Origin of the sequence: Anaeromyxobacter sp. SG66 (assembly GCF_022690805.1) — a bacterium.
In the GTDB taxonomy this organism is placed as follows: domain Bacteria; phylum Myxococcota; class Myxococcia; order Myxococcales; family Anaeromyxobacteraceae; genus Anaeromyxobacter; species Anaeromyxobacter soli.
In genome coordinates this window covers 1-48017 of the sequence record NZ_JALCZC010000029.1, presented here as the reverse complement: position 1 = coordinate 48017, position 48017 = coordinate 1, and the positions used below count along the sequence as shown (strand labels likewise).

Annotated in this window: 46 protein-coding genes and 2 tRNA genes; 28 read left to right on the top strand and 20 right to left on the bottom strand. The window is 73.1% G+C overall.

The window, feature by feature from the left end:
• The 6 genes from MNZ39_RS10690 to MNZ39_RS10665 form a co-directional block, all read left to right on the top strand.
• The coding region (locus tag MNZ39_RS10690) for a transglycosylase SLT domain-containing protein (RefSeq protein ID WP_242338211.1) at positions 1–1694 on the top strand (1694 nt) is incomplete at its 5' end.
• Positions 1695–1804: 110 nt separating this feature from the next.
• Positions 1805–2398, top strand: coding sequence for an HNH endonuclease (locus tag MNZ39_RS10685; protein ID WP_242338209.1), 594 nt, complete (start codon positions 1805–1807; stop codon positions 2396–2398).
• Between the two features lie 29 nt (positions 2399–2427).
• The gene (locus MNZ39_RS10680; protein ID WP_242338207.1) at positions 2428–3414 is read left to right on the top strand and encodes a P-loop NTPase; all 987 of its coding nucleotides are present in this window, start codon (positions 2428–2430) and stop codon (positions 3412–3414) included.
• The gene (locus MNZ39_RS10675) at positions 3411–4238 is read left to right on the top strand and encodes a helix-turn-helix domain-containing protein (RefSeq protein ID WP_242338205.1); all 828 of its coding nucleotides are present in this window, start codon (positions 3411–3413) and stop codon (positions 4236–4238) included. Before MNZ39_RS10680 ends, MNZ39_RS10675 begins: the two co-directional genes overlap by 4 nt.
• A gap of 61 nt (positions 4239–4299) precedes the next feature.
• Positions 4300–4566: a hypothetical protein gene (locus MNZ39_RS10670; RefSeq protein WP_242338203.1), complete on the top strand. Its 267-nt coding sequence runs from the start codon at positions 4300–4302 to the stop codon at positions 4564–4566.
• Between the two features lie 15 nt (positions 4567–4581).
• Positions 4582–5589 (top strand): RluA family pseudouridine synthase, encoded by a 1008-nt coding sequence (locus MNZ39_RS10665; RefSeq protein ID WP_308197191.1) that lies wholly within the window; start codon positions 4582–4584, stop codon positions 5587–5589.
• Position 5590: 1 nt separating this feature from the next.
• On the opposite strand, the gene MNZ39_RS10660 is transcribed toward MNZ39_RS10665, so the two are convergent.
• The 5 genes from MNZ39_RS10660 to MNZ39_RS10640 form a co-directional block, all read right to left on the bottom strand.
• On the bottom strand, positions 5591–7075 hold the full coding sequence (locus MNZ39_RS10660; protein ID WP_242338201.1) for a hypothetical protein: 1485 nt from the start codon (positions 7073–7075) through the stop codon (positions 5591–5593).
• Between the two features lie 99 nt (positions 7076–7174).
• Positions 7175–8440 (bottom strand): hypothetical protein, encoded by a 1266-nt coding sequence (locus MNZ39_RS10655; RefSeq protein ID WP_242338199.1) that lies wholly within the window; start codon positions 8438–8440, stop codon positions 7175–7177.
• A gap of 96 nt (positions 8441–8536) precedes the next feature.
• On the bottom strand, positions 8537–9436 hold the full coding sequence (locus MNZ39_RS10650; RefSeq protein ID WP_242338197.1) for a hypothetical protein: 900 nt from the start codon (positions 9434–9436) through the stop codon (positions 8537–8539).
• Positions 9437–9546: 110 nt separating this feature from the next.
• Complete coding sequence (locus MNZ39_RS10645; RefSeq protein WP_242338195.1) at positions 9547–10167, bottom strand: class I SAM-dependent methyltransferase; 621 nt, start codon at positions 10165–10167, stop codon at positions 9547–9549.
• Between the two features lie 28 nt (positions 10168–10195).
• Positions 10196–11995, bottom strand: a complete 1800-nt coding sequence (locus MNZ39_RS10640; RefSeq protein ID WP_242338214.1) for an ABC transporter ATP-binding protein — start codon at positions 11993–11995, stop codon at positions 10196–10198.
• Between the two features lie 166 nt (positions 11996–12161).
• Between MNZ39_RS10640 and speA the strand changes: the two genes are divergently transcribed.
• The 3 genes from speA to MNZ39_RS10625 all read left to right on the top strand — a co-directional run bounded on the left by speA (position 12162) and on the right by MNZ39_RS10625 (position 14950).
• The gene (gene speA, locus MNZ39_RS10635) at positions 12162–14141 is read left to right on the top strand and encodes a biosynthetic arginine decarboxylase (RefSeq protein ID WP_242338193.1); all 1980 of its coding nucleotides are present in this window, start codon (positions 12162–12164) and stop codon (positions 14139–14141) included.
• Between the two features lie 65 nt (positions 14142–14206).
• Positions 14207–14632: a DUF1992 domain-containing protein gene (locus tag MNZ39_RS10630; protein ID WP_242338191.1), complete on the top strand. Its 426-nt coding sequence runs from the start codon at positions 14207–14209 to the stop codon at positions 14630–14632.
• A 114-nt stretch (positions 14633–14746) separates the two neighbouring features.
• Entirely contained in the window at positions 14747–14950 is a 204-nt protein-coding gene (locus tag MNZ39_RS10625) for a dodecin (RefSeq protein ID WP_242338189.1), read from the top strand.
• 29 nt (positions 14951–14979) lie between these two features.
• Here MNZ39_RS10625 and MNZ39_RS10620 read toward each other — a convergent pair whose 3' ends face one another.
• From MNZ39_RS10620 to MNZ39_RS10610, 3 genes are all read right to left on the bottom strand, one after another.
• Positions 14980–15726, bottom strand: coding sequence for a hypothetical protein (locus MNZ39_RS10620; protein WP_242338187.1), 747 nt, complete (start codon positions 15724–15726; stop codon positions 14980–14982).
• A 78-nt stretch (positions 15727–15804) separates the two neighbouring features.
• Positions 15805–16242 (bottom strand): hypothetical protein, encoded by a 438-nt coding sequence (locus MNZ39_RS10615; RefSeq protein ID WP_242338185.1) that lies wholly within the window; start codon positions 16240–16242, stop codon positions 15805–15807.
• A gap of 143 nt (positions 16243–16385) precedes the next feature.
• On the bottom strand, positions 16386–16619 hold the full coding sequence (locus tag MNZ39_RS10610; protein ID WP_242338183.1) for a hypothetical protein: 234 nt from the start codon (positions 16617–16619) through the stop codon (positions 16386–16388).
• A 322-nt stretch (positions 16620–16941) separates the two neighbouring features.
• Here MNZ39_RS10610 and MNZ39_RS10605 point away from each other — a divergent pair, with 322 nt between their 5' ends.
• Together MNZ39_RS10605 and MNZ39_RS10600 are read left to right on the top strand one after the other, a co-directional pair.
• Positions 16942–19488: a hypothetical protein gene (locus tag MNZ39_RS10605; RefSeq protein ID WP_242338180.1), complete on the top strand. Its 2547-nt coding sequence runs from the start codon at positions 16942–16944 to the stop codon at positions 19486–19488.
• A gap of 104 nt (positions 19489–19592) precedes the next feature.
• Entirely contained in the window at positions 19593–21134 is a 1542-nt protein-coding gene (locus tag MNZ39_RS10600; RefSeq protein ID WP_242338178.1) for an FAD-binding oxidoreductase, read from the top strand.
• A 4-nt stretch (positions 21135–21138) separates the two neighbouring features.
• Here the strand turns inward: MNZ39_RS10600 and MNZ39_RS10595 are convergent, their stop codons facing one another.
• Entirely contained in the window at positions 21139–21681 is a 543-nt protein-coding gene (locus tag MNZ39_RS10595; protein ID WP_242338176.1) for a peroxiredoxin-like family protein, read from the bottom strand.
• A gap of 351 nt (positions 21682–22032) precedes the next feature.
• Here MNZ39_RS10595 and MNZ39_RS10590 point away from each other — a divergent pair, with 351 nt between their 5' ends.
• Complete coding sequence (locus MNZ39_RS10590; protein ID WP_242338175.1) at positions 22033–22710, top strand: hypothetical protein; 678 nt, start codon at positions 22033–22035, stop codon at positions 22708–22710.
• A 159-nt stretch (positions 22711–22869) separates the two neighbouring features.
• A complete protein-coding gene (locus tag MNZ39_RS10585) occupies positions 22870–24525 on the top strand; it encodes a serine/threonine-protein kinase (RefSeq protein WP_242338173.1) in 1656 nt (551 codons plus the stop codon).
• A 127-nt stretch (positions 24526–24652) separates the two neighbouring features.
• On the opposite strand, the gene MNZ39_RS10580 is transcribed toward MNZ39_RS10585, so the two are convergent.
• Both MNZ39_RS10580 and MNZ39_RS10575 read right to left on the bottom strand, forming a co-directional pair.
• Positions 24653–24748, bottom strand: a tRNA-Sec gene (locus MNZ39_RS10580).
• 101 nt (positions 24749–24849) lie between these two features.
• Positions 24850–26502, bottom strand: a complete 1653-nt coding sequence (locus MNZ39_RS10575; RefSeq protein WP_242338171.1) for an HAD-IG family 5'-nucleotidase — start codon at positions 26500–26502, stop codon at positions 24850–24852.
• A 113-nt stretch (positions 26503–26615) separates the two neighbouring features.
• Here MNZ39_RS10575 and MNZ39_RS10570 point away from each other — a divergent pair, with 113 nt between their 5' ends.
• Positions 26616–26858 carry a hypothetical protein gene (locus tag MNZ39_RS10570; protein ID WP_242338169.1) on the top strand — a complete coding sequence of 81 codons (243 nt, stop codon included), beginning with the start codon at positions 26616–26618 and terminating at the stop codon, positions 26856–26858.
• A gap of 10 nt (positions 26859–26868) precedes the next feature.
• On the opposite strand, the gene MNZ39_RS10565 is transcribed toward MNZ39_RS10570, so the two are convergent.
• Entirely contained in the window at positions 26869–27114 is a 246-nt protein-coding gene (locus MNZ39_RS10565; protein ID WP_242338167.1) for a helix-turn-helix domain-containing protein, read from the bottom strand.
• A gap of 239 nt (positions 27115–27353) precedes the next feature.
• Here MNZ39_RS10565 and MNZ39_RS10560 point away from each other — a divergent pair, with 239 nt between their 5' ends.
• Genes MNZ39_RS10560 through MNZ39_RS10550 form a run of 3 tightly spaced genes read left to right on the top strand, consistent with a single transcriptional unit; the run spans position 27354 to position 30663 of the window.
• Complete coding sequence (locus MNZ39_RS10560) at positions 27354–28640, top strand: pitrilysin family protein (protein ID WP_242338165.1); 1287 nt, start codon at positions 27354–27356, stop codon at positions 28638–28640.
• The gene (locus MNZ39_RS10555) at positions 28637–29956 is read left to right on the top strand and encodes a pitrilysin family protein (RefSeq protein ID WP_242338163.1); all 1320 of its coding nucleotides are present in this window, start codon (positions 28637–28639) and stop codon (positions 29954–29956) included. Before MNZ39_RS10560 ends, MNZ39_RS10555 begins: the two co-directional genes overlap by 4 nt.
• Entirely contained in the window at positions 29953–30663 is a 711-nt protein-coding gene (locus tag MNZ39_RS10550) for an RluA family pseudouridine synthase (protein ID WP_242338160.1), read from the top strand. Before MNZ39_RS10555 ends, MNZ39_RS10550 begins: the two co-directional genes overlap by 4 nt.
• A 9-nt stretch (positions 30664–30672) precedes the next feature.
• Here MNZ39_RS10550 and MNZ39_RS10545 read toward each other — a convergent pair whose 3' ends face one another.
• A complete protein-coding gene (locus MNZ39_RS10545) occupies positions 30673–31083 on the bottom strand; it encodes a hypothetical protein (protein WP_242338158.1) in 411 nt (136 codons plus the stop codon).
• 91 nt (positions 31084–31174) lie between these two features.
• Between MNZ39_RS10545 and MNZ39_RS10540 the strand changes: the two genes are divergently transcribed.
• Genes MNZ39_RS10540 through MNZ39_RS24690 form a run of 3 tightly spaced genes read left to right on the top strand, consistent with a single transcriptional unit; the run spans position 31175 to position 34425 of the window.
• Positions 31175–31927 carry an ABC transporter permease gene (locus MNZ39_RS10540; RefSeq protein ID WP_242338156.1) on the top strand — a complete coding sequence of 251 codons (753 nt, stop codon included), beginning with the start codon at positions 31175–31177 and terminating at the stop codon, positions 31925–31927.
• A 3-nt stretch (positions 31928–31930) separates the two neighbouring features.
• Positions 31931–32698, top strand: coding sequence for an ABC transporter ATP-binding protein (locus MNZ39_RS10535; protein WP_242338154.1), 768 nt, complete (start codon positions 31931–31933; stop codon positions 32696–32698).
• The gene (locus MNZ39_RS24690) at positions 32695–34425 is read left to right on the top strand and encodes an MlaD family protein (protein WP_277956983.1); all 1731 of its coding nucleotides are present in this window, start codon (positions 32695–32697) and stop codon (positions 34423–34425) included. The genes MNZ39_RS10535 and MNZ39_RS24690 overlap by 4 nt, the downstream gene beginning before the upstream one ends.
• 104 nt (positions 34426–34529) lie before the next feature.
• Here MNZ39_RS24690 and MNZ39_RS10525 read toward each other — a convergent pair whose 3' ends face one another.
• Both MNZ39_RS10525 and MNZ39_RS10520 read right to left on the bottom strand, forming a co-directional pair.
• Positions 34530–35510 (bottom strand): hypothetical protein, encoded by a 981-nt coding sequence (locus tag MNZ39_RS10525; RefSeq protein WP_242338153.1) that lies wholly within the window; start codon positions 35508–35510, stop codon positions 34530–34532.
• Between the two features lie 5 nt (positions 35511–35515).
• Positions 35516–38098: a TonB-dependent receptor domain-containing protein gene (locus MNZ39_RS10520; protein WP_242338150.1), complete on the bottom strand. Its 2583-nt coding sequence runs from the start codon at positions 38096–38098 to the stop codon at positions 35516–35518.
• Between the two features lie 56 nt (positions 38099–38154).
• Between MNZ39_RS10520 and MNZ39_RS10515 the strand changes: the two genes are divergently transcribed.
• From MNZ39_RS10515 to MNZ39_RS10500, 4 genes are all read left to right on the top strand, one after another.
• Positions 38155–38670: a TlpA disulfide reductase family protein gene (locus tag MNZ39_RS10515; protein WP_242338148.1), complete on the top strand. Its 516-nt coding sequence runs from the start codon at positions 38155–38157 to the stop codon at positions 38668–38670.
• Positions 38671–38766: 96 nt separating this feature from the next.
• Entirely contained in the window at positions 38767–38967 is a 201-nt protein-coding gene (locus MNZ39_RS10510) for a DNA gyrase inhibitor YacG (RefSeq protein ID WP_374109403.1), read from the top strand.
• Positions 38964–39905: a D-glycerate dehydrogenase gene (locus MNZ39_RS10505; RefSeq protein ID WP_242338146.1), complete on the top strand. Its 942-nt coding sequence runs from the start codon at positions 38964–38966 to the stop codon at positions 39903–39905. Before MNZ39_RS10510 ends, MNZ39_RS10505 begins: the two co-directional genes overlap by 4 nt.
• A gap of 145 nt (positions 39906–40050) precedes the next feature.
• Positions 40051–41118 carry a lysylphosphatidylglycerol synthase transmembrane domain-containing protein gene (locus tag MNZ39_RS10500; RefSeq protein WP_242338145.1) on the top strand — a complete coding sequence of 356 codons (1068 nt, stop codon included), beginning with the start codon at positions 40051–40053 and terminating at the stop codon, positions 41116–41118.
• On the opposite strand, the gene MNZ39_RS10495 is transcribed toward MNZ39_RS10500, so the two are convergent.
• The 3 genes from MNZ39_RS10495 to MNZ39_RS10485 form a co-directional block, all read right to left on the bottom strand.
• Positions 41115–41276, bottom strand: a complete 162-nt coding sequence (locus MNZ39_RS10495) for a hypothetical protein (RefSeq protein WP_242338143.1) — start codon at positions 41274–41276, stop codon at positions 41115–41117. The two genes, MNZ39_RS10500 and MNZ39_RS10495, sit on opposite strands and share 4 nt — an antisense overlap.
• Positions 41276–41452, bottom strand: coding sequence for a hypothetical protein (locus MNZ39_RS10490; RefSeq protein ID WP_242338141.1), 177 nt, complete (start codon positions 41450–41452; stop codon positions 41276–41278). Before MNZ39_RS10490 ends, MNZ39_RS10495 begins: the two co-directional genes overlap by 1 nt.
• 191 nt (positions 41453–41643) lie before the next feature.
• Positions 41644–41859, bottom strand: coding sequence for a hypothetical protein (locus MNZ39_RS10485; protein ID WP_242338139.1), 216 nt, complete (start codon positions 41857–41859; stop codon positions 41644–41646).
• Positions 41860–42019: 160 nt separating this feature from the next.
• Here MNZ39_RS10485 and MNZ39_RS10480 point away from each other — a divergent pair, with 160 nt between their 5' ends.
• On the top strand, positions 42020–42979 hold the full coding sequence (locus MNZ39_RS10480) for a hypothetical protein (protein ID WP_242338137.1): 960 nt from the start codon (positions 42020–42022) through the stop codon (positions 42977–42979).
• 151 nt (positions 42980–43130) lie between these two features.
• On the opposite strand, the gene MNZ39_RS10475 is transcribed toward MNZ39_RS10480, so the two are convergent.
• Positions 43131–43204, bottom strand: a tRNA-Met gene (locus tag MNZ39_RS10475).
• A 120-nt stretch (positions 43205–43324) separates the two neighbouring features.
• Between MNZ39_RS10475 and MNZ39_RS10470 the strand changes: the two genes are divergently transcribed.
• From MNZ39_RS10470 to MNZ39_RS10460, 3 genes are all read left to right on the top strand, one after another.
• Positions 43325–44191: a hypothetical protein gene (locus tag MNZ39_RS10470; protein ID WP_242338135.1), complete on the top strand. Its 867-nt coding sequence runs from the start codon at positions 43325–43327 to the stop codon at positions 44189–44191.
• 152 nt (positions 44192–44343) lie between these two features.
• On the top strand, positions 44344–46110 hold the full coding sequence (locus MNZ39_RS10465) for a methylmalonyl-CoA mutase (RefSeq protein WP_242338133.1): 1767 nt from the start codon (positions 44344–44346) through the stop codon (positions 46108–46110).
• 140 nt (positions 46111–46250) lie between these two features.
• A complete protein-coding gene (locus tag MNZ39_RS10460) occupies positions 46251–46673 on the top strand; it encodes a cobalamin B12-binding domain-containing protein (protein WP_242338131.1) in 423 nt (140 codons plus the stop codon).
• A gap of 134 nt (positions 46674–46807) precedes the next feature.
• Here MNZ39_RS10460 and moaA read toward each other — a convergent pair whose 3' ends face one another.
• Positions 46808–47851 (bottom strand): GTP 3',8-cyclase MoaA, encoded by a 1044-nt coding sequence (gene moaA, locus MNZ39_RS10455; protein WP_255821247.1) that lies wholly within the window; start codon positions 47849–47851, stop codon positions 46808–46810.
• Between the last annotated feature and the right edge of the window lie 166 nt (positions 47852–48017).

The following is a 48017-nucleotide window of genomic DNA, read 5'->3' as shown; positions in this document are numbered from 1 at the left end:
CCGCCGCGCGGCGGGCGTTCGCGGCGTGCTGGGCGGACCACCCGATCGCGCCGGAGGCCGGCGAGTGCCTCGCCGCGCTGCGCGCGCTGCCCGCGCCCCTGGGCGGCGAGCCGGGCGTCGAGGAGCAGGTGCGGCGCGCCGAGGCGCTCCTCGAGGCGGGCCTCGCCGACGCGGCGGTGGACCTCCTGCGCAAGGCGGTGCCGGATCTCGCCGCCGCAGCGCCGGGCGAGGAGCTCGCCTGCCGCGCCCGCGCCGCGCTCGGGCGCGCGCACCGCAAGGCGCGCAGCTACGCGGACGCGATGGAGGCGCTCCGCCCGGTGGTCGAGGGCTGCGACGACCCCGCGGTGCGCGTCAAGGCGCTGTTCCTGCTCGCCGGCGCGACCTCGAACACGGGGGACAAGGACGGCGCGATCGCGCTCTACCGGCGGCTCGCGCGCGACTACCCCCGCAACGCGCTCGCGGACGACGCCCTCTTCTCCGCCGCGGATCTGCTCCTGCGCGCCGGGCGGGACGCAGAGGCGCGCGAGGCGCTCGCGGGCATCGTCCGGGACCACGCGGGCGGCGACTACTGGGACGAGGCGCGGTTCCGCCTGGCCTGGCTCGCGCGCCGCGCGGGGGACCTCGACGGCGCCATCGCGCAGCTCCTCGCCATCGAGGAGGGCGAGCGCGACCTCGATCCCTACGAGCACGCGCGGGCGGCGTACTGGCGGGCGCGGATCCTCGCCGGGCGCGGCGACGGCGGCGCCCGGGCGGCGGAGGCGATCTGGACGGACCTCGCCACCCGCTTCCCGGCCGACTACTACGGCCTGCTCGCCCGGGCGCGGCTGGCGGGCGGCGCCGGGGGCGAGGAGGGCGCTGCCCGGGCGCTGCCGGCCGCGGCGCACGCCTCGACGGCCGCCGCGCTCGCGCCGCCCAGGTGGCGGCCCGGTCCGCTCGCCGCCGATCCGCACTTCAGCGCCGGCGTCCTCCTCCTGCGCATGGGGCTCACGCGCGACGCCGCCGCCGAGCTCACGGCCGTCGATCCCGAGCGCCTCACGGATCCCGACGCGCCGGACGCGGCGCTCATCGTGGCGGATCTCCTCGACCGCGCCGGCGACCACCGCAACGCCCACCAGCTCCTCCGCACCCGGGCGCGCGTCGCGCTCCGCCGGGCGCCCGCCGCCGAGAACCTCCGCGTCTGGCACATCGCCTACCCGCCGGCGTTCCGCGGCGACGTGCAGCGCTGGGCGCCGCCGGCGGGCGTCCCGGTCGATCTCCTCCAGGCGCTCATGCGGGAGGAGAGCGCGCTCGACCCCCACGCCGTCTCCCCGGTGGGCGCGATCGGGCTCACGCAGCTCATGCTCCCCACGGCGCGCGAGGTCGCGCGCCAGCTCAAGATCCGGCGGCCGTCCCGGGCCGACCTCATGAACGGCGCGCTGAACATCCGCATCGGCGCCCGCTACCTCGGCCAGCTGCTGCGCCGCTTCGACGGCCGCGTCGCGCTGGCGGTGGCCGCGTACAACGCGGGCGGCGGCGCGGTGAGCCGCTGGCTGGAGGCGCGCGGGGATCTCGAGCTCGACGAGTTCGTCGAGGAGATCCCGTTCGAGGAGACCCGCGGCTACGTGAAGCGCGTGCTGCGCTCGTACGCGGCCTACCGGCTGCTCTACGGCGGCGGCGGCCCCGCCGGCGGCCTGTTCCGTCTCGCCGGGCGCTGACGGGCACCCGGAGCGCCTTGCCGAGCCGGGGCGGCAGCCCCGTCAGGCTGGCGGCCAGGCGAGCGCCGGCGGACGTGCGGAGGTGGAGGCCGGGCGCTACTTTAAGCAGGATGCTCGACACCGGCGTGCTCGTCCTCAACCGGGTCTATCAGCCGGTCCACGTGACCTCGGTGCGGCGCGCCTTCACGCTCCTCTACCAGGGTGTGGCGAAGGCGATCGACGAGGAGTTCCAGCTCTTCGACTTCCCGAGCTGGAGCGCGCTCGCGGCGGCGCAGCACGACTCCATCGGCACGGTGAGCCGGCGCATCCGCGTGCCGCGGGTGATCGTGCTCCTCGCCTACGACCACCTGCCGAAGACCCGCGTCCGCTTCTCGCGCTTCAACATCTACGCGCGGGACGACAACACGTGCCAGTACTGCGGGCGGCGGTACCGTCGCGCGGAGCTGAACCTCGACCACGTCGTCCCCCGCTCCCGGGGCGGCTCGACGACGTGGGAGAACGTCGTCTGCTCGTGCGTCGCGTGCAACCTGCGCAAGGGCGGCCGCACGCCGGAGGAGGCCCGCATGCGCCTGCTCCACGCACCTACACGGCCGCGCTGGACCCCGGTCTTCCGCTCCGCCGCGCGGCGGGCGCTCTACCGTGAGTGGCGTCCGTTCCTCTCGCTCGCCGACGCAGCCTACTGGAACGCCGAGCTTTTGGAGTAGCGGGGCGCTTCGGCTAGGATGTGCCCGCGATGGGCGACGCCCCGACGCTCAAGCTGGTGAAGACCGTCCCGGAGCCGCGCCGCCACCCAGCGCCGGCCCCCGTTCGCGCGCGCCGTATCATCTCGGTGGGCGGCGGGAAGGGCGGCATCGGCAAGAGCCTCATCTCCGCGAACCTCGGCATCGCGCTCGCGCGGCGCGGCAAGAAGGTCGTGCTCGTGGACGCCGATCTCGGCGGCGCGAACCTGCACACCACGCTCGGCCTCGACGTGCCGAAGCGCACGCTCTCCGACTTCATCGACCGCAAGGTGGAGCGGATCGAGGACGTCATCACGCCGAGCGGCATCGAGAACCTCGGCCTCGTGTCCGGGGCGCTCGACGATCTCGACGTGGCGAACCCGCGCCACGCCCAGAAGATGCGGCTCCTGCGCCACGTGCAGCAGCTCGACGTGGACTACGCGATCCTCGACCTCGGTGCGGGGACGCACACGAACGTGCTCGACTTCTTCCTCGTGTCGGACCACGGCGTGCTGGTGCTCGTCCCCGAGCCGACCGCGGTGGAGAACGCGTACCGCTTCGTGAAGGCGGCGTTCTGGCGGCGGATGCGGACCGTCGCGCAGGTGTTCGGGTACGACGGGCTCCTGCGCTCGGTGATGGGCACGGGCACGTTCAAGAGCCCGGTGGAGCTCGTCGCCACGCTGGCGCAGCGCGATCCCGAGGCGGGGAGGAACCTGGCGCGGCAGCTCGCGGCGTTCCGCCCGCGGCTCGTGGTGAACCAGGCGCGCACCGCGCAGGACGCCGACGTCGGCAAGGCCGTGGTCGCGGCCTGGCGCAAGTACTTCGGGCTCGAGATGGACTACCTCGGGTTCATCCACTACGACGACGAGATGTGGCGCGCCGTCCGCGCGCGCCGGCCGCTCCTCGTCGAGCGGCCGGACGTACCGGCGGCGCGGGCGTTCGCGGGGATCGCCGAGGGCCTCATCGCGCTCGACGTGGCGCGCCCCGGGGGCACGAAGTGAAGCCGCTCGCGCAGCAGACGCTCTACGAGATCCTGGAGGTCCCGGCCGACTCCACGCCGGGCGAGATCGAGGCCGCGTACGCCCGCGCGCGCGAGCTGTACGCGCCGGGATCGATCGTCACCTACTCGCTCATGGCGCCCGAGGACGCGGAGCTCCTCTCGGCGCGCCTCGACGAGGCGCGGGCGACGCTCCTCGATCCCGCGGCGCGCGCCCGCTACGACGTCCGCATCGGCGCGCCCACGGACCCGATCCCGAGCCCGTGGCCGCCCGCGATCCCCCCCGTCATCCCCGCGCTCACGCTCGCGCCGGCCGCGCGCGACCGGGATGACGATGAGGACGAGGCCGACGCCGCACCGCCCGCCGCCGTCCCCGCCGAGCCTTCGCGGCCGGCCGCCTGGGCCACCGCGGAGGCGCCGCGTCCGGCGCCCATCCGGCTCGACCGTGAGGTGGCGCCCACGCGCACACCTCCGCCCGTGCGCGCCCCGCTCCCCGCCCTCACGCCCGCTCCCGGCGCGCCGCCTCCGCCCGCGCGCGAGGCCGGGATCCCGGATGCCACCGCCTGGACGGGAGAGGTGCTCCGCCAGATCCGGGAGGCGCGCGGGATCTCCCTCCAGCTCATCTCCGAGCGGACGAAGGTCACGCGGCACCACATCGAGAACATCGAGGCGGACCGCTACTCGCTCTTGCCCGCGGCCGTCTACCTGCGCGGCATCCTGCTCGGCATCGCGCGTGAGCTCAGGCTCGACGGGCAGAAGGTCGCGCGGTCGTACCTGGAGCGGATGGCCGCGGCGGCCGGGACGAGCGGGCCGGCGCCGCGGCGGTAGCGTCCCCGCGCGCGGGTCCGTTCGTTGACCGACACCTGCGCGTCACGTACGATCTGCGCCCATGCCGCTCATCGACTCCGCCGAGGCCGCGATGCGCCTGGCCCGGGCCATCTGCTCGGACGTGTCGCTCTACAACGAGGAGAAGATCGTCCGCGGGATCGAGCAGGATCGCTTCTTCGACGTGCTCGAGGACGAGCTGGAGGAGGGGCGTGAGCTCTACCGCTCCCGCGTCTCGCCCGACCTGTACGCGCGCACGAACTTCTACGACCGCGCGATCGTGGACGTGATCCTGCGCTCCAAGGGCCACGTGAAGTCGCGGATCTGGTAGCCCGGGAGCCCGCGCATCGATCGCCGGATCGTCCTCGTCCCCGCCGAGCTCGCCGGCACGCGCCTCGACGTCGCCCTCGCGCGACTGCTGCCGGAGCTCTCCCGCGCCCGCGTGCAGCGCCTCGTCGAGGACGGCCGCGTCCGGATGGGCGAGCGGGCCGCCAAGGCGGCGGCGCGGCTCCGCGGCGGCGAGACCCTCGAGGTGGAGGTGCCGCCCCCGGAGCCCTCGCACCTCGTCGCCCAGGACCTGCCGCTCGCCGTGCTGTACGAGGACCGGGATCTCCTCGTGATCGACAAGGCCGCCGGCATGGTGGTCCACCCGGCCCGCGGCACGCCGCACTCCACGGTCGTGAACGCGCTGCTGCACCGCCTCGCCCGCGAGCCTCGGCCCGCGGCCGGCGAGGCGGGCTCCGCGAGCGGGCTCGACGAGGCGCGGCTCGGCCTCGTCCACCGGCTCGACAAGGACACCTCGGGCTGCCTCGTCGTCGCGAAGACCGAGGCCGCCCTCGCCGCGCTGCAGGCGCAGTTCAAGGGGAGGACCGTCGAGAAGCGCTACCTCGCGCTGTGTCACGGGGCGCTCGCCCCGGTGGGACGGCTCGACACGCCCTACGGACGGCACCCGCGCGATCGCACCCGCTACACGGGCCGGGGGGCTGGCGCGCGGCGCGCGGTCACCGAGTGGCGCGTCCGCGAGGCGTTCGCGTCGGGCGCGACGCTCGCCGAGGTGACGCTTCACACCGGCCGGACGCATCAGATCCGCGTGCACCTCGCCGAGGCGGGGCACCCGCTGCTCGCGGACGCAGTCTACGGAGGCACGCGGCGCGAGGCGCGGCTCCCGCCGGAGCACCCGGTGCGCCTCGCCGCGGAGGCGATCGGGCGCCAGGCGCTCCACGCCGAGCACCTCGCGTTCGAGCATCCGCGCACCGGGCGGCGCCTCGCGATCGAGGCGCCCCTCCCGCAGGACCTCGCGCGCGCGCTCGCGGTGCTCCGCGCCGCCCCCGCTGCGCCGCCCCGGCGGCGCTGAGTCACGGCCCCGCCGCCGTCGGCGGAGCGCCCGAGGCGACGCGGCACTGCTGGGCGTAGGCGTCGAGCTTCCCCGCGAGCGCACGCCGCGCGAGCGCGGGCGCGCGCTCGGGGAGCGCGTCGATCGCGCGCTGCTGGACCGGCATCGCCGACGCGCACTGGCCGAGGTCGGAGAGCACGGCCGCGTAGCCGGCCAGGATCGGCGGGCTCCAGGGGGCGAGCTGGACGGCGCGCCGCGCCACCGGGAGCGCCTCGCCGGACCGCCCCTGCGCGAGCAGCTCGGCGGCGAGGTTGTGCAGCGCCGCCGCGTTCGCGGGGGCGAGCTCGGAGGCGCGCCGGAAGGCGTCCTCCCGCTCGGCGGCGGCCGCTGGACCGGCGAGCGAGATGGCGAGGAAGGTCCAGGCGCGCGGATCGAGCGGGTGCGCCTCCACCGCCGACCGTGCGAGCCGGACCGGGTCCTCGCGCCAGAGCGCCGCGCGGTACTGGAGCGCGATGGGGTGAGCGGGGTCCTCGGTGAGCGTCTCCTCGACCTCGGCGCGCAGGGCGTCCAGCCGCTTCGCGGGACCGTGCTGCCACAGCGCGAGGCGGATAGCGTGCACCTCCGGTGAGGGGATGCGCTGCTCGAAGTAGCCGATCGCGACGGGCACGGCGAGCTCGCGGGTCTGCGCCTCGAGGCGCCCCCGCGCGTGCGCGGCGAGCGCCGCGTCGAGCGCCTCGAGCCCGCCGGGCCGCGCCGGATCGTGCTCGGGGAACGCCGCGCGCCAGGCCGCGTCGGGGGGCTCGCCCGCGGCGAGCCGCCGCTGGAGCTCGGTGAACGCGTCGGGCCGGGCGGAGGCGAGGTAGTGGACGAGGAGCCAGCTCGCCGCGTACCAGTCGAGCACGTCCCGCTCGCCCGCGGTCCCATCCCAGGCGAGGAGCGACCGCGCCGGCACCGGAGCGCGCCTCGCCCGCGCCAGCCGCGCCGCGGGAGGAGCGCCGAGCTCCAGGACGCCGCCGGGGACGTCCGCGCCGAGCGACTCCATGGAGACCGCGATGCCCTCGGCGAACCACCGCGGCTGGCGCAGGAACGCGCCCGAGAGGAAGTGGTGCGCGATCTCGTGCGCGAGGAGGGCGCGCTGGTCGGAGCGGAGCTCGCCGGAGAGCACGATCCGCGGCGGCCCGCCCTCGCTGCGCAGGTAGTAGCCCTCGGCGCCGTCCGGCGCGAAGGCGGCGTACTCGGCCGCGTTCCGGAACGCGATGACCTCCACGCGCCCGGGCGCGGGCCGTGCCGCGGGGAGCGCCGCGGCGACCGCCGCGCGCATCCGCTCGAACCGCTCGACGAGGAGCGCCGCCCGGCCGGCGTCGAGATCGGTGCGCAGGACGAAGTGATCGCTCGCGAGCTCGCGCCACTCGGCGCCGCCGCGATCGGGGCAGCGGAACGGTCGAGCTCCGCCCATGCACGCGCCGAGGAGCGAGCAGAGGACGACGAGCGCGCCGAGGCGCAGCACGAGCGGATCGTAACGCCGTGCCGGGGGGCCGCCGCAAGGAGGGGCGGGCGGGCGCCATCCGCCTCGGAGGAGCCGAGCCCCGGGCGAGCCCTCCGGGCCTCAGCCGGGCACGCGCGCGCCGGGGGGCAATTCGGGCGGGGGATCCGCGGGCTCGAGCGGCTCGGGCGCGCGCCGCATGCCCTGCCCGCGCGGCGCGTCCCAGCCGCGGAACTGCACCTCCAGCCGCAGCATCAAGGCGTACTCCCGCTCGCGGCCCCGCTCGGGTGTCCACGGCCAGGACACCTCGGGCTCGACCTCGAAGAACAGCCAGCGGCGGTAGACGTCGGTGCGGAAGCGGGTGCTCGCGCTGTAGCGGTCCACGCTCGGACGACCTCGGGTCGTCCCCTCCATCCCCACGCCGATCGACATGGCGACGGTGGGCGAGAAGGCTCGCAGCGCGGCGAGCCCGCTCGACCACTCCACGCCGCGGCTGCGCTGGGTGAGCCGCCCGGAGCCCGAGAGCCGCAGCAGCGCGTAGCGCCGGATGCCGCGCTCCAGTGCCGCGTCGAGCGAGGTCCCGAGGTGCGTGTCGGTCCGCCAGAAGCCGCTCGTCGCGACGCGCGTCAGGAACAGCGGACCCACGGGGATGGCCCAGCGGAGCCGCGCGCGGACGAACCCGCCCGGCGGCAGCTGGAGCAAGAATCCGGCGCCGAGGTCGCCGTGCGCGAGGAGCCCCTCCCAGACCCGCACCCGCAGCTCCGCGCCTCCCGTCCCGACCGCGTCGGTGGGCTCCTCGCCCTCGGAGGGGAGGAGCGCGGAGATGGCGTCGCGCGTCTGCCCCTCGACGACGAAGCGAAGCCGGTCGAGCACGCGGTTCATGCCCGGCAGGCGCAGATCGGCCCGCAGCCCCACCGTGTAGCTCGGCGGATGGCCCCGCCGGAGCTTGAGCTCGTTGCGCCAGCGAACGAACGACAGCGATCGCTCGGCCTCGAGCTCGGTCTCGTCCGAGAAGAAGCGGTCGAAGACGATCACGGGCGCGAGCATGCGCTCCGCGATGAAGGCATGGCTCGCGTCGAGCCAGTTGTCCCCGCCGGCGGGCCGCTCGCCAGGGGCGCCGGGGCCCTCGTCGGGCTGCGGGGGAGGCGCCCCCGGGGCCTCGGGAGCCTCCTTCGGCGGCAGCCTCGGCATGAACCAGGCGTTCGGGGCCGCGGGCTCGACCTGCGGGAGCGGAGACTCGAGCGCGGCGGGCGGCGGCACGGCGGGCACGAGCGGCGCCGCCCGAGCGGGCTGCTGCCGTCCCGGGCGGGCGCTCGCCCCGACGGGCGCGAGCGCGAGCGACGCAAGGGCGAGGAGGGGGCGCAGGCGGCGCAGCACGGTCGCCTGCACGTTAACCCGCGCGGGCGCCGTCGGACAGTGGAACACCCGCGCGTCACCCGCTGCCGGCGCCGCGCCGTGCGCCGCCGGCAGCAGGGACCGACCGTCCTACAGGAACAGACGCGCGTACACCGAGACGAAGCGCTCGTCGCCGCGGCTGCGGTTCTCGGTGAGGACGTCGCGGGCGCGAGGGAACCGGTCGAGCGGGAGGTACCCGGACGCGGTCGCGTTGTCCTCGCCGACGAGGTTCGAGAACATCACGTCGGCTCCGACGGTGATGTTGTGCACCGGGGTGAGCTCGACCCCGGCGTTCACCGGCCCCGCGACCTTCCGGTCGAAGCTGGACTGCTCGTTCAGCGGATAGTCCAGGCCGATGTTCCCGAAGGCCGCGAGCCCCGGGAAGAGCTGGAGCTGGAGCCCGAGCGCGCCAGCGATGGCGTCCTTGAACGCCACGTCGCTGCGCTTGTTGAGGAACGACGTCCAGTCGGCGGCCGCGAGCAGCGCGAGGTTCGGGCCGAGGGTGGTCTTGTACTGGAGCCCCACCGCGCCGGTCCAGACGACGTCGCTGAACTCGAACGCCTGCACGCGGGCCTCGACCGTGGCCTGGTTGGAGGGGCCCGCCCGCAGCAGCCCGAGCCGGATGCGGCCTCCGACGTCGTCGTAGACCTTCCGGCAGTCGTTGCCGCTCTCGCCGAAGCACAGGCCGGTGGAGTGGAAGACGCCGACCTGGAGATCATCGGTCACGCCGAAGTCGAGGCTGGCGGGGATGCTCCAGTCCGGAACCCTGCCGTCGTTCGAGTTCGAGATCTCGATGCGGACCGGGACGCCGAGCTCGATGAGCCCGCGGGAGAGGGTGAGCGGCTGACGCACGAGCTCCTGCGTCGGATAGGAGTCCTTCGCGTACCGGGTGCCCGCTCCCTCGTCGAGCTGCGCGCGCGCGGGCGAGGCGGCGGCGAGCAGTACGACGACCCAGGCGACGACGAGGCGGAGAATCGCGTTCGGCTTCACGGCGTGCTCCCTTCTCCAAGGGTGACTGTCGACGGCCGTTCTATGAGGCGGCGGCGGCCGCGCTCGCAACGCCATCGAGTCGCACCCCGGCGGGCCCCGTCGAGCTGCCGTCACGGATCGTGACGCCCCGGCGGAGCCGATCGGAGCGAGCCCCCGCGCGGCCGCGCCTCGAGCCGGCGCATGACGCCCCGGGCTCGCAGGGAGCTCGCGTCGAGCTCGAAGCCCGCCTCTCGGAGCGCACGCTCCGTCTCCCGGTTCGGATGGCAGCCGCCCGTGATCACCGTCCACGCGGGCTGCACGCGATCCTGGATCGCGCCGATGAGGTGACCGCCGCGGACGTGCTCGATGGCGCGCAGCGTGCCTCCCGGCGCGAGCACGCGGCGCGCCTCGCCGAGCGCCAGGGGAACGTCGCGGACGCTGCACAGCACGAGGCCGGAGAGCACGGTGTCGAACGCGCCGTCGCGGAACGGCAGCGCCTCGGCGCGGGCGAGCACGAGCGGCACGTGCGGCGCGCGGCTGCGGGCCCGGGCGAGGTTCGGGCGGTGGGGATCGACCGCGACGGCGGCGCCGCGAGGCAGGAGGGGCAGGTTCCGGCCGGTGCCCGTGCCGAGATCGAGCGTTCGGCCGCGGGCGCCGCCGGCGAGCCACTCGCGCCACCGGCCGAGCCGGCCGCGCTCGAGGAGGGCGAGGCCGAGATCGTACAGCCAGGGGATCTGCTCGAGGCCTCGCATCACGGCTCCTTCCCGCCGCGTGGCGGCGTCAGTCGAGGTAGCCCTGCGCCTGGAGCCGGAAGAGCTGGGCATAGCGGCCGCCGCGCGCCACGAGCTCACGGTGCGTGCCGAGCTCCTCGAGCCGTCCGCCGTGGAGCACGGCGATCCGGTCCGCGATGCGGACCGTGGAGAAGCGGTGCGAGATGACGATGGCGGTCCGGTCCGCCGAGAGCTCCTTGAAGCGCTGGAACAGCTCGTGCTCGGCCTCGGCGTCGATGGCGGCGGTCGGCTCGTCGAGCACGAGGACCTCGGCGTCCTCGCGCATGAAGGCGCGCGCCACCGCGAGCTTCTGCCACTGGCCGGAGGAGATCTCGTGGCCGGACTCGAACCAGCCGCCGAGGACGGTGTCGTAGCCGTCCGGCAGCGCCTCCACCAGCGCGGCGGCGCCGCCCCGCCGGGCCGCCTCGGAGACCCGGGCGCGGTCCCCGACGAAGGCGGGGTTGCCGAGGCCGATGTTCTCCGCGGCGGTGAACTGGTAGCGCACGAAGTCCTGGAACACGGCGCCGATCCGCTGGCGCAGATCCGCGGGATCCATGTCGCGCAGGTCCACCCCGCCGTAGCGGATCTCGCCCTCGGTCGGATCGTAGAGCCGGAGGAGCAGCTTCACGAGCGTGCTCTTGCCCGCTCCGTTCTCGCCCACGAGCCCGAGCTTCTCGCCCGGCGCGAGCGTGAGGGAGAGATCGCGGAGAGCCCACCCCGTCTTCCCCGGATAGCGGAACGAGACGCCGCGGAGCTCGATCTCGGCCGGACGCCCGCGGGGCGGGCTGCGGGGCGGGCGGGTGCGCGGCTCCTCGCCGCCGGTGGGGATGTCGAGGTAGCCGAACAGGTTCGACATGAAGAGCGCGTCCTCGTACATGCCGCCCACGCCGGAGAGGACCGCCTGCACGGCCCCCTGGCCCTGCCGGAACACCGCGATGTAGAGCGTGAGGTCGCCGAGGGAGATGTCGCCGCGCGCCGCGCGCCCGGCCATGAGGGCGTACATCGCGTAGAACGCGAGGAGCGAGAGGAGGCCGAAGACCATCCCCGCGCGGAGCCGGCGGACCGCCAGCAGGCGGTCCTCGTCGAAGAACTTCCGGAACAGCGCGCGGTAGCGGCCCAGCACGAGCGGCCCGAGGCCGTAGAGCTTCACCTCCTTCACGTGGCTGTCGCGGGTGAGGATCCACTCCAGGTAGTTGAGCCGGCGGCCCTCCGGCGCGCGCCAGGTCCAGAGCCGGAAGGACTCCCCCGAGAGGCGCGCCTCCGCCAGGAAGGCCGGCACCGAGGCGGCGACGATGACGAGGACGCTCGCGGGGGAGAGGCGCAGGAGGAGGCCGGAGAGCGCGACGAGGGTGACCGTGTTCTGCCCGATCGCGAACGCCTGCATCACGAGCGAGAGGGGCCGGGAGGAGGCCTCGCGCCGGGCGTTCTGCATCCGGTCGTAGACGTCGGCGTCCTCGAAGTGCCTGAGCTCGAGCTCGAGCGCCTTCTCGAGGATCCGCTCGTTGATCCGGTTGCCGAGCGCGCCGCGCAGGAGCTCGCGCCGAAGGGCGAGGAGGCGGCCGGCCGCCATTTGCACCGACATGAGCCCGAGCTCGAGGGCGACGAGCCACAGCACCCGCTCCCGGTCCTGCGCGAGGCCGCCGCGGGCGGCGGCGACGACGCCGTCGACGATGAGCTTCCCGATCCAGGCGATGCCCGCGGGCAAGAGCGCCAGCACCACGGTGAGCGCGGCCACGAGCAGCGCGCCGCGGCGGTCGGCCTCCCACACGAGCCGCATCGTCCCAGGCACCTGCCGGAACACGACGCGCATTCCCTGCAGCCGCTCGCGGAGCGCCTCGCCGGCGCCGCGCGGAGGCTGCGGGGGCAGGGGGTGGGAACGGGCGGCGGGCACGGCGCCCGCTATAACGCACGCGGCGCTCCAGATCGATGTCACACGCGCTCGATTTCTCGGGCGCGCTGTCGTAGATCAGCGGGCGATGAACATCCCGGAACATCGGAGCGACGCGACGACGGCGATGGCGCCTGCGGATTGGTCCATCGACCGCGCGATGCAGTACTACAACGTCGGCGGGTGGGGCGCCGGGTTCTTCTCCGTGAACGAGAAGGGCCACGTGGTCGTCCACCCCATGGGCCAGCCGGGCCCGGTCATCGACCTCATGGACGTGGTCGAGGACATCCGCGAGCGGAAGATCGGCTTCCCGTGCGTGGTCCGCTTCCAGGACGTGCTCCGCGCGCGCGTGAAGCAGATCAACGAGGCGTTCGCGAAGGCGACGGCCGAGATGGGGTACGGCGGCCGCTACTTCGGCGTCTACCCGATCAAGGTGAACCAGATGCGCGAGGTGGTCGAGGAGATCCTCGACGCCGGCGCCCCGTACAACTACGGCCTCGAGGCGGGCTCGAAGGGCGAGCTGCTCGTGGTGCTCGGGATGAACACCAACCCCGAGGCGCTCACCATCTGCAACGGGTACAAGGACGAGCAGTTCCTCCGGCTGGCGCTGCTCGGCCGCAAGCTCGGCCGGAAGGTCATCGTCGTCATCGAGAAGCTCTCCGAGCTGCCCCAGCTCCTCAAGCTCGGGGAGGAGATGGGCGTCGAGCCGATGATCGGGCTCCGCTCGAAGCTCACCACCCGCGGCACCGGGAAGTGGGAGGGCTCGTCCGGCGACTTCGCCAAGTTCGGCCTCACCGTGCCCGAGCTCATCCACGCGGTGCGGATCCTCAAGGAGGCGGGGAAGGAGCACTGCGCGAAGCTGCTCCACTTCCACGTCGGCTCGCAGCTCACCGAGATCCGGGTGGTGAAGGACGCGGTGAACGAGGGCGCCCGCGTCTACGCCAAGCTGCGGAAGATGGGGCTGCCCATCGAGTACTTCGACGTGGGCGGCGGGATGGGCGTGGACTACGTCGGCGTCCAGACCAACGGCAACGCGCAGCCCGGCACCATCGCCTCGACGGTCAACTACACGCTCGACGAGTACGTCGGCGACGTCGTCTACAACGTCCAGCGCGTCTGCGTGAACGAGGGCGTCCCCGAGCCGCACCTCGTGACGGAGTCCGGGCGCGCCATCACCGCGCACCACTCCTGCATCATCATGAACGTGTTCGGCCACATCGAGATCGGGTCGGCGGAGGAGATCGCCGCCGCCTCGGCGCCGAGGCCGGACGAGCCGAAGCTCGTGCGGGAGATGCGCGAGATCGTCTCCTCGATGACGCCGCGGAACCGCGCGGAGGCGTACCACGACGCGGCCGCCAAGAAGGAGGAGGCGCTCCAGATGTTCAAGCTCGGCATCCTCGGCCTCGAGGAGCGAGCGGTCGTGGAGAGCCTCTTCTGGAAGCTCGTGCGCGGGATCGCCGACCTGAACCGCGGCAAGAAGCGGCTCCCGCGCGAGACGCGCGACCTCGCCGACAAGATCGCCGACCAGTACATGGCGAACTTCTCGCTCTTCCAGAGCGCGCCGGATCACTGGGCGTTCGACCAGCTCTTCCCGATCGTGCCCCTGCACCGGATGGGCGAGGTGCCGACGAAGGACTGCACCATCGTCGACATCACCTGCGACTCCGACGGCAAGATCGACCGCTTCATCGAGAACGACGGCGTGGACGAGACGCTCTCGCTCCACGCGCTCAGGCCGGGCGATCCCTACTACCTCGGCATGTTCATGACCGGCGCCTACCAGGACATCATGGGCGACATGCACAACCTGTTCGGCCGGGTGAACGAGATCCACGTCTTCGTGGACGACGAGGATCCGGAGGACTTCTACATCGAGGAGGTCATCCCGGGAGACACCATCGAGAAGGTGCTCTCGCGCCTCCAGTACGAGCCCGCCGAGCTCTCGCGGCGCGTGAAGGGCGCGCTCGATGGCAAGGTGAAGGAGGGCGCGATCCGTCCGAAGGAGGGCGTGTCGCTCGCCGACTTCTACGAGGCGGTGATGAAGGGGTACACCTACCTCGGCGTCTGATCCCGCCCCCCGCGCCCCGCGGCGGGCGGTTGCGGAGCGCCGGCGGCCGCCGTTATCGAAGGGGAGTGGCCGAGCGTCCTCGCAAGCCCGGAGAGACCTTCGAGTCCTACGCCGAGCGGCTCATCCGCGAGGCCCAGGAGGAGGGCGCCTTCGAGCGGCTCTCCGGTGCGGGCAAGCCCCTGCCGCTCAGCGGCGGCGCGCTCCCGGAGGCGTGGTGGATCAAGGAGAAGCTCCGGCGCGAGAAGCTGTCGAGCCTCCCGGACTCGATCGCCATCCGCCACGAGGCGGAGGCGGTGCTCGCCGCCGTCGCGCGCGATCGCGACGAGCACCTCGCCCGCGAGCGGCTCGAGGCGCTGAACGCCAAGATCCGCCGCCTCAACGCGACCTTCGTCGGCTGGCCGCCGACCACGCTCGCGCCGCTCGACGTCGAGGAGGTGCTGCGGCGCTGGCGCGAGGGGCGGCTCGCCCCGTACGGCACCGCAGCGCCGTGACCACCGGTGTGGTCTTCCCCCACTGGGCCGCGCTCGAGGCGAGGGCCGGGGCCATGGTTCCGGCACCACTCACCCGAGGCGGCGCCCGCGCCGCCCTCCGCCGAGGAGCCGCGCATGTCCGGGGTCTACAAGAAGATCGAGATCGTCGGCACGTCCCCCACGAGCTTCGCGGAGGCGACGCGCGCGGCGATCGAGGAGGCCTCGAAGTCCATCCGGCACATGGCATGGTTCGAGGTCGTCGAGGAGCGCGGCGCCATCAAGGACGGCAAGGTCTCGGAGTTCCAGGTCACGCTGCGGGTCGGGTTCAAGCTGGAGTAGCGGCGGGCGGCAGGCCGTCCCGCCCGCGCTCATCGCTCGCCGAGCCCTGCGCCCGGGATCGCGGGTACGACTCGCGTCGCCGAGAACACGAGCGCCACGCCGACGAACCTGCCGGCCGTGACGTCGCCGGCCTGCGCCGCCGTCGCGCGGTCGTAGTGGAGCACCGACACGGCGAGCCCGACGCGGCGCATCCCGCCGGGCAGCGGCCCGTAGTGGAGCTGCCCCGTGGCGCCCCACAGCTCCGGCTGCGCGAGGGCCGGACGGAGACTCCAGCTGCACTGCGGGGCCACGTCGAGCTCCAGGCCGTAGACGAGCGGCACCCCGGCGATGAGCGCGACCCGCGCCCGCGTGGTGGGCTCGAGCTCCGGCCGTCCCGTGAGCTCGGCGATGCCCGTCGCGGCGAGCGACAGGTCGAGGTGCCGCGTCCGGACGGCCTGGGCCTTGACGCCGAGCTGCGCCGACAGCACCGACAGGCGCCCGTCGACCTCGAGGCGGGGCGCGATCCCGCGCGCCGCCCAGAGCTCGACGGGCACGACCGGCACCAGGGGCAGGACCACGCCGCCCGTGGGGTGCTCCTGCGGGACCTTGCGCTCGTGCCCGTAGCCCGAGAACCCGATCGCAGCGCCCAGGTCCCACTCGCCGGCGTCGAGCGTCCGGGCGCGCCCGAGCTCCATCTCCGCGGTGCAGCCGGAGAGGGCGACGGCGGCGGCGACGAGGGCGGCGGCGCGCGGGCAGGGCAGCAGGACGTTCACCTCGGGGCGATACGGCCGCGCCATTCTCCACGAGTGGAGGGCGAACGTCACGTCCCGGGTGATGGGGACCGGACGCGCATCTCGGCGTCCAGCCGGCGCGGCTCACTGCGCGTTCCGTTCACCCTCGGGCTCGGCGGACGGGGCGTCGGCGCTACGGGCCGCGGGCTTCTCGACCTCTGTCGGCGCGGGCTTCTCGACTTGGGCCGGCGCGGTCGCTCCCTTGTCGAGGATCTCGATGCGGTAGCCCTCCGTCTGTCCCTTCGACTCGTCGAGCGCCGCGCGCACGCGCTGCCCTTCCTTCAGGTCCTCGAACGTCGCCTTGAAGTCGTCCACCTTGATCTCGGCCTCCGGTGCGACGAGGACCTCGCGACGCTTGTCGCCCACCCGCAACGTGACGGTCCCGTCGTCGCGGCCCACCTCCTCGACCCGGCCCTCCACGGTGCGGCCGGCGTTCCCACTGCTCGCCCGCGTGCCCTGGGCGGTCCGGCAGCCTGCGGCGGCGAGGGCGAGCCCCAGGGCGATCGAGAGGTGCGTGCGCATGGCGGGTCCTTTCGAGGAAAGTGTGGTCCTCGTCCGCCGGGGATGGGAGCGCGCGGGCCCGCCGCGCGTCGCTTTCGCCTCGCACCGAGGGAGCGTCGGCTGCGCGAGCGGCTGGGCGTCCGCCCGCTCGCAGCGCGCGGCCGTCAGTCCTTCTGGCGCTTGAAGTAGAAGTGCGCGGTGCTGCCGTGGGCGAGCACTGCGACGAGCTCCCACCCGTTCGCGCCGAGCGCGTTCAGCTCGGCCTCGTCGAGCGTCGCCTCCTCGGCGAGGTCGCGTACCACGTGCTTGTAGTCCCACTTCGGCTCGACGTAGACGACGGGGGGCGCGACGTGTGCGCCGGGCGGTCGCGGGGGGTCTCGAGGAGAGGAGGGGGCCATCGCGTCACTCCGGCGGCAAAGGCCCGCGGATCCTCGTTGCAGGCCGAGAAGTCCTCACTCTTTCATCATTTTGCGCCCAGCGGCGCGTAGGGGCCCAAGAGGACGGGAGGCCAGCCTGCGCGCTCTCAGGACCGTTTCGCGGCGGGGGCAGGGTATCGCGCGTGCGGCGCCCGCGAGGTGCGAGGCGCCTACACTCGCGGGCGCAGGTGGGCGGGTGTCCTTCCACGGGGCCGAAGGATTGCTTCCCTGGCGTCCCTGACCGTCGGAGAATGCGCACCCGAAGTCATTGAACCGCAGGTGTATTGCGGGAGGGGCGCGACACATGTCGAGACGGACGGGTGGCGTGACGGCGCTGGTCATCCTGGCGTTGCTCGCGGCGGCATGCAGCGGCGGCGGCGGCGGCGGCGCGGGGCCCGGCGGAGGCGTGACCGTCACCCTCGACACAGACCACTTCACGATGCGGGGTGACGAGGGCACGTCGCTCTCGGCCACCGTGACCGCGAGCGTCTCCGGGCAGACGAGCGCCAGCATCCGCGTGAGCGCCGTGGACCAGGGCGAGGCGATCGCCGGCGCGCAGGTCGAGGTGATGGAGACGCAGGCACGTCTCTGGATCTCCTCGAAGTCCTCCCTCGCGCCCGGGACCTACGCGGGCACGCTGGCGGTGAACGTTTGCTACGACGCAGGGTGCAGCTCTCCGGTGCGGGGGTCGCCGTTCCGGCTGCAGTACACGGTCGAGGTCCTGCCCATCCTGAAGGTCGCGCCCGACCAGGTAGCGCTGTCCGCCGTGAGCGGCTCGCCGGCCAGCGCCCCCATCGCCGTGCAGCTACCGTACGGCGCTACCAGCTTCCGCGTGTCGGGCCTTCCGTCCTGGCTGCACGTCGCTGACGAGACCGCGTCGGGCTTCACGCTCGTCGCCGCCAGCGTTCCGGCGGGCGCCTACGACGCCTATCTCTACGTCGCGGCCGGTGGCTCGCAGCGCACGCTCCGCGTGACCTACTCGGTCACGGAGGCGCCCGGAGGAAGACACGACCTGTCCCTGGACACGAGCTCGCTGGCGCTCACCACGACGGAGGGCGCCGACGCGTCCGCGCACGTGGGCGTCACGCCCCCGAGCTGGAACCCGCCGCTGACGACGAGCGTGAGCTACGGCTCCGGCGCGAGCGGATGGCTCGGCGTGACCCCCACGGACGGGGGCCTCGACCTCCGCACCGACGCCGGCGCCCTGTCCCAGGGGAGCTACACGGCCTGGCTTTACGTCAGGGGCGACGGCTTCACCACCGGCCGGTCGGTCACCGTGACGCTCACCGTCGGACCGGGCCTGCTGAAGCCGCAGGATCAGGCGCTGACCCTCACAGCGACCTCGGTCCCCGCGGACCTGCTGGGCAGCGTGCCCGTGACGATGGCCGGCGGCCCCGCTCGCGCCTGGACCGCCGCGACCGACGCCGCCTGGCTCACGCTCGATGCCGGCACCGGCTGGACGGGGACGCCGCTCGGCTTCCGCGTCACGCCCGAGGCACTGCAGTCCGTCGAGAACGGCAGCACGCAGGTGGCGACGGTCCGCGTGGCCGCCGATCCCCCGAGCATCACCCCCGTCCAGTTCAAGGTCACCCTCAGCAAGCGGCTCCCGGAGGTGCGCTCGCTCGGGCCCGGGGTCATCCTCGCCGGCCGGGCGCATCGCGTCCTCGCGCGCGGCGTGGGGTTCGACGGGCTCGCCGACGTCGCGGCGGGGATCACGGTGGAGGGACTCACCGGCGTGGGCGTCACGCGCGTCAGCGACACCGAGGTGGCGCTCGACGTGCCCGCCGCGCCGGCCGGCGAATACGCGATCAGCGCGTCGAACGCCCTCGGATCGCCCACGGCGGCGGCGGCGCTGCACGTCGTCGATGCGCCCACGCTGGGCTACGCGCGGGTGCAGACCTCGGGCCGCAAGCGTCAGCTCATCTACGATCCGCGGCATCAGGCGCTGTGGGCCTCGATGCCGGGCGTGGCGGTGCGCGTCGGTTACGCGGGGGGCGCGTGGACGGCGGCGAGTCAGACGATCGCCGACCTGCGCGACCTGGCGCTCACTCCCGATGCTGGCGCGGTGATCGCCGTCTCCTGGTCGGGCAAGCTCCGCTTGCTCGATCCGGTCACGCTGACGGAGCAGGCGACCTACGACCGCGGCGGCGCACTCGGTCCGGCCTCCCTGCGCCCGGACGGCGTCGCGGTGACGAACGACGGCCGCGTCTGGCTGCCGTTCGGTGACACGGGCATCGACGACCTCGGGTTCTTCGACCTGGCGCGCCGGACGTTCTCGAACACGGGCCTGAATTTCTACGAAGGGCCATGGCTCGCGGTGAGCGGCAACGGCGAGCGCCTCATGGTCGACGGTCGAACCGGCCGCATGCACCTCGACGGCGCCGACGGCACGCTGAAGGACGGCGGCTTCTACTTCGAGGGAAACTTCGGCATCGACGAGGTAGGCAGCCGATTCGTGACCGTCAGCTACAGCGAGGCCGCGCTCTGGGACGCCTCCTTCGCCTTCGTGGGGCGACTCTGGCTGCCGGATTCCTACACGAGGTACACGGGAGGCACGACCATCGCCGCCACCGTGTCGCCGGACGGAAGCCGCGCGTACGTGCTGAGCTACAGCATCGGGAGCCTCGACCTGCCGAGGGTCTGGGTGTTCGACTCGACCGCGGCCGTGAGCGGCGACCCGCCGCTGCTGGGGTACTTCCAGCTCCCCGAGTACCCGACGGTGCGGAGCGGCTTCACCATTCAGAGCCGCGAGGCCGTGATGGCGATGACCCCGGACGCGACCACGCTCTTCATCGCGGGTGACGACGCGGTCATGGTCGTCCCGGTGCCGTCGACGCTGACCGCTCCGTGACGGGCGCGTCCGCGCCGCCGGGTGCTCATTTGTGACGCCGCGCGCTGCGGCCCGCGCAGGCCGAAACCGTGGGGCGTCCCGCGGCGGGGCACTAGGGTCCAAGGATGAGCGCTCGAACAGAAGCGGGCTCGCCGCGGACCGATCAGGCCGCCGCCGGCCGGATCGGCCCGGACGACCCGCGCTACGCCGACCTGGCCCACCGCGGATTCAACAGGCGCTTCCGCGGGAATCCCGACTACGTGCGGCTGGTCGGTTCGACCGAGCAGGTGGTCCAGGCGGTTCAGGAGGCGGTGCGGGAGGACCTGCGGGTGGCGGTCCGCAGCGGAGGCCACTGCCTGGAGGGGCTCGTCGCCGATCCGGCCGTGCGGGTGCTCATCGACACCTCCCTCATGACCGGCGTCGCCTACGACCCGGAGATGTCCGCCTTCGTGGTGGAGGCGGGGACCACGCTGGGCGAGCTGTACCGGAAGCTGTTCCTCGGCTGGGGAGTGACCGTCCCCGCCGGCGAGAGCCCGGACATCGGCGTGGGCGGGCACGTGCTGGGAGGCGCCTTCGGCTTCCTGTGCCGGGAGCATGGGCTCGCGGCGGACCACCTGTACGCGGTCGAGGTCGTGACGGTGGACGAGGCCGGTACCGCCCGCAGCGTGGTGGCGACGCGGGAACCCTCCGATCCCAACCGCGAGCTCTGGTGGGCGCACACCGGCGGCGGGGGCGGCAACTTCGGCATCGTCACGCGCTACTGGTTCAGGTCGCCGGGCGCTCGCGGGACCGACCCTGCCTCGCTGTTGCCGCCTGCGCCGGCGTCGATCCGGACGTTCCGGGTGGGGTGGAGCTGGGACGAGCTCGACGAGCGGGCGTTCGCGAGGCTCCTGCGCAATCACGGGGAGTGGTGCGAGCGCAACGCGGGCGCGGACGCTCCCGGCGCCAAGCTGTTCAGCATCCTCTTCCTCAACCGTCGCCAGACCGGCAAGGTCGAGCTGCGCGGGCTCTCCACCGCCGGTCCCGACGCCGAACGGCTCTGTCACGAGCACCTCGATGCCCTGAACCAGGGAGTGGGCGCGGCCTGCACCCGCCAGCTCGAGACGAGCACCTGGCTGCGCTTCGCCCTGAACCCTTTCCCCGAGCTGTTCCGCGCGCCGGGCGCCGAGAACGCCAGCTTCAAGATGAAGGACGCCTTCCTGCGCAGGCGCTTCACGGATCGGCAGATCGAGGTCGCCCACCACTTCCTCACCCGGACCGACGTGGACGTGCCCGGCGGCATGCTCGGCCTCGCGACCTACGGCGGGAAGGTCAACACCGTGGCGCCCGACGCGACCGCCTCGGCGCAGCGCGACTCGATCCTCACCACCTCCTGCAACGCGGGCTGGATGGATCCGAGCGAGGCGGAGCGCAACCTGGGCTGGGTTCGCGCGTTCTACCGGGAGCTCTTCGCCGACACCGGCGGCGTGCCCGCGCCCGGCGAGGCGAGCGACGGCGCGTTCATCAACCATCCGGACGCGGACCTCGCCGATCCGCGGTGGAACACCTCCGGCGTCCCGTGGCACACGCTCTACTACAAGGACAACTACCCGCGGCTGCAGCGCGTCAAGGCGCGCTGGGATCCTCGCGACGTGTTCCGGCACGCGCTGTCGGTCCGGCTGCCGTGATGCGTCACGCCTGCTTCGCGGACTCGGCCACCGCCCCGAGCAGCGTGGCGACGGGCACGTCGTCGCCGACGCTCCGTCCAACGTGCGCCAGGACGATCCGCCCCGTCCGATCGAGCACGAAGTCGGCGGGCATCTGGGTCTCACGACCCTCGAACCGGCGGTGGCGCTTTCCGGCTCGCGTGGCCCGAACCAGCGCGAGCATGGAACGCGGGTGGAGGTACCCGCTCAGGCTCGCGCCCACGCCGAACGCGTCGTAAAGGACGGCGCCGGGGTCGGCCACGGCCAGGAACCCCGGCCGCCATTCGGCCATGGCAGCCTGGAGCCGCGCCGGCGCGGATTGAAACACCATCCAGACCGCACATGAGAGCGCCTGGAATTCAGGCATTGCCGCCGCGATGCGGCCGACGTGGAGCTGACACACCGGGCAGCCCGCATGACGCGTGAACGACACCACGACAGGGCCACGGGGCACCTGGCACTGCAGCCTCGACCCGTCCAGCGCCTCCAGCACCACCGCCGGCGCACGGTCTCCGACGCGAAGCTTCACGGCCGGACCCTCCGAATGGGAGACGACACTACGAGAAAAGTAGCAGGTCCGCATCGAGAGGGCGGGCCACTCGCTCACGGAGGCGCGCCGGCACGGCCTGATCGTCTTGCGCTGCGCGGGCTCGGCTCAGGAGGGATGCGGCAAGTGATCTGACGCGCGTGGCGTCACCCCCGGACGACTGCGCGCCTTCGCCGCGGTCGTACCTAGAGGACCATCGGGGGAGGCGAAGAAACGTGTCGGACTCCGGGTGAACGCAGTACGGTTGCCGTCGCCATGGAATCCACGAGAGCGGAGCCCGCACGACCAGGAGGCCTCGGCCCGAGCGTGGCCGTGCCCCCGCACCTCCCGCTGGTGCTGTTCGTCATCTTTGCGCTCGAGTGCTTCATCGTGCTTCACACGATCGCGCCGGTGACCGCGCCGTGGGCAACGCTCGTCCTCGGGGGATTGGCGACCAGCGCGATCGCCGTCCTCAACCCGCTCGCGGTGAAGACTCCGAAGCCGTGGGTACTCGCATGGTCCGTGGCCGAGGTGGCCGGCGTGGTGTTCGGTGAGGCGATCGCTTACTTCATGGCCGTTCCGTGGGAGCTGAGCTGGATCTGCTTCACGCGAAGCCAGCACCACGTCGAAGCCACGATGGTCCTGCGTCTCGTCGCCATCGGGCTCGCGACAGCCGCGTGGCGCATGACCCGACGCTCCGAGGGCGCATGGCCGAGCACGGCGTCACGCGGGCGGGCTCCGTACGCAGGTGGCCTGGCGCTGGGTCTCATGGCCGCGCTCCTGGTCGCGATCGTACCCGCCGTCTTCCCGGTCATCACGGGGCATCGTCCATCGCTCGAGGTCGAGGCCGAATCGCGGGCGGCAGCGCAGCTCGGACCGGATTACGCGGGCTACCGTTATCTCGTGCGCCGCCTCGACCAGGTCTTCCGCCGGAACGTGAGCGTCACCATCGAGGCGTCGGTGATCGCGTACGACGCCGAGCTCGGCGACCTGCACGACGTGACGGTGACCTGGAAGGAGCCCTGGGACTGAGCTCGCTCCCCGGAGCGCTCAGAACGACTCAAGGCGTTCCCCGCCACCGTTCTTCGCGAACGTCTCGGCGTGCCGCTCCTCCGCGCCCGTCGCGACGGCGCTCCATGGGCCGACGGTTCCCTGACCGCGACTGCTCGCGGTACCATGGCGGACGACCTCATGAGCGAGCTCTCCTCCACCATCGTCGGCACGGCGCCGGCCGTGGACGTCGGCACCACGCTCGGCAGCTACGAGCTCGTGGCCGTGCTGGGCAGGGGAGCCATGGGGTGCGTCTACCGCGCGCGCCACATCCGGCTCGGGCGGGAAGTCGCCATCAAGGTCCTGAACCCGGAGTACGTGGCGCGGCCCGATGTCGTCGAGCGCTTCTTCCGCGAGGCGCGGGTCGTGAACGACATCGACCACGAGCACATCGTCGAGGTCACCGACTTCGTCGAGGCGCCCGGGCTCGCGTACCTCGTGATGGAGCTGCTCGAAGGCACGAGCCTGCGCGAGCTGATGGCCCAGCGCGGCCGGAAGTACCCGCCGCTGAGTCGGATTCTCCGGATCGTGACGCAGGTGTGCGAGGCGCTCGAGGCTGCGCACGAGAAGGGGGTCGTCCACCGCGATCTCAAGCCGGACAACATCTTCGTCGTGGAGAGGGACGGCGCCGACTTCGTGAAGGTGCTCGACTTCGGGGTCGCGAAGCTGCGCGATCCCGTCGACAACGCCGCCACCTCGGCCGGGATGGTCCTGGGGACGCCGCACTACATGGCGCCGGAGCAGGCGCTGGGGAGGGACGTCGATCGACGCGCCGACATCTGGGCAGCGGGCGTCGTCCTGTACGAGCTGCTCTCGGGCAGCGTGCCGTTCACCGCACCGAGCTTCGTCGAGCTTGCGATCTTCATCCGTGAGCAGCCCCAGAAGGCGCTGCCGCGGCGGACGCCGCGCGGCGAACGCATCCCGGCCTGGCTCGGGGCGGTCCTCACGAAGACCCTCGAGAAGCGCCCGGATGATCGCTTCGAGTCGATGTCGGCCCTCGCCAGGGCGCTGCACGCGCCGCGCCGTCGCCGCTCGATCGTACGCCCGCGCCGCCTCCTCGCTGCGGTCGCCTCGGCGGCCGTCGTGGCGACCGGCGCTGTCGTCGCCCTGCGGTTCGGCGTCCCGCGGAACCTCGGCGCAGCGCTCGAGCCCGGCCGAAGGCTGGTGCGGGAGCTCGCGTCGGCGGCTCCAGCGGTCCCGTCGCCGTCGTCCGACGCGACCGGGACCCCGATCTCGCCCGCGATCCCGAGCCCGACCGCGAGTCCGAGCGGGACGTCATCCGCGACCTCGACCTCGTCCGCGCCGGCGGCATCGCCGCGTCCGGGGACGTCGGCCTCGGCCGCGCCGACGACATCGCAGCGTCCGGCGCCGTCGACCTCGGTCGCGCCGGCGGCATCGCCGCGTCCGACGACCTCGCGGGCGACGCCTCCCTCGCGTCCGGCGACGTCGACCCCGGCCGCGCCGGCGACATCGCAGCGTCCGGCGACGACCTCGCGGGCGACGTCTCCCTCGCGCACGACGTCCGCTTCCGGACCGCAGCAGCGGGGATCCGTCGAGCTTCTCATTCGCTCGTCACCGCCCGGCGCGTCCGTCGTCCGGCTCGACACAGGGCAACGCCTGGGGAAGACACCGCTTCGAGTGAACGTCGCCCGCAAGGCGGCGGAGGTCTGGCTGCGGTTGACCCTCGACGGCTACAAGCAGGTGAAGTTCGCCGTCGATCTCCGCAGGGACAACACGGCCAACGTCGCGCTCCACGGCGTGGCGAAGAAGCCGAAGGTGGCGCGGCGTCGTCGCTGACGGCTGCGTTTCCTGCAGCGATCCGAGTGGAGCTGCCCGAGGACGAGCCGGGCTGCGCCTCGCCGTGAGCGCGCGTGCGGTGCGGGCTCGCCCGATGAGCGCGTGCGCCGAAAACGAATCGAGAAAACGGCAGAGCAGGGGAATCGAACCCCCCAACAGCGCCTCTCAGCACCATCCACCGGTTTTGAAGACCGGGCCCGGCACCAGCCTAGGACGCTCTGCCGCGCAAGGGTTTATGCGCAGCGCCCGGCACCGTCAAGCGGCGGCACCGCGGCGAAGCGCGCGGGCGCCGCGGAGCATGAGGCCTCTGTCCCGCGAGCGGGCCTACTTCGACGCCTTCGACACACGCGACGGGCGGTCGCCGGCGAGGGGCGCGCCGTGCTCGTCGCCCCAGGGCGACAGGCGGGTCGCGGCGGTGCGCTCGTGCGGCATGGCGGCGCGCGGCGAGCGGAAGTACTGCATCGGCGAGTAGAAGACCAGGTTCGACGCGCGGCTCGTGTAGATGCAGGCGTAGTTCTCGATCTGCTCGGCGAAGCGCGAGTTCTCGTGGCCCTCCTTGAAGGTGAGCCCCCAGTACGGGTTGAAGCCCTCCTCGACCGCGCGCTCCAGCTCGCGCACGCGATCGTCCGCGTCCCGGCGCGCGCGGCGGAGCACCTCGAGCTCGGCCTTGTCGCGCCGCCGCGTCGCCTCGAGCCGCTCGCGCTCCGCAGGATCGCCCACGCGATCGAGGCGCCGGTCGAGCGCGTTCAGGGCCGAGCGGTGCACCGCGACCTCGTCCTCGATGCGGACGCGCAGGGCCTCGAGCCGCGCCATCTCGGCGAGCGCGTCCTGGTTCTTCTCGAGCCAGGCGAGCTCGGCCTCGAGCTCCTCGACGACCATGCAGGTGCGCCAGAGGGAGCTCTTCTTCGAGCGCAGGATGTCGCCGTAGATGTGGTCGCCGACGTAGAGGATCCGGTCCCCGCCGATGCCGATGAGCCGCTCCAGCGTGGGGAGATCGCCCCCCTCGTACCAGCGACCGCGCTCGATGGAGGTTGCCTCGCCGGCGCGCGCGCCGTCCGGCGCGAGCGCGTACAGCGGCCGGCGCTCGGAGAAGAAGGCGGGCTTCGCCGCGCCGGTCACCACCGCGTCGAAGTAGTTCCGCCAGCTCGGGTACTCGGGGAGGACGTCGTCGAGGACGTAGGACATCACGGCGTCGGTGTAGTCCCAGAGCGAGTTCGTGAGGAGGAAGAGCTTCTTCCCGCCGGAGCGGAGCTTGTGGAGCGCGGGGCCGAGCTCGGCGTCCTTCACGAGGTAGCGCGGGAGGTCCTTCTTCACCTCCGCCTTGAGCGTGCCGTCGCGGTGCACCGTGTCGATGGACTCGCGGATGTCCTGCCAGAGCTTCTCGTAGTCGATCGTCTGCCCCTCGCCCTCGAGGTGCTCGATGATCCCGGCGAACAGGCTCGCCTCGGGCAGCGCGAAGAGCGTGTCGATCCAGGCGAAGCGCGGGGAGGAGAGGTGGACCTTCTCGTCGCGGTAGAGGCGGCGGAGCTCCTCGTGCGGCAGGGGGCGGCGCCCGTGGTAGCAGCGGCCCACGTGGTTGTGCCGGTCCATCTTGAAGATGTTGCCGTGCAGCTTGTCCATCACGAGCCCGCGGATGACGAAGGCGGGGTCGTACTGGAGGACGCCGAGCTGCTGCGGGTAGCCGCGCGCGGAGATCATGCGCGCGAGCGTCATCCCGAACGCGAGCTCCTCGAGCCGCTGCAGGTGGTACATCGCGAGCGTGTAGTCCATGTCGAAGCCGACGGCCTCGATCTTGTCCATCCGGAGGTTCCGGTTGACGAAGACCTGGCGTGCGCGCGGCACCTCGCGGTGACCGACGTGCGGCGTGGTGAGCAGCGACAGGAGCTCGGGCGCCTCGTACGCGCGCCCTGCGGTCGGTGTGGCGGGCGCGGCGTGCCCGACGGCGCCGGCCGGGACGCCCCCTCTGGCGGTTGGCATGTCGGAGGCCGTGATAACCCGCCCGGCGCACCGGCTCAACGATCGTGCGGGCGGATGCTCGCGGCGCCGAGGCGGCGGGCGGCAGGCCCGCCGGGAAAGTTGACCGGGGTGGCGTGCGTGGCACGCTCGCGCGCACCGTGCCGAGGCGCCTCACCCTCACCGAGCTCGCCGCCCGCATCGAGCAGCTCGAGGATCGCATCGCCCGGCTCGAGGCCGGACGCGCTCCCCCGGGCGATGGGCGCGCCGCGCGCGTGAAGCGCACCCGCGAGGTGAAGCGCTGCCCGGGCTGCGGCCTCCCGCTGCGGCGGCGCGCCGGGCGCTGCGCGAGCTGCGGGCGGCCGCTCGACTCGCTCTAGCCGCTCGAGGCTACTCGTCCGCGACCATCCGTGACGCCGGAACGCCGAGCGCCCGCGCGATGGCGACCACGGTGGTGTAGGGCGGGTTGCGGCCGCCGCGCTCGATGAGGCTCACGTACGCGACCGACAGGTCGAGCGCCTCGGCGAGCGCCTCCTGCGTGAGGCCGCGGCTGCGGCGCTCCTCTCGTACGCGCTCTCCGAGCCGCCGCAGCTCTTCGCGGCGGGGGTCACGCTGTGGCTTGTTCTTGCTGGCCATGCTCCGCGCGCTCTCCTGGGTGGAGGGAATACTAACGACTCGGCCTAGCGAAAAGGACCGACTCCTTTAGGGCGAGATGGCCCTCGCGATCCACGGACCATGCGTCCAGCCTCCACACGAGGGGGGTGCGGCGCCTTCCCGGCGGGGGCTCCACTCACAGCAACATCCGAGAATCGCCCCGCTTCCCCGGCCGCGCGCATGGACGCTGAGTCGCCCCGCGGCTATGTTCGCGCGCGCACATGGCGACCCCTCCCGCGCACACGGGCGTCCTCGACCTCGATCAGGTGAGGGCGCACACGCTCCCGAACGGCCTCCGCGTCCGGCTCCTGCAGGACCGGAGCGCGCCGACGCTCAGCTATTACACGTTCTTCCAGGTCGGCTCGCGCAACGAGCGGCTCGGCACGACCGGCATCAGCCACCTCTTCGAGCACATGATGTTCAACGGGGCGGCCAAGTACGGGCCGAAGGAGTTCGACCGCGTCCTCGAGTCGCGCGGCGGTCACTCGAACGCCTACACCTCGAACGACGTCACCGCGTACTACGAGGACTTCGCGCCCGACGCGCTCGAGACCGTCATCGACCTCGAGGCGGACCGGATGCGCTCGCTCCGGCTCACGACCGACTCGCTGGAGCAGGAGCGCGAGGTCGTGAAGGAGGAGCGCCGGCTGCGCACGGAGAACTCGATCTTCGGGCTCATGGAGGAGCAGCTCGAGTCGCTCGTCTTCCTCGCGCACCCGTACCGCTGGCCGGTGATCGGCTGGATGGACGACATCGAGCGGATCACCCGCGACGACTGCGAGGCGTTCTTCCGGACCTACTACGCCCCGAACAACGCGGCGGTGTACGTCGTCGGCGACATGGACCCCGACGCGACGCTCGCGCTGCTCGAGCGCCACTACGCGGACATCCCCGCCGGCCCGCGGCCCGCCCCGGTCCCGCAGGGCGAGCCGCCCCAGCGCGGCGAGCGCCGAGCCGTCGTGCGCTATCCGGCGCAGGCGCCCGCGCTCCTCGCCGGCTGGCGCGGGCCCGCGGCCCGCAGCCCGGACTCGGCCGCGCTCGACGTCCTGCAGGTGTGCCTCGCCGTGGGCGAGTCCTCGCGGCTCCGCCGCCGCCTCGTGCAGGACGAGGAGGTCGCGGTGTCGGTGTCGATCGGCTGGGGCTGGCGCATCGACCCGGGGGTGTTCCTCGCCTTCGCGGAGCTCACGCCCAAGGTGAAGAGCGCCCGGGCGGAGGCGATGCTCTGGGAGGAGCTCGATCGCGCCGCGTCGAAGGGGGTCTCGAGCGCGGAGGTGCGCCGGGCGCAGGCGCTGCTCCGCAGCTCGGTCCTTCACGAGCTCGCGACGCACCACGGGGTCGCGCACGCGCTCGGGCAGGCCGAGGCGCTCCTCGGCGACTGGCGCGAGGCGGGACGCGCGCTCGAGCACTACGCGGCGGTCGGCCCGCGCGACGTCAAGCGGGTGGCCGCCGAGTACCTGGATCCCTCCCGGCGGAGCGTCGTCGCGCTCGATCCCGAGGTGCAGCGGTGAGCGCCCCCATCGCCCTGCCGCCCATCCACCGCGAGACCCTGCCGAGCGGGCTCTCCGTCGTCGTCGCCCAGCGGCCGGGGGTGCCCCTCGCGGCGGTGCGGCTCGTGCTCCGCGGCGGCTCGTCGCTCGACCCCGCGCGTCGCAGCGGCCTCGCCCACCTCGTCGCCCTGGCCGCTCGGCGCGGGACGCGGCGCCGCACCGGTCCCGAGATCGACCTCGCCGTCGAGTCGCTCGGCGCGGAGCTCGGCGCGGGCGTGGACGAGGACGCGACCTACTTCGGCCTCTCGGCGCCGGTCGAGGAGCTCCCGCGCTGCATGGACATCCTCGCCGACGTGGCGACCCACCCCGTGTTCCCGCCTGCCGAGGTGAAGCGGCTGAAGCGGCGCGAGGTCGCGGCGCTCGCCCATGACCTCGACGAGCCGTCGGTGGTCGCCGATCGCGCGATGCTCTCCGCCGCCTTCGGCGATCACCCCTACGGCCACTCGCCCGAGGGGCGCGTCCGCGATCTCACCCAGGCCACCCGGGCCGACGTGGCTGGCTTCCACGCGCGCCACTACAGGCCCTCCGAGGCGATCCTCGTGGTCGTCGGCAAGGTTGAGCTCGCGGAGGTGCTCGCGCTCGTGCGGCGGCGCTTCGGCGCCTGGCGCGGGCCCGAGGGCGCGGAGCCGCCGGTGCGCGCGCCGGCGCCGCCGGAGACGCGGGTGCTGGTGGTGGACAAGCCGGACGTCACGCAGTCGCAGGTGCGCATCGCCTCCGCGGGGTTCCCGCGCAAGAGCCCGGACTACGTCCCCGGGATCGTGGCGAGCGCCCTGCTCGGCGGGGGCTTCACCTCGCGTCTCATGGAGGCGATCCGCGTGAACCGCGGCCTCTCCTACGGGGTGCGCAGCCGGTTCGCGACGAGCGCGTCGGGCGGAGTCTTCTTCATCTCCACCTTCACGAAGGTCGAGACCACCGGCGAGATCGTGCAGGTGGCGCTCGACGAGACGGCGCGCTTCAGCGAGGAGGGGCCGGCGGCCGAGGAGCTGGAGCGCACGAAGAGCTACCTCTGCGGCCTCTTTCCGCTCTCCCTCGAGACGCACGACCAGCTCGCGGAGAAGCTCGCGGATCTCGCGCTCTTCGATCTCCCGGACGACGACATCCGGCTGTTCCGGGATCGCGTCCGCGCGATCGGGGCGGACGAGTGCCGCCTCGCGGCCCGCCGCTACTTCCCGCTCGAGCGGCGGGTGGTGGTGGCCGTCGGCCCGGCGAAGGCGATCGCCCCGGCGCTGGAGCGGTTCGGGCCGGTGTCGGTCGTCCCCGCGAGGAAGATGGTGTGAGCGGTGAAGGAGGAGGGATCCGCGTCCTCCACTCGGACGCGGCGCTGCTCGCGGTGGACAAGCCGGCCGGGCGCATCGTCATCCCCGGCCGCGGCGGCGACGAGCGCAGCCTGCGCGAGGAGCTGGAGGCCGAGCACGGGAGGCTCTGGGTCGTGCACCGGCTCGATCGCGGCACGACCGGCGTGCTCGTCTTCCCGCGCACCGCCGAGGCGCACCGCGCCCTGAACCTCGCGTTCGACCGGGGCGAGCCGCGCAAGCGCTACGTCGCGCTCGTGCGCGGTACGCCGCCCGAGGAGGCGCGCCTCGACGCGGCCATCGCGCCGGCGCGCCGGGGACGGATGCGCCCCGCCCGGCCGGGCGACGCCCGCGGCAAGGCCGCGCTGACGGTGGTCCGGCTGCTCGAGGCCTTCCCGCCGAGGCCCTGGGCGGGCGGCGCGCTCGCGCTCGCGGAGGCGCTGCCGGAGACCGGGCGCACGCACCAGATCCGGGTTCACCTCATGCACGCCGGCTTCCCGCTCGCGGTGGACCCGGACTACGGCGACGAGGGCCCGCTCCTCGGGCCGGACGCGCGGCTGCTCCTCGCGCGGACCCCGCTCCACGCGGCGCGGCTCGAGCTCCGCCACCCCGCGACCGGCGCCCCGCTCGTGCTCGAGGCGCCGCTGCCCGACGACATGGCCGGGGCGATCGCGGCGCTGCGGGCGGGGTGAGGCCGCGGGCTATGCCCGCCCGTGGACGAGCAGCTTCACGTCCGAGCGGAACGTGACCTCGATCTTGCCGGCGTCGCGGATGGCCGAGACGAAGCCGCGGCCGAACGTGGGGTGGTCCACCACGTCGTTCACGAGGTAGGTGCGCTTCGGCGAGTAGGGCTGCGCGGTGGAGAGGTCCTTGCCGGCGAGGAGGTCCTCGAAGGCGACGACCGCCGCCTTCTCTCGCGCCGGGCGCTCCGCCCGCGCGCCCGCGGGGCGAGGGGCCGGGCGGCCGGGGGGATCGCGGTAGCGGTGCACGCCGTGGCAGGTGTTGCACTCGACCTTCACCGGCCTGCCCGACACCACCGCGTGCACGGTGTGCGCGAGCATGAGCTGGCACTTCGTGCAGAACGCATCGACCTCGCCGCCGACCTTGACCATGGGGCGCGCGAGTATAGCGATGGGCCGCCGGCCCGCAACCCGCCTCCGGGAAAGCGGCGCAGCGCTCGCCGCCATGCGATAGTGCGCGCCGATGGAACGCCTGAAGGCCGCCCTCGAGGACTTCGGCCGGATGCTCCTCTTCGCGGTCGAGATGGTCGCGTGGATCTTCCGGCCGCCGTTCCGGCCCGAGCTCGTGCTCGCCCAGATGGCGTTCATCGGGGTGGGCTCCGCCTTCATCGTCGGCGTCACCGGCACCTTCTCCGGGATGGTGTTCGCGCTGCAGATGAACTTCGCGATGAAGCAGTTCGCCGCCGAGGGCTACGTCGGGGGCTCGGTCGCCTTCTCCCTCGCCCGCGAGCTCTCGCCCGTGTTCACCGCGCTCATGGTCACCGGCCGCGCGGGCAGCGCCATCGCGACCGAGCTCGGCACCATGCGCGTCACCGAGCAGCTCGACGCCATGGAGTCGATGGCGGTGAACCCGATCCAGTACCTGGTCGTGCCGCGGGTGATCGCGTCCCTGCTCATGTTCCCGGTGCTCACCATGCTCTTCAACGCGCTCGGCTACGCCGGCGGGTTCGTGATGGGCGTGTACGTCGCGCGGATCCCCATCGGTCCGTACCTCGCCCACACCCAGGAGTTCATGAACGTGAGCGACATCCTCCACGGCCTGCTCAAGGCGGTGGTGTTCGGGCTCATCGTCTCGGTCATCACCACCTGGCGCGGCTACGCCGCGACCGGCGGCGCGAAGGGAGTGGGGGAGGGGACGACCCGCGGCGTCGTCGCGAGCTCCATCTTCATCCTGCTCGCCGACTACGCGATCACCTTCGTCTCGGTGGGGACCTGAGCCGTGATCGAGGTCCGCGATCTCTGGAAGTCGTTCGGCGACAACCACGTCCTGAAGGGGATCACGCTCACCATCCCCGAGGGGCAGACGTACGTGGTCCTCGGCGGCTCCGGGTCCGGCAAGACCGTGCTCATGAAACACGTCATCGGGCTGCTCAAGCCCGACCGCGGCTCGGTGCACGTCGGCGGGCGCGAGATCTCCGCCCTCCACGGGAAGGCGCTCACCGAGGCGCGCCAGCTCTTCGGGATGGTGTTCCAGGGCGCCGCGCTCTTCGACTCGATGACGGTGTACGAGAACGTGGCCTTCCCGCTCACGGAGAAGCGGCGCGGGGAGCGGGTCCACCCGGACGAGGTGCGCCGACGGGTGATCGAGAAGCTGCGCGTCGTCGATCTCGGCGAGGAGGTCCTCCCGCGCTGGCCGTCCGAGCTGTCCGGCGGCATGCGCAAGCGCGTGGCGCTCGCGCGCGCGCTCGTCTCCGACCCGCAGGTGGTGCTCTACGACGAGCCGACCACCGGCCTCGACCCCATCACCACCGACTACGTGGACGGCATGATCCTCAACGCGAAGCGGGCGCTCGGGATCACGAGCATGGTCATCTCCCATGACATCGCGAGCGCCTTCAAGGTGGCCGACCGCCTCGCGGTGCTCTACGATGGGCATCTCGCCGCCGAGGGGACCCCCGCAGAGGTGCGGGAGAGTAAGGACCCATACGTGCAGCGGTTCCTCTCGATGTGGTTCGAGAAGCAGGCCTCCGAGGACCGATCCGCTTGAAGCCGGGAGTCAACAGGGCGCTCGCCGTGGGCATCCTCGCCGCCGTCACCGGCGTCGCGTTCCTCGTCGCGCTCACCTTCTTCCGCAAGGGCGGCTTCTCCGACCGTGACAGCTACGTCGTGTACGCGTACTTCCGCGACGCGACCGGCCTCACCTGGAAGAGCCGCGTGCAGATCGCCGGCATCCAGATCGGCGAGGTGGACGGGATCCGGCTGGAGGGCGCCCGCGCGCGCCTCGAGATCCGGGTCAAGAACGACATCGAGCTGCACGCCGACGCGTGCCTCACGAAGACCTACCCCTCGGCCCTGCTCCCCGACGCCATCCTCGAGGCGACGCCGGGCACCGAGGCGACGCCGCTCCTCCGGGACCTCCCCGAGGAGAAGCGCGAGATCGCGTGCGCGCGGGCGGCGGCCACGACCCAGGAGCTCATGGACGCCATGGCGAAGATCGCCATCGACGTCCAGGCCATCACCGGCGACCTCGCGAAGACGGTCAACGGCAACCAGGGGAGCCTGCGCGAGATCATCGAGAACCTCGCCCGCATCACCCGCGAGGTGGACCAGGTCGTCGCCGAGAACGGTCAGACGCTCGCGCAGATCCTCCAGAACACGCGCGACTTCACGGGCGACATCTCCGAGATCGCCGGCCGCGACAAGGACCGGATCCACAACATCGCGCGCAACGTCGAGGATCTCACCGCGCGCCTCAACACGGTCCTCGCGAGCGTCCAGGACATCATCGACCCGCAGGGCGCCGGCCGCGGCGTGCCGGGAGCCCGGGGTGAGCCGGGCGCGCCGGGCACGCCGGGCACGCCGGGGGTCGCTGGAGCGCCGGGGGCGGCGGGCGCTCCGGGCGCTCCGGGCGGGACGCTGCTCACCCCCGAGCAGCGCGCGGTCGCGCAGGCGGAGATCGGCGGCGTGCGCCAGGCCGTGGACCGCCTGAACGGGAGCCTCGGCAAGCTCGACTCGATGCTCGACAAGGTCAACGAGGGGAAGAGCCCGGCGGGCAAGCTCCTCGTGGACGAGCGCCTGGGCCGCAAGATGGGCGAAGCGGTCGAGGGGGTCAGCGACTACGTCGACCGGCTCGTGAAGCTGCAGGTGCAGCTCCAGCTCCGCTCGGAGTGGCTGCTCAACCAGACCGTCTCCGAGGGGCGCCCGGGCTCCAAGATCTACTTCGGCGCGCGGCTCATGCCGCGGCCCGACAAGTACTACCTCATCGAGCTGGTCTCCGACCCACGCGGCGTGAACACCGTGACGACCGAGACGATCACCACCCGGCCGCCGGGCTCGAACGTCGAGAGCACGACGCTCGTCACGCGCACGCTGAACGAGGAGAAGCTCTCGGTGTCGCTGGAGCTCGCGAAGCGCTACGGGCCCGTCACCTTCCGCGCCGGCATCATCGAGGGCTCCGGCGGCGTCGGCTCGGACCTGCACCTCCTCCAGGACGCGCTGCAGCTGTCGGTGAACATGTACCAGTTCTCCCGACCCGGCCGCTCCGTGTACCCGCGCGCCAAGATCTGGGCGAACTACCACTTCTTCCAGCACTTCTACGTCACGAGCGGCGTCGACGACTTCCTGAACCAGTGGGAGACCGGCAAGTACCCCGGCGGCCGGAGCTTCAACGTCGGCACCGACGTCTTCTTCGGCGGCGGGCTCTACTTCACGGACGACGACATCAAGACGCTCCTCGGCGCCGGGCTCGGCAGCGCGGCGAGCGCGGCGCCCTAAACGACCGCCGCGAGCGGCTTCGCCGCTTCCGCGGCGTCGCCCCGGCGGGCTCGCGTCGCTCGCCTGTTCGCGAATCATGGCGGCCGTTTAGGCGCCGCTTCCCCTCAGCGGCCCGGCACCTGGCGCTCGAGCCACGCCTCGCCGCCGCGGCCGTCGCGCAGGACGACCCACATCGTGAACGGCCCCGCGGGCGCCTCGAACTCCACCGCGTCGCCCGTGGCGTTCCCCACCCCCGTGAACTCCGGGAACCGGCCCGCGGTCACGTACCACTGCCAGTCGAGCGACTCGAAGAACCCCATGCGCGTCCCGTCGGGCGCGCACTGATAGTAAGGCGGGTCCGCCGCGCCCGGGTCCGCCCGGGCGCAGAGCACGCCCCGCCCCTCCGGGAAGGACGCGGCGCAGAGGCCGTCCCCCCCGCACGCCGCCCCGCCGCACGCGGAGGCGTCCTGGCACGGCACCAGGACCGGCACGCCCTCGCCGCACGGCACGTCCTCGGTCGGTACCCGGCGGACCGTCAGCGGCACCGGGTTCGAGTTCGTGACGTAGGCGCCGGCGAGGTCGGTCCCCGCGATCTCGCTCCCGGGCGTGAGCCGGACGCGCTTCACCGCCACCTCGCGCTCCGCGCCCGCGTCCGCGACGACCAGCACCGGGAGCTCGAGGTAGAGCCGGCAGGCGAGCGCGGGCTCCGCCTCGGCGCGCGCGATGAGCCGGTCGAACGCGCCGGCGACCTCCGGCACCTGCACCTCGATCGCGCTGCCCTCGCCGAGCGCGATCACTCCCGGCGCGGCGAGGAGCCGATCCACGTCGCGCAGCGCCTCCGGGTCGAGGCAGGGCGGGAGCGCCTCCGTGCCGTCGGGGATGCAGGTCGCCCAGCGGATGCGCAGCGGCGCGCGGCCGAGCGGGTTCGCGACGAGCGCGGTGAGCCGCACGGTGTCGCCCAGCCGGGCGTCGGCCGCGAGGCTCCCCGCCACCTGCGAGCGGACCGCGAGGATGCGCAGGTCGGCGACGAGGTACTGCGGCGGGAAGCCGGTGTTGCAGGCGGAGAGGGCGAGCGCGGCGGCCGCGGCGAGCCTTGAGAAGGGCATCGGGGTCACCATTCGGCGCGCAGCCCGAGGGCAGGCAGGACGGGGACGGAGGGGATCGCCACCGTCTCCGAGCAGTCGTAGCTCGGGAAGCGGAACTCGGCGTTCTCGCGGTTCGTGACGTTCTGCACGTCGACGTACACGGACATCATCCAGGAGCGGAACACGAAGCGCTTGTCGAGTCGAGCGTCCGCCTGGAAGAACCCCGGCAGGCGTCGGGAGTACCGGCTCGGGCCGGGGATGCACTGGTAGCGCCCCGAGTCGGCGTCGTACACGCTGCCCTCGAACGGCGTGTAGGGATTGCCGCTCACGCCGCGCACGCGCGTGCCGAGGATCCAGTCGCCGCGCAGCCGGTAGGAGAGCACGAGCGCGAGGATGTGGCGCTGGTCGAGCGGGAAGGGGTGCCACTCCGGGTACGACGGCATGGTCGGGTCGTCGCGGCGATCCGAGCGCGACCACGTGTACGAGAGCCAGCCGAACAGGCCCCGCGCGAGCTCGCGGCGGAGCAGCACCTCGATCCCGAGCGCCCGGCCTCGGCCGCCGTTCGAGAGCTGCTCGAGGTTGCCGGCGGCGTCGGTGGCCCGCGTAGGCACGACGAGATCCCGGAGCCGCTTGTAGAAGCCGGTGAGCTCGAGGCGCGCCGACCACGGCAGCGCCTGGCGGGCGCCCAGCGAGAGGTGGAGCCCGTGCTGCGCGCCGAGGTTCGGGTTGCCGAAGGTCTCGGTCAGATCCTGCACCTGGGGCGCGGAGCCGAACAGCCCGGCCGCCGCGGTGAGCGTCGTGCCCTCGCGGAGGTCGTAGAACGCCGAGAGGCGCGGATCGAGCCACGTCTTGCGCCCGCGCAGCCGCGAGTCGCCGTCGAGCCGCACCCCCGCGACGAGCCGCAGCCGCGCCGTGGCGCGGAGGTCCGCCTCGACGTAGCCGGCCGGCGCGAGCCAGGAGCCGCGCGTGCTCTCGCCGACGGTCGCCTCGGGCCGCTCCTGGCCCTGCTGGTCGATCGAGCCGGGGGCGTTCATGGGCGGCGCGTAGATGGAGTAGTCGAACGACCGGAGGATGGCGTCGACGCCGGCCTCCAGGGTGAGCCGCTCCGAGACGCGCCAGGTGAGGGCGTCGCGCAGGGTGAGCGAGCGGAGCTCGGAGAGGACGCCGAAGTTCGAGGACTGCAGCACGTCGAAGCTGTCGCGCCCCAGCGCGACGACGAGATCGTTGCGCGCCGGCCCGATCGCCCGCCGCCAGCGCGCGCCGACCCGGTGGAAGACCGTGGAGAGGTAGAAGGTGGGCCGGCCGGACGACTCGCCGCGGTCGACGAACTCGAGCTTGTCGTCCGAGCCGTAGCCGAGGAGCGACAGGGTGCCGCCCAGGAGCGGGTGCGAGTACTTCGCCTGATAGTCCCAGTACCGCGGCGCGACGCGGAGCTCGCTCGCGGTGTCCGGGGCCACGCGCGGCAGGACGACGGCGAGGACGGCGTCCACCCAGCTGCGCCGGACGGCGAGGAACCCGGTCCCGCCCGCGACCGGCCCCTCGAGCTCCACGCGACCGTCGAACACGTCGAGCTGCGCCGAGCCGTGGAAGGCGTCGCGCCCCTCGCGCGTGCGCAGGTCGACGGTGCCGCCCAGCGCGCGGCCGTAGCGCGTCGCGAAGTTGCCGGGGAGGAACTCGAGGGACTCGATCACGTCGGAGGAGACGACCGAGGTGATGCCGCCGAAGTGGAAGAGCAGGGGGACCGGGATGCCGTCGAGGTAGACGTTCGTCTCGGTGGGCTCCGAGCCGCGCACCACGAGCAGCCCGATCCCGAACGGGCTGCGCGCCACGCCCGGCAGGTTCTGGAGGACCTTGAGCGTGTCGCCCTGCGTCCCGGCGATGGTCCGGATCTCCTCGACCTCGAGCGTGTGGACGCTCACCTCGCGCCGCGGCCGCTCGCCGCGCACCACCGCCTCGTAGGGATCGTAGCTCCGGCGCGAGAGCCGGTACTCCACCTCCAGGCGCTTCCCGGCCTCGATCGTCTCCGTGACGGTGAAGGTCTCGTGCTCCGGCGAGACGATGCGCACCGGGGCCGGGCCGGGCGCGACGCCGCGCACCGAGAAGCGGCCGTCCGCGTCCGTCTCGGTCGCGACGCCCCCCACGTCGATCGAGGCGCCCGCGACAGGGGTGCGGGTCCCGCGCTCGATGACGCGGCCGGCGAGCACCACGGGCGACTCGGCCGGCGGGGGCGGCGTCGCGCGCCGGAGGACGAAGTCGTAGCGGTAGGCGATCTCGACCGGCGCGGGCTTGCCGTCGATCTCGGCGGGCCGGAAGCGGAACTGCTGCACGGCGTGCAGCGCCGCGGGGGCGAAGCCCGGGTGCGGCCCGGGGTCGACCACCACCGCCTGGTGCACCTCGCCGTGCACGTCGATGACGATCGAGAGCTCCACCGAGCCCTCGATCCCGGCGGCCTCGGCGTCGGGCGGGTACTCGGCGGGGACGAACGCGATGAGCTCGGGCGCGCGCGTGAGCACGCCCGCCTCGGGGGCCTCCTCGGGGGCCGGCGCCGTCCGGGCCGCGGACGGGAAGGCCGCGAGGACCGCTCCGAGGAGTAGCGCGTGAATCCTCATCGAGGCGCGTGGATCTTACGGTCTGGCGCCGAGGGGCGCCTATACTTTCCAGGCCCATGCGGAACTGGCTGAAGCTCCTCATCGTCGCGGTCACCGCCGTCGTCGTCACGCAGCTCCTGCTGCGCGGAGCGGGGTCGTCCCGCGGCTCCGGCGAGCTCGCGCCGCCGCTGGTCCTGCCCGACCTGCAGGGGCGTCCGGTCGACGTCGCCGCGCTGCGCGGGAAGGTGGTCGCGGTGAACTTCTGGGCCACCTGGTGCGGACCCTGCCGGGAGGAGATCCCCCAGTTCGCAGAGGTCTGGCGCGCGCACCGCGGCCGCTGCTTCGAGATCCTGGGCGTCGCGGAGGAGTCCGCGCGCGAGGACGTCCTGCGCGCCGCGCCCCAGATCCCGTATCCGATCCTGGTGGACGAGCGCGCCCAGGCGCTCGAGCCGTGGAGCGTGCGGGGCTACCCGCGCACCTACGTCCTCGACGCGGAGGGGAAGGTGCGGCACGTCTTCGAGGGCGGGATGGCGGGCGCCGAGCTCGAGGAGGCGATCCGTCCGCTCCTGCCGGCGAGCTGTCCGGGCTCTTGAGTGCGCTGGCCCGGGCGACCGACGCCGCGAGGGCGGGCGGCCGGGCGGGCACGGATCGAGATGCACGGCGCCCGGCGCTCGCGGTAGATCTCGGGCGTGCCGCGCGCCTGCCCGATCTGTGGAAAGCCCGTCCTACCTCGCACCGAGAACCGCGCGTTCCCGTTCTGCTCGGCCCGCTGCCGGCTGCTGGATCTCGGCAAGTGGCTCGGCGAGGACTACCGCATCCCCGGGCCGCGTCCCGGCGACGGCGTCGAGGCGCCGGAGTCGCCGCAGGAGCCCGAGGGGGACGACGCGTGAAGCCGGTGCTCTACCTCGTCCGCGCCCTGCCGGGCGGGGAGCTCGCGCCGCTGCGCGAGCTCTTCGACATCCGCGGCGGCGCGCCTCGCCCGCCGCCCCGCGAGCGGCTCGTCGAGGAGGCACGCGACGCGGTGGTGCTCGTGCCGACCTACCTCGACCGCGTGGACGCCGCCCTCCTGGACGCGCTCCCGGCGCTCCGGCACGTCGCCTCCTACGGCGTGGGCGTCAACCACCTCGACCTCGAGGCCTGCCGCCGGCGCGGCGTGCTCGTCACGAACACGCCCGGGGTCGTGACCGACGCCACCGCCGACCAGGCCATGGCGCTGCTCCTCGCGGCCGCGCGCCGCGTCGTCGAGGCGGACCGGATCGTCCGGTCCGGCGGCTGGACCGAGGCCGACCCGAGCTGGATGCTCGGGACCGAGGTGACCGGCAAGACGGTCGGCGTCATCGGCTTCGGCCGCATCGGCCAGGCGTTCGCTCGCCGCGCGCGCGGGTTCGAGCTGCGCGTGCTCTACGCGAGCCCCCGCGAGGCCGGCGTCCCGTGGGCGGAGCGCGTCTCGCTCGACCGGCTGCTCGCGGAGAGCGACTTCGTCTCCCTCCACGTGCCGCTCACGCCGGACTCCCGCGAGCTCCTCTCGCGCGAGCGCATCGCGCGCCTCAAGCCCGGCGCCATCGTCGTGAACACCGCGCGTGGCGGCGTGCTCGACGACGCTGCGCTCGCCGAGGCGCTCGCCGCCGGCCGGGTGGGGGCGGCGGGGATCGACGTCTTCCCGGACGAGCCGCGCGTGCCCGAGGCGTACCTGCGCCTGCCGAACGTCGTGCTCACCCCCCACCTCGGCTCCGGAACGCGCGAGACGCGCGCGGCGATGGCACGGCGGGTCCTCGAGGACGTGGCCCGCGTCGCGCGCGGCGATCCGCCGCTGTACCCGGTGCCCTGATGGTCGCGGCCGGGAGGAGCGAGACTTCGGCCCCTGGCCGGGGTGCCGCCCGCGTGGTATCACCGCCCACCCGCGGCGCCGCCGGAGTGACCGGAGGGCAGCACGCGTCGCGCTCGCGGCGCAGCCGCGCCTGGGAGGAGCTCGCGTGAGACGCATCGTGCAGGCGCTCGTGGGGATCGCGATCTCCGGGGCGGCGCTCTGGCTCACGCTGCGCGGCAAGGACGTGGCCGCGATCGCGCAGGAGATCCGCGTCGCGGACTACCGTTACCTCGCGCCGTACGTGCTCATCCTCGTCGGCATCCACCTCGCCCGGACGGTGCGCTGGGGGCTCCTGCTCGAGCCGGTCGCGAAGCTGCCCTTCTCGAAGCTCAACGCCGTGTCGGCGGTCGGGTTCATGGCGCTCGTGGTGCTGCCGTTCCGGCTCGGCGAGTTCGCCCGCCCATACCTCGTCGCCGAGCGCCCGCGCCTCCGCGTCTCGTCCGCGCTCTCCTCGGTCGTGGTCGAGCGCGTGGTGGACGGGGTGTTCACCGGCCTCCTGCTCGTCGTGTCGCTCCTCGCCGTGCCGGACGGCACGCCCGGCGTGCGGCTCCTCAGGACGGCCGGCGTGGTCGTGTCGCTCGCGTTCCTCGCGCTGCTCGCGTTCCTCGTCGGCGCCTACCGGAACCGCGTGCTCGCGGTGCGCTTCTCCGAGGCGCTCCTCCGGCCGTTCTCGCCCCGCCTCGCGGCGCGCGCGTCCGGGATGCTCGACGCGTTCATCCACGGGCTGCGGCTCGTGCCGAGCCGGCGCAAGCTCGCGCTCTTCCTCCTGCTGACCGCCGGCTACTGGGGCCTGAACGCCTGGGGGATGGCGCTCCTCGCCCGCGGGTTCGGGTTCCAGCTCGGCGCCGTCGAGGCCTGCACGATCCTCGGCGTCCTCGTCGTCGGCGTCATGATTCCCGCCGGCCCCGGGATGATCGGCACGTTCCAGGGCGCGATCGTCCTCGGGCTCTCGCTCTTCGCGTCACGCGAGGCGGTGGCCACGCGCGGCGTCGCGTTCGCGAACGTGATCTGGGCGGTGCAGCTCGCGCAGCAGGTCGCGCTCGGGCTCTTCTTCCTCTTCTCGCGCCACATCCAGCTCGGGCGACTCTTCGCCGCGCCGGGCGCGATCGAGACGGGCCTCGAGGCCGAGGAGGCGGAGTACCGCGGCGAGCCCGGAGCGGCCTCGCGGGACTAGGCGATCGCGGCGGCGACCTGCTCGCGCGCGACCTTCACCCGCTCGAGCACCTCGGACAGCTCGCCGAGGAACGACGCGTCCACTGCGGCGTCGATCTCCTCCACGAGCTCGTCGATGAGGGAGGGCGACTCGTCGTCGAAGGGAAAGAGCTCCAGCATCACATCTCCTCCTCGAGCCAGCGGAGCAGGGCTTCCTTGATGCGGTCGGCCGGGCGCCGCGGAGGTCGTGGCGCCTGACGGGGTGGGTCCTCGGGGACCTTGAGCGGAAGCTCGCGCGGGGTGAACTCCTGCGTCCGCGTCGAGATCGAAGCCTGGGACGACTGCACCTTCCCCATCCGAAATCCTCCGATATCGCCCAGCCGTATCCGTGTACCACGGGGAAGGCCGCGAGCAAGAATCCAGGCTCGCAGCCCAGGCGTGGGTCGGACGACGGAGGTGGTTATCACACCCGTCTGACGTTGTCTGTCCGGACCGAGGTCACCGCGCGCGGGCGGCGCCGGCGCCTGCTGCGACCCCCGGCGCGCGCTCACGCGCAGCCTCGCCCGTCGGCTTCCTCGGCGGCGCGCCCTGGATCGCGCGCTTCGCCGTCACCGCCCCTGCCGACCACCGCGTGCCGTTCACCGTGGGTGCGCTGCTCACCCTGCGTGTCGGTCTCGAGCAGCGCGCGAGGTGTTCGACGGTAGGCGCGCTGCTCATTGATATCGCATCCACTTTGAGCAAAGCTGCCGAGCATGACGCGCACTCACCGTCGCGCACGTGCTCTGCTTACCGGCACCGCGCTGGTCACCTCCCTTCTCGCCCCGCGGAACGCAACCGCATGCTCATCGAGCGACCCCGGGTGCTGGGGTCGGCTGGCTCCCGCGGAAGGCGAGACGATCCCGGCGAACGCCCCTGCGCTCACCATGCGTGCCATCGGTGGCGGCGTGACGGTCCACCGCGCCGATGGGTCGCCGGTGCCGGCAGATCACGAGACCTCGCTCGACGGCTACTCCCTGGTGGTGCGACCGCACTCACCGTGGATTGCGGGCGAACGCTACACCGTGCGGCTCAGCTCGATGTGCTCGTCCGGACCGGGGCCGTGCCGGGAGTCCTCGTTCACGGCGACAGCCGCTGCGGCGGTTCCCGAGCGAATCGACGGCTTCTCGCTCGCCAACACCGGACACGGGAACGTGAAGGCAGGGGATCCCGGGCAGTGTGCGCAGGAAATCACGGCCGCGTGGGCCGCGTTTCGACTCGAGCCCGGAACCCTGTCGCCGTGGCTGCGCGTCACCGCCTGGGAGCTGTCGGTGGACGGGATGCGATGGGCAATCGAGGAGGCAGGAGCCGTAGGAGCCGATGGGCTCCTCGAGCCCGGCTCGAGCTACACCCCCGTGGAGCGCCGTCGAATTCTCCTCGTGCATGCGAGCTGCGGCGGGTTGACGAGTGCGGACCGCGGCCTGACGACCGGACGCCATTCCGCCGTGCTCTCCGCGCAGATTGCTGGCGGAGCGAAGATCGTCTCACCCATCGTGGACTTCGAGCTCGCCTGCAACGGGGGCATCGAAGATCCTCCGCCGGTAGTGGGCGCCGCGCGGCCGCTGCTCGATTCAGCGCCGCTGTGCGCAGAAAACGTATCCACCGGTGGAGACACGGGCGGCGCCACGCCCGGCACTGCGACGGATCCCGTCCGCTCCACAAGCGGCTGCTCCAGCGCCGGCGGCACGCCGGCCGTTTGGATGCTGCTCGCACTCGGAGTGATCGCGCTCGGTCGGGGCTCTCGACACGCACCGGCCTTCGTGAAGGCTCGCCGCCCGCCAGTCACGCCGCGGACCGGCGGCGACGATGAGCACGCGTCGAGTGTCGGCGATTCGGGGACTTGCTGAGGACGCGCGTCGACGCTCATTCAAATCGCGGCTGATCGACCGAGCCCGTGGCACGACGCGCAGGCCGCCGGTCCCGGCTTCCACGTTGGGGTCTGTCCCCGACTCACCCCGGGAAAAACAGAGGCCGCCTCGGAAGGCGGCCTTGGAGGAGTGGTGAGGGAGAGAATCGAACTCTCGACCTAGGGATTATGAGACCCTCGCTCTAGCCGACTGAGCTACCTCACCGAGAGGCTTTCGAGAACGCGGGTTTATAGGGCCTCGCGCGCGAGCGGTCAAGCGTGTACGGCGGGCGGGGAGAGGCTGCGGAACGGCGGCGAGGCCGCGCCACCTGTTACCATCCGGGGCATGCGCCCTCTCGCCATCCTGACGCTCCTCGCCGCCAGTGCCTGCGCCGCCCCGAGCTTCGTCGCGAACACCGGGCGCGTCGCGCCGAAGGGCGCGTTCCGCGCCGGCTTCGGCTCGGGCTACCAGGTGAACACCCAGGCCGCCGCGATCGTCCGGGACGGGCGGGACCTCGCCGAGAACCTGCGCTCCAAGGCGACGGCTTGCCCGGACGGCAGCGGCTCGTGCTGGAACGCCGCCGACGTGGAGCCGGTCGTGGACGCCGCGTTCCGGTTCGCGCTCGTGGCCCCGCTCTCGTCGCACACGGAGGTGTCCGCGCGCTACGGCTTCGCGCCCGGCTTCGACGGCGGGATTCACTGGGGCCCGGACTCGAAGGGCCTCGACCTCGGCTGGCAGGCGTTCGGCCCGCGCGACCCTGGGACCGACGGCTGGGCCGGGACGCTGCTCGCCGGCTGGGGAACGCGCGACCTCGGCACCTTCGGCGACGTCATCGAGAACGTCCTGCACGGCGACGCGGGGCTCACGGACTTCCAGCTCGCGTTCGTCGCCGGTCGCCAGTGGCGCGAGATCGCCCACACCTACGTCGGGGCGCGCTACACGCTCACGCGCTGGAAGGTCCAGGTCATCCCCGATCTCCCGATCGTCTACGACGGCGGCGCCGCGCAGGAGCGGCTGCTCGGGACGGACTCGACCGGCTTCGTGCACACGACGGGCGGCGTCTTCGGCGGCGCGCTCGGCTACAAGCACGTCTTCGTCGGCGCAGAGCTGAACCTCCTCTACACGGCGGGGAAGGCCGACGTGTTCTTCAAGGAGCGCGATCTCGGCGCGTTCGGCGTGATGCCGGCGGTCTACATCTACGGTCAGTACTGACGCGCCCCGCCAGCAGCCGGTTGCCTGCTGCGGCTCCCGTCCCCGGGCCTCGGCGGGGCACCGCGCCCCCTCGCGCCGGGCCGCCCCGCCGGATCCCCTGCGTCGCTTCCGGGCAGGGGATAGAAGTCCGGGGCACCGCGCACGGAGGGGACATGGCGAAGGCGGCGAAGGAGCTCGGCCGGAAGGCCGCCACGACCCGGAAGGACACGCCCGCCGCGCCCGAGCGCGCCGAGCACCCCACGTTCGCGCGGGAGGAGCTCCAGCGGATCCTCGCCGAGCGCGAGTCGTGGACGGAGGGCGAGCTCGCCGAGGCCCTCGGGAAGCTCGTCCACCGCAAGGCGCGCTTCGAGACCGACTCGGGGATCCCGATCCCCGACGTGCTCGATCCGGCGAGCGTGCGCGAGACGGACTACCTGCGCGACGTCGGCTACCCGGGCCGCTATCCGTTCACGCGCGGCACGCAGCCGACGATGTACCGCGGGCGGCTCTGGACGATGCGCCAGTTCGCCGGCTTCGGGAGCCCCGAGGACACGAACGGGCGCTTCAAGTACCTGCTCCAGCACGGCGTGACGGGGCTCTCGACCGCCTTCGACATGCCCGCGCTCATGGGCTACGACGCCGACCACCCGATGAGCCGGGGCGAGGTCGGCAAGGAGGGCGTGGCCGTCTCGACGCTGCGCGACCTCGAGCTCCTCTTCGACGGCATCCCGCTCGACGAGGTCACCACCTCGATGACCATCAACGCGACCGCGGTCATCGCGCTCGCGATGTACGTCGCCGTCGCCGAGAAGCAGGGCGTCCCGCGTGCGAAGCTCGGCGGCACGCTCCAGAACGACATGCTGAAGGAGTACATCGCGCAGAAGGAGTGGATGATCCCGCCCGCTCCCGCGGTGAAGGTGAACTGCGACGTCATCGAGTTCTGCGCCAAGGAGATGCCGCGCTGGAACCCGGTGTCGATCTCCGGCTACCACATCCGCGAGGCAGGGGCGACCGCGGTCCAGGAGCTCGCCTTCACGCTCGCGGACGGCATCGAGTACGTGCAGGAGTGCGTCGATCGCGGGCTCGAGGTGGACGCGTTCGCGCCGCGGCTCAGCTTCTTCTGGGACGTGCACAACGACTTCTTCGAGGAGGTCGCGAAGTTCCGGGCCGCGCGCCGGATCTGGGCGCGCACGCTGAAGGAGCGGTTCGGGGCCAGGAAGAAGGAGTCGCTGCTGCTCCGCACCCACGCCCAGACGGCCGGGGTCTCGCTCACCGCGCAGCAGCCCTACAACAACGTCGTCCGCACCACCCTCCAGGCCTTCGCGGCGGTGCTGGGCGGCACGCAGTCGCTCCACACGAACTCCCTCGACGAGACCTACGCGCTCCCCACCGAGGAGGCGGTCACCATCGCGCTCCGCACGCAGCAGATCATCGCGCACGAGTCGGGCGTGGACCGCGTGGTGGATCCGCTCGCCGGGAGCCACTACGTCGAGTGGCTCACCGACGAGATGGAGCGGCGCGCCCTCGAGCACATCCGGCGCATCGACGAGATGGGCGGGATGCTGCGCGCGGTGGAGGAGGGCTACCCGCAGCGCGAGATCGCCGAGAGCGCCTACCGTTACCAGCGCGACGTCGAGGCGGGCGAGCGGATCGTCGTCGGCGTGAACGCGTTCAGGACCGAGGCGGAGGAGCCGATCCGGATCCTCAAGATCGACGAGACCGTGGCGCGCCGGCAGGTGGAGCGGCTCCGCGAGGTGAGGGCCTCGCGCGACGCGGCCCGGGCCGCCGCCGCGCTCTCCGCCATCGAGCGCGCGGCCAGGGACGGCACGAACGTCGTGCCGTCCGTCATCGACGCGGTGAAGGCCTACGCGACGCTCGGCGAGATCTCGGACGTCTTCCGCGAGGTCCACGGCGTTTACCGGGAGGACGGGCGCTTCTAGCCGCCGGCCGGGCCGGCTGGGTCGCGCCGTCGAGTCGAGCGGTCTTCATCCCGGCGGGTCGCTCGGGTGGCGAAACGCCGCGGAGTTGCGGTACACCAGCGGAGCGCTGGAACTGTCGTCATTTCAACGGAGACGAAGGCATGAGCCCCGCGAAAGAGCGTCCCCTCCGCATCGTCGTCGCGAAGCCCGGCCTGGACGGTCACGACCGCGGCGCCAAGATCATCGCCCGCGCGCTGCGCGACGCCGGCTTCGAGGTCATCTACACCGGCCTGCATCAGACGCCGGAGATGATCGTCGCCGCCGCCATCCAGGAGGACGCGGACGCGATCGGCCTCTCCATCATGTCCGGCGCGCACATGACGCTCTTCCCCGCGGTGGTCGAGCTCCTCGGGGAGAAGGACGCGAAGGACGTCGTGGTCTTCGGAGGCGGGATCATCCCGCAGGACGACGTGCCCAAGCTGAAGGAGAAGGGCGTCGCCGAGGTGTTCCTGCCCGGCTCGCCGACGCAGGGCATCATCGACTGGATCCGGGCGAACATCCGCCCGCGCGTCGCGGCCGCCTAGCGGCGCACGATCCCTGCCTGCGCCGGGCGGACTCGTCGCTTCGCTGCTCGGCGTACCGGAAGCAGTACGCCTGCGCTGCTCCGCTCCTCTTGCGCCCGGCTCGGCGACGGGCTCGTGCGCCTCGCGGCTTTCGGCTAACCGCCCGAGCCGATCATCGGCAGGAGCCCCGCGCCGCCCTTCGGCATCTCGTGGCGCTCGCCCTTCGCAAGGAGCGCCGTCCGCACCGCCCGGGCGATCTCCTCGTCGGAGGCGCCGGAGCGGACGAGCTCGCGCAGGGGCACGCGGTCCCGGCCGCCCAGGCAGGCGCGCAGGGAGCCGTCCGCGCCGACCCGCACGCGGTTGCAGCCGTCGCAGAAGTTCTCGGTCATGGCGCCGATGAAGCCCACGAGGCCGTGCACCGGCGCGCCGCCGACGTCCGAGGTGCCGCGCATGTGGTAGGCGGGCCCCCAGCCGCGCGTCGCGTCCGGCTCGAGGCGGATGCCCTGCGCCTCGAGGAGGCGCTTCACCTCCGAGGTCGGCACGGGCTTCCCCGGCCCGAACGGCATGAGCTCGATGAAGCGGGCGGTCGCGCCGAAGCGCCAGGCGAAGCGCGCGAGGTTCCCGAGCTCGTCCTCGTTCTCGTCGCGGACCACGACCACGTTCAGCTTCACCGAGTCGAACCCGGCGCGGAACGCGGCCTCGATGCCGGAGACGATCCGCTCGAGCGTCGCGGCGCGGCCGGAGATTCGCTGGAGCTTCGCCGGATCGAGCGTGTCGAGCGAGACGTTGAGGCGGGACACGCCCGCGTCGCGCAGCAGGGTCGCGTGCGTCGCGAGGGCGTGGCCGTTGGTCGTGAGGGCGATCTCCTCGATGCCGGGCGTCGCCTTCACGTCGCGCACGATGTCGAGGAGCTCGCGGCGGAGCGTCGGCTCGCCGCCGGTGAGCCGCACGCGCCGGATGCCGAGCTTCGCGAACACCCCGACCACGCGCGCGAGCTCGGGCCGCGAGAGGGGGTCCTCCTGCCGGTCCGGCCCCATCGGCGCGCAGTAGGAGCAGCGGAAGTTGCAGCGGTCGGTGAGGGACAGCCGCAGGTACTGGATCTTGCGCCCCTGTCCGTCGACGAGGGGCCCGCTCACCGGCAACGCGTTGACGGGCTCGGACACGCGCCCCTTATACCCGATAAGCGCGGTCCAGATCATCCGGTGGTGACGGCGGCCAGCGGCGGGGCAGGGCGCAGTTCCGGTGATCCGTGGGAGGGCCCCGCGCGAAGCGCGGGAGGGGCGAAGCCCCTCCGGCGGGGAACGGTCGCGAACCCGCGAAGCGGGCGCGACCGTTCACGGGCCCCGCCGAGCAGGGGTGGGGCCC

Excerpts from the sequence above, each read along its gene's own strand:
- MNZ39_RS10560 (WP_242338165.1), top strand. The coding sequence starts at position 27,354 with ATGGCGACCCCTCCCGCGCACACGGGCGTCCTCGACCTCGATCAGGTG.
- MNZ39_RS10495 (WP_242338143.1), bottom strand. The coding sequence starts at position 41,276 with ATGCTGGAGCTCTTTCCCTTCGACGACGAGTCGCCCTCCCTCATCGAC.
- MNZ39_RS10515 (WP_242338148.1), top strand. The coding sequence starts at position 38,155 with ATGCGGAACTGGCTGAAGCTCCTCATCGTCGCGGTCACCGCCGTCGTC.
- MNZ39_RS10525 (WP_242338153.1), bottom strand. The coding sequence starts at position 35,510 with ATGCCCTTCTCAAGGCTCGCCGCGGCCGCCGCGCTCGCCCTCTCCGCC.
- MNZ39_RS10620 (WP_242338187.1), bottom strand. The coding sequence starts at position 15,726 with ATGGCGCGGCCGTATCGCCCCGAGGTGAACGTCCTGCTGCCCTGCCCG.
- MNZ39_RS10670 (WP_242338203.1), top strand. The coding sequence starts at position 4,300 with ATGCCGCTCATCGACTCCGCCGAGGCCGCGATGCGCCTGGCCCGGGCC.
- MNZ39_RS10575 (WP_242338171.1), bottom strand. The coding sequence starts at position 26,502 with ATGCCAACCGCCAGAGGGGGCGTCCCGGCCGGCGCCGTCGGGCACGCC.
- MNZ39_RS10640 (WP_242338214.1), bottom strand. The coding sequence starts at position 11,995 with ATGCGCGTCGTGTTCCGGCAGGTGCCTGGGACGATGCGGCTCGTGTGG.
- MNZ39_RS10470 (WP_242338135.1), top strand. The coding sequence starts at position 43,325 with ATGCGCCCTCTCGCCATCCTGACGCTCCTCGCCGCCAGTGCCTGCGCC.
- MNZ39_RS10465 (WP_242338133.1), top strand. The coding sequence starts at position 44,344 with ATGGCGAAGGCGGCGAAGGAGCTCGGCCGGAAGGCCGCCACGACCCGG.
- MNZ39_RS10490 (WP_242338141.1), bottom strand. The coding sequence starts at position 41,452 with ATGGGGAAGGTGCAGTCGTCCCAGGCTTCGATCTCGACGCGGACGCAG.
- MNZ39_RS10480 (WP_242338137.1), top strand. The coding sequence starts at position 42,020 with ATGCGTGCCATCGGTGGCGGCGTGACGGTCCACCGCGCCGATGGGTCG.
- MNZ39_RS10605 (WP_242338180.1), top strand. The coding sequence starts at position 16,942 with ATGTCGAGACGGACGGGTGGCGTGACGGCGCTGGTCATCCTGGCGTTG.
- MNZ39_RS10460 (WP_242338131.1), top strand. The coding sequence starts at position 46,251 with ATGAGCCCCGCGAAAGAGCGTCCCCTCCGCATCGTCGTCGCGAAGCCC.
- MNZ39_RS10565 (WP_242338167.1), bottom strand. The coding sequence starts at position 27,114 with ATGGCCAGCAAGAACAAGCCACAGCGTGACCCCCGCCGCGAAGAGCTG.
- MNZ39_RS10545 (WP_242338158.1), bottom strand. The coding sequence starts at position 31,083 with ATGGTCAAGGTCGGCGGCGAGGTCGATGCGTTCTGCACGAAGTGCCAG.
- MNZ39_RS10600 (WP_242338178.1), top strand. The coding sequence starts at position 19,593 with ATGAGCGCTCGAACAGAAGCGGGCTCGCCGCGGACCGATCAGGCCGCC.
- MNZ39_RS10610 (WP_242338183.1), bottom strand. The coding sequence starts at position 16,619 with ATGGCCCCCTCCTCTCCTCGAGACCCCCCGCGACCGCCCGGCGCACAC.
- MNZ39_RS10625 (WP_242338189.1), top strand. The coding sequence starts at position 14,747 with ATGTCCGGGGTCTACAAGAAGATCGAGATCGTCGGCACGTCCCCCACG.
- MNZ39_RS10540 (WP_242338156.1), top strand. The coding sequence starts at position 31,175 with ATGGAACGCCTGAAGGCCGCCCTCGAGGACTTCGGCCGGATGCTCCTC.
- MNZ39_RS10680 (WP_242338207.1), top strand. The coding sequence starts at position 2,428 with ATGGGCGACGCCCCGACGCTCAAGCTGGTGAAGACCGTCCCGGAGCCG.
- MNZ39_RS10685 (WP_242338209.1), top strand. The coding sequence starts at position 1,805 with ATGCTCGACACCGGCGTGCTCGTCCTCAACCGGGTCTATCAGCCGGTC.
- MNZ39_RS10585 (WP_242338173.1), top strand. The coding sequence starts at position 22,870 with ATGAGCGAGCTCTCCTCCACCATCGTCGGCACGGCGCCGGCCGTGGAC.
- MNZ39_RS10520 (WP_242338150.1), bottom strand. The coding sequence starts at position 38,098 with ATGAGGATTCACGCGCTACTCCTCGGAGCGGTCCTCGCGGCCTTCCCG.
- MNZ39_RS10645 (WP_242338195.1), bottom strand. The coding sequence starts at position 10,167 with ATGCGAGGCCTCGAGCAGATCCCCTGGCTGTACGATCTCGGCCTCGCC.
- moaA (WP_255821247.1), bottom strand. The coding sequence starts at position 47,851 with ATGATCTGGACCGCGCTTATCGGGTATAAGGGGCGCGTGTCCGAGCCC.
- MNZ39_RS10615 (WP_242338185.1), bottom strand. The coding sequence starts at position 16,242 with ATGCGCACGCACCTCTCGATCGCCCTGGGGCTCGCCCTCGCCGCCGCA.
- speA (WP_242338193.1), top strand. The coding sequence starts at position 12,162 with ATGAACATCCCGGAACATCGGAGCGACGCGACGACGGCGATGGCGCCT.